Raw genomic sequence first — 56,700 nt, 5'->3', positions numbered from 1 at the left:
TCGATACGGCGTTCTTTCTACACCGGGACTCGATCCGGTTCCGGTTCGCGGTCCTCGACCCGCTCGGTCGCGCTCGCCTGCGCGAGCGGACTTACCCGATGCAGCGCCGCGTATCCCACGCTCGCCGAGACCAGCGCGACGAATACCCCTAGGTTGCTGCTGCCCAGGCCACCCGCGCGGGCGGCAGGCGTGAACAGGTAGCCGAGCAGCGGGCCGACATGCGGATCGGGCGAGGTGACCAAGCCGAGCCCGGCGATGGTCGCGACGATCAGACAGCCGACTCCGACGCGGTTCACCTTGCCGTAGCCGCCGACCGGGCTGTACAGGGCCGTCCGGTCGTAGCCGACGCGGCGACGCTGCCACAGGTCGACCACGAAGATTCCGGTCCATGCGGCCATCACCACACCGGTGGTGGTCAGGAACGCCTGGAACGGAGCGAAGAACCCGGGGGCCGCGAATGCCACATAGCCGCCGGCAGCGGCGATCAGGGCCGCGTCGATCAGAACGGTGTAGTGCCGGGATATCCGGACGCCCAACGTCTGCAGCGCGAGCCCGGAGGAGTAGAGGCCGATGATGGAGCCCGACACGAAGCCCACCAGCGCCAGGATCAGGTAGGGCACCAGAAACCAGGTGGGCAAGTGGGCCGACAGCGCGCTGATCGGATCGGTGGCCGCCGTCGCCGCGATGTCCGGATCCCCCGCCGCGAGCACCGTGCCGAGTCCCATCAGAACGAGGGCGGGAGCGGTGCCACCGAACGTGATCCAGCCGACCAGCGCGCGTTTGCCTGCGGTGCGGGGCAGGTAGCGGGTGTAGTCGGCCGCGCAGTTGACCCAGCTCAAGCCCAGCGTGTTGGCGACCAGCATCACCCCGCCCACGAACGCGCCCACGCTGACCTGTCCGTGCGTCGCGAACGAGATCCTGGGCAGCGTCAGCACTACATAGACCACCGACAGCGCGGTGAATGCGAGGGCGAACCACTTCTGGATCCGCAGGATCACGTGACAGCCGTAGATTCCGATCACCGTGGTCACCACGATGACAGTGACGAGAGTGACGACCATGAGCGGTGCGGTGTCCATATCCGGGTCGAGCCGGTGTGCCACCGTGCGGGCCGCGAGGGTCGCCAGCACCGCCGAGAAGGTCTCCCATCCGACCAACGCCAGGTAGCTCAGCAGTGCCGGAATCTTGTTGCCGTGGAACCCGAACGCGGCGCGGCCGGCCACCATGGTCGCCGCTCCCCCTTGCTGCCCGGCCAGCGACACCAAGCCGAGCAGCAGGAAGGAGAGCACCGCGCCCACCGCCGCGGCCAGCGCCGCCACATGCCAGTCCAGGCCGAGCGCGGTGACGTACGGACCGAACGACACCAGGACCACATTGCAGCTGGTGCCCGCCCACGGCCAGAACAAGGCGCGTGGCTTGCCTCGACGTTCCTCGTCCGCGACCCATTCGGCGCCCTTGCGCTCGACGGACCAGTCCGACGGTTCTGCTGAACTCCCGACCATGTCGAATCCCATCGTCGAGGTGGGAGGAACCGCCGACCCAGTCTCACCACCGTGCACCTATATAACGTGCCGTTATGTGTTGGCCCATTATAAGTGCGAGAACGCCGATGGGGAACCAAAGTTGATAGCACAACCAAAACCGCAGCGCGGTGGCTTCACGGCGTTGGAAGCTCCCGTGGACTGGTGACAGATGAGCGGCCGTGCGGTCGTCAGCTCACTAATGCCTGCGGCGACAGTGTCTTCAGCATCCCGTTCGCCCAGCGCAGTTGCCGCAGCGTTTGCGGGTGGCAGCGCTGACAGAGGTCGACCAATTCGAGGTCCTGTGCCGCTTGGGCTCCTTGGGCCAGCAGTTCCCAGTCGAGGGACACGCCCGCCGCGACGCGGTGCAGACGGCGCAGATCGGCGAGCAGAAGCAGGGCCGGTTCCGGCCGACGGCCCAACCGGGCGCTCAGACGTTCTTGCAGACCCGCGCCGAGGGCGTCGGTGCGGGGCTCGGGGCGCAGCTTCAGCCCGTATCGGCGGCTCGCGTCGGCAAGGTCGGCGATGTGGTCGAGGGACCAGCTCCGAATGTCCAACGCCACGTGCCGGATTTCGTGTTCGGTGACGTGGCGTGCGGAGATCGCGGACAACTCCCGGGCGAGTTTGCGCTCGGATCGGTGCAATTCGCGCAGCGCGATGCGGAGTTTCATCGGTTCGGGACCTCGAGCAGTTCTTCGTCGTCGAGTGCCGCGGTCCCGCCCACGGTGGCGGCGATCCCGGACGTGATCGGCGCGGACGCGGTGGTGGTGGGGGCAGGCGCCGGATGCCCGTCGGCGCCCGCGAGCCGTTCGAGCTCGGCGGCGGCGGTCTTGAAGATCGGCTGTTTGGAGGCGGGATCCCAGTCGGTGATGGTCATTTCGTTGGCTGCCCGCTCGTGCTCGTGCGCACCTGCGGGATCATCCCAGTAGCCGTAGTGGAACGGCACGAACAGCACGCCGGTGCGAATGCCGGTGATTCGCGCCCGTGCCCGGATCGCGCCGCGTGGCGAGGAGATCCGCACCATATCGCCTTCGGCCACGCCGAGTTTCGTCGCGTCCTCGGTAGACAGTTCCACCCACACCTGCGGGGCGGCCGCCTGCAACTGCGGCGCACGCGCCGTCTTGGTGCGAGTGTGGAAGTGGTAGAGGGTGCGGCCGGTGATCAGGGCGAAGGGATAGTCGTCGCCGGGCTGCTCGTGCGGCGGCACATAGCGGGCGGCCTTGATGATCGCCTTGCCATCGGGATTGAGTGCGCGATACTCGGTCGGTTCCACCGGCGTTCCCGTGACCAGGTCCTTGCCGTAGCTTTCGCAGTACTGCGGGGAAGCGAAGAACTCGCCGTTTTCATACTGTCGCTCGGCCCCGTCGGGATGCTCGTCGTTGCAGGGCCATTGGATGCCGCTGCCGCCACGCAGGCGTTCGTAGGTGATCCCGGTGTAGTCACAAGGCCGCCCGGCACTGCACTTCTTCCAAGCCTCGAACGCCGATTCCGGGTCGCGCCACGGCGGCAATGGGTCGCCGTCTTTGTCCCGGAAGTCCATGCGCCGGGCGTAGTCGAGGAAGATGTCCAGGTCCGCTCGCGCCTGACCGGGTGGGTCGATCGCTTTGTCGGAGATGTGCACGGTCCGATCGGCATTGGTGAAGGTCCCGGTCTTCTCGCCCCAGGTCGCCGCGGGAAGGACGACGTCGGCGAGTTCGGCGGTTTCGGTGCGGAACAGATCCTGCACCACCAGAAACAGTCTCTCCTGAGCGAGAATGGACCGGATGCGACCCAATTGCGGCAGTGACACCGCCGGATTGGTGGCGCTGATCCACAGCATTCGAATCGTGCCCTGCTCCGCGTAGCGGAAGATCTGCATCGCGTGCGTCGGGGGCGCGTAGTGCGGAATCCGGTGCGTCTCGATATTCCACAACTTCGCCAATTCGGCGACGTGCTCGTCGTTGGCCCAATTGCGGAAACCGGCCAAGTCGCCGTCCGCCCCGCACTCCCGGGTGTTCTCGGCGGTGGGTTGGCCGTTCATCTGCAATATCCCGCACCCCGGCTTGCCGAGCATCCCGCGCAGGATGTGAATGTTGTTGACCTGCACCGCAGCCGCCGTCGCCTGGTGGGATTGGTAGAAGCCCTGCAACACGGTCGACAGCAGTCGTCGCGCGGTGCCCAGCAACTCGGCCGCCCTGCGCACGTCCGCGGCGGCGACGCCGCAGATCTCGGCCACCCGCTCCGGGGTGTAGTCGGCCACCGCCGAGGCCAATTCGTCGAATCCGACGGCGTGGGCGTCGATGTAGTCGCGGTCGATCCAGTCGTGCTCGATGATCTCGCGCAGCAATCCGTTCATCAGCGCGACATTCGTTCCCGGCAGCGGAGCCAGATGCACGGTCGCGGCCTTGGCTACGGGTGTCGGGCGCGGATCGACGCACAGCAACGCCGGGGGTTGCGCTCCGGCCAGGCGGTCGAGCATGCGCGTCCACAGGACGGTCTGGGTTTCGGCGACGTTGTGTCCGAACAACGCGATGACGTCGGCGTGGTCGACATCGGTGTAGCTGCCGGGCTGGCCGTCACTGGCGAACGACTCTTTGAGTGCCTGGGCCGCGGTGGCGGTGCACAACCGCGTGTTGCCGTCGAGATGGTTGGTGCCGATCGCCCCGTGCGCGATCACACCGAGGGTGTAGTACTCCTCCAGGAACAGCTGCCCGCTGGTGTAGAAACCCAGCGCACTGGGCCCCTGCTCGGCGAGCAGCTCCTTGCTGCGCCGGACGACGCGGTTCATCGCCGTGTCCCAGTCGGTCTCGACCAAGCGCCCGCCGACACGGATCAGCGGCCTGGTCAGCCGGTCGGGTGACGCGTTCGCCTGCCATCCGAACAGGTCTTTCGGGCCGAGCCGACCGTGATTGACCCGGTCTCCCGCGCGTCCACGGACCCCGACGATGCCGCCGTCCTTGACGGCGATGTCCAGCGCATCACCGTTGCTGTGCAGGATCGACGCCGACTGTACCCACTCGTCGACGTCCTGCTCCCGGACTCCGTCCGCCAGATGCATGTCCACGCGGGCGGGCCACGGCTTTCCCGGTTCGTACGGCGTCCGGTGGCCCCAGGGTTCGGCTATACGGTCGTGCCTGATCACGACCCGCGCATACCCCACGCATGGTGCGGCAAACAGAGTCGGCGGGGTCGTGCCACACTGGCGTAGATGGAGCGAGCGAACGCTTTCCACGACGAGAGATCCGCACCCACCGCCGGTGGGGAGAGCACTCGCACGGTGCTCGTCGCCTTCGGCGCGAACGTCGCGGTGGCGGTGGCCAAAACGGTCGCCGCGACGCTGTCCGGCTCGGCGTCCATGGTCGCCGAAGCCGCACATTCCTGGGCGGACACCGGCAACCAGATCTTCCTGCTCGTAGCCAACCGTCGAAGCGCTCGCACCGCGGACGCGAAACGACCCCTCGGGTACGGACGCGAGGCATATGTCTGGTCGTTGCTGGCGGCGGTGGGACTGTTCGTCGCGGGCGCCGCGGTGTCGGTGTGGCACGGGATCACCGAACTGCTGCACGAAGGTCGAGGTGGACAGGATTACGCGATCGCCTACCTCGTACTCGGAATCGCCTTCGTCTTGGAGGGAACCTCGTGGCTACAGGCCACGCGGCAACTCGGCGGCGAGGCGGAGAGCTTCGATCAAGACATCCTCGAGTACGTACTGAAGACCTCCGATCCGACGTTGCGCGCGGTTTTCGCGGAGGACAGCGCCGCACTGATCGGCATCGTCATCGCCTTCGCGGGAATGGGGCTGCACCAGCTCACCGGCGTGGCGGCCTGGGACGCACTCGGATCGGTGCTCGTCGGCGTGCTGCTCGGGGTGATCGCCGTAGTGCTCATCGACCGTAACCGGCGCTTCCTGACCGGTGAGCCCGCCTCGCCCGAACTCCGCGCCGCCGCGGCGGCCCGCATCGAGGAGATGCCCGAAGTGGCCTCGGTGCGCTTCGTGCGCCTGGAATACGTCGGCCCTCGGCAGGTCTTCCTCGTCGCGAGCGTCGACCTGGTCGGCGACCCGGCCGAGTCGAGCATCGCCCTCACGCTGCGCGCGCTCGAGCGCGAACTCGAACGCAACCCGCATATCGCCGACGCGGTCCTCACGATCGCCGCTCCCGAGAACGACTGAAGCCGAACCTGCCGCGCCCGCTCCTCTGGGAGCGGCGGATCATACGGCGACGGTGTCGGTTTCGCGTCGCACCGCCATGACCGGACCCGAGCCACGGACGAGTAGCCGGGCGGCGAGCGCGAGCACGGCACTGATCACGATGGTGACCGCCATCGGGATTCCGGTCGCGGTGCCGCCGAGCCCGACCAGCGGGGACACCAGGGCGCCGAGCAGGAACTGGAGCGCGCCCAACAAGGCCGAGGCGCTGCCCGCGGCATGCGGGGCCCGGCCGACGGCCAGCGCGCTCGCCGTGCCGAGAATCGTCGTGAACGAGCTGACCAGGACGAACAGCACCGGCAGGATCAGCGCCGCCGAGGCGCCCGCGGCGAACAGAACCAGCAGCGCGACGCACAGGACCAGGATCACGCCCTGCCCGGCCGACAGGATCGACTGCGGGCGGAAACGCTTGGTCAGCCGCGAGCTGAGCACGCCGACGGCCATCATGCCCAGCGCGTTGACGGCGAAGACCACCGTGTACTCGGCGGTCGACAGCCCGAGCACGTTCTCGATCACGAACGGGGACGCCGAGATATAGCCCATCAACCCGGCGAAGCCGAGCGCGAACACGAGGGTGTACCCGAGGTAGCCGCGATCGGCCACCAGGGTCCGCACCACGCGGCCGGTGGTGGCGAGCCCGCCGACGTGGCGGTGGTCGGCGGGCAGCGATTCCGGCACCACGAGCAGGGCGCCGCAGAACATCGCCAGGAAGATCGCGCTCAGGACCCAGAACTCGCTGCGCCAGCCGACCGGAACCAGCGCACCGCCCAGCAGGGGCGCGACCACCGGCGCGATGCCTCCGATGCTGGCGAACAGCGTGAAGATCCGCGCGGCCGCCGCGCCGCTCACGCGGTCGGCCGCCACTGCGCGGCCGATCACGATCCCGGCCGCGCCCGAAAACCCTTGTGCGAAGCGCAGCACGACCAGCAGCCAGATGTTCGGCGCCAGCGCGCACAGCACCGTCATGACGGTCGCGGTCGCCGTGGCCAGCAACAGCGGCCGCCGCCGCCCGAACCGGTCGGACAGCGGCCCGATGACGAGCTGCCCCAGCGCCAACCCGATCAGGAAGGTCGTCAGTGTCAGTTGCACGCTCGACGCGCCGGTGTGCAGGTCGGCGGCCAACCCGGTGAACGACGGCAGATACATGTCGGTCGCGAACGGCGCCACCGCCGACAGCAGCCCCAGCACCACCAGCAGCGGTCCCGAGACCCCCGATGCGGTCGATTTCAGCACGACGACACCTCCAGATACTTATTTATGCATAAGTAATTTATCATGGAGGGTATGGGCCGTGAATCCGATCTGCGCGAGCTCGACGCCGCACTGCGAGAGCTCTCGCGCGCCGTACATCGCGCGGCCGAGCGCTTGACCCGGATGGAGCCGCTCACCCAGGCACAGGCCGAAGTACTCCGGGTGATCGTGCACGAGCCGGGTACCGTTCCCGGGCACCTGGCCGTGGTGACCGGCATGCGACCCAGCAACGTCAGCACCGTGCTGCGCCACCTGACCGAACTGGGACTGATCGAACGCGAGACCGACCCCGCCGACCGCCGCAGCAGCCGGATCCTGCCCACCCGCAAGGCGATCGAGAATGCCGCTCGCATCGACGCGGCGCGCACCCGCCTGGTTCTCGACGCGCTGGCCACCGTCGACGAGACCGAGGTCGGCAGATTGCTGGCCGCGGTCCCCGCCCTGCGCAGCCTGGCGCACGCCCTGCACGACCGTGGCTGACCACCTGCCGAACGATCAGCGCTGCGCCGGACCCGCCGTCCGAAGTGAGCGGCGATGCCGATCGGTCGTCGTCGTGGACCATGGCCGAGTAGCGAATTCGCCTGGCAACGATGAGATCTCGACATGGCCCTGATCGAGCGCGGTGGCGGTCACCACGCGCGAGGCCGGATGGGGACCGCCACTCCGGTGACTCCTGCCGGAGGCTCGGATCGCACCCGCCGATCAGTTCGTGATGGCGTCGAACATGCCGGGCTGATAGGAACCTCCCGGCATGCGCGTGATCACGCCGAGCCGGTTGGAAGCGTTGATCATGGCGACCAGGTAGACCAGCGCGGCGATCTGGTCGTCGTCGTAGTGCTCGCGCACCTCGGCCCAGGTCTCGTCGGAGACGCCTCGGTAGGCGTCGGCGAGCCGGGTACCCTCCTCGGCCAGCGCCAGCGCGGCCCGTTCGGCCTCGGTGAACACGCTGGACTCACGCCAGGCGGCGACCAGGTTGATGCGGACCGCGGCTTCACCGGCGGCCGCCAGGTCCTTGGTGTGCACGTCGGTGCACCAACCGCAGCCGTTGATCTGGCTTGCGCGCAGCTCCATCAGCTCCATCGTGGCCTTCGGCACCGTCGACTGCAGGATCGCCAGGCTGGTGTTCGCGAACCGCTTGCCGATCTTGGCGCCGATCTCGCTGTCGTTGAGATTGATACGGGGTCCCATGACGTGGTCCTCACTCGTGATGTCGTGTGCTGTGCACTGAACGAACACCAGACGTCGGCTGCCCGAGCCTCGTAACAGCGCACCGAAGTGACCTGCGCCACTGCGTATCGGTGTTACAAGACGGCAGGGACAGGCGTCTGATGGGTGACACAGCCGAGAGGGAACAGGAGCCACTTCATGGCCGACACATCGCAGAAGACGCCGGGCGATCACCACCCCGCCCCGGCTACCGCGGCGTTCGTCACCCACCGGAATCTGCTGTTCACCGTCGCCTACGAGATGCTCGGCTCGGCCGCCGACGCCGAGGACGTGCTGCAGGAGACCTGGCTGCGGTGGGCGGGCGTCGACCTCGGCACCGTCCAGGATCAGCGCGCGTACCTGGTGCGGATCGTCACCCGCCAGTCGCTCGACCGGTTGCGGACACTGGGGCGGCGCAAGGAGTCCTACGTCGGCCCGTGGTTGCCCGAGCCGCTGCTCACCGCGCCCGACGTGGCCGAGGACGTCGAGCTCGCCGACAGCGTGTCGATGGCCATGCTGCTCGTGCTGGAGACGTTGACGCCGATCGAGCGAGCGGTCTTCGTACTGCGCGAGGTATTCGATCTGAGCTACGACGAGATCGGCGAAGCCGTCGACAAGAGCCCCGGCGCGGTCCGCCAGCTCGCGTACCGGGCCCGTGCGCACGTCGCGGCACGCCGACCGCGCGGAGTCGTTTCGCCCGCCGAGACCCGTAGCGCCCTCGAGGCGTTCCAGCGAGCGACCGAAACGGGCGATCTGCAGCATCTGCTCGACATCCTCGCGCCGGACGTCGTCCTGCTCGGTGACGGCGGCGGCGTCGTGCAGGCCACCCTCGCGCCCGTCCTCGGAGCCGACAGCGTGGCCAGGATACTGGCGGCCGGGCTGGGCAGGCTCGCCGCGGTGTCGAGGCAGCCCGCGCAGGTCAACGGATATCCGGCGCTGATCTTGCGGCGTGACGGCGAGATCGACACCGTCTTGGCGCTTCGCATCGACGACGGCCTCGTCACCGGCCTCTACGCCGTGCGCAATCCCGAGAAGCTGTCCCGCATGGAGCGCGAGACGGCGCTGTGCCGCTGACGAAGGAGAGGGTCCGGCATCGGCGCCCCGGCGTTGTAGACGGCGTCGAGGACGGGATCGTTCCACACGCCACCGGAGAGCACGGCCCCGTCGCCGGGCACGATCCGGAGCGAGGAGCCGCTGCGCTCGGCTCCCTCGAACAACCCGAGCGCTGGTAAGACTCTCGGACCCACGGAGAGCCCACTGCCACGAATGCCGCGGACAGCACCGCCCAGCGCGCCGGCAGCAACGGCAGCGCGGGCACACCGTCCTCCACCACTGCCACGCCCGGCTCGGCCCTGGCCGCCGTGTCGGCGGGCCGCGATTGCCGATCGGCATGCCCGATACGGGCGGCCAGCCACAGCGACAGCCGGTCTCGCGGAAAGACTTCGAGGTCCGCTCGATAGATCTCGGGTGGGGAGAGGTGGTTGTCGGGGAACGGTTCGGCGTCGTAGTCGCACGGGAACGAACGGAGTTGCCGAAAACAATTTTTCGATGTCCATCGATCGATTCATGCTGCGCGCGATCAGAATTCGCTTGGCCTTTGATGAAGGCTCGACTCACTGCGGTGTAATCAATGTCGGAGGGCCAGCGCGAGGCCGCCGACTCGCTGACCGATATCGACCACGCGTCGGGCGGACAGCTGGGCGGGTGAGCGGCACATGGTGCGCGACCGGATCGAGGAGATCCTCTCGCGGATGGATTCGCACATGGAAACCGAGGAGTGATCGCGGCGGGGGCGCGTCCGCGGCGGGCGGCAGTCACCGATCGGTGAGCCGGAGGGGGCCGCGTATCTGGCGGGCCACCGCGCGGAACCAGCCTATGTCGTGTCGGCCGCCCTCGGCGTCGAAGGCGGGCCGGAGTTCGTACCAGCGCAGGCCGGGGCGCAGGTGATGCACGCCGTGCAGGTTGAAGCTCAGCGCCAGTACTTCCAGTGGCGCGGGCAGTTTCAGGTTCAGCGCCTCGAGCGGCTCGTCGAGATCGGTGCCGTAGTGATAGGCGTTGTCCGACAGCGAGACGATCACGCCGCGCCCGGCCAGCGCCGCGAGCAACATCCACCAGTGCGGACCGTAGGCGGCGAACGCCGCACCGTGCAGCCCTACGACGACGGCCGCGTCGACGCGGAACTGCCGGAACACCTCGGGTCGCGCGAGGCATTCGAGTAGCGGCCCCGCCACCGTGTCCGGCCCGTCCACCGCCCGGGCGAGCCCGTGCACCGCCGCGACGGGCAACGCCGCCAGCATGATCGCCGCCACCTCGAGCAGATACAGCCCGCCGAACAGCCGCAGGTAGTACCCGGGCGCGACCTTCGCCCAGGTGGAACTCGCCGGGTCGTAGACCTCGGCCCGCTCCCGAGTCCGGTTGTAGCGGTGGTGCAGCAGGTGACCGGCTTTGAGCAGCGCGAACGGCGACCCGTACAGCACGGCGAGGACGCGCCCGTACCGGTCGTTGCGAGACCGCGAGTGGTGCAGATTGCCGTGCACGGCCTCGTGGATCACCGACCAGAATGTCGTCGTCAGCAGTAGCAACGGCAGCAGGGCCCAGCCCCATGCTGGGTCGCCGGGAATCAGCAGCGGGAGCCCGAAGAGCTGGGCGATATTCAGCACGACCGCCGTGGCGGTCAACCACGATCCGATCCGCCGTCCGTCGTCGCGCCGCTGCGCGTGGACAGCGCCACCGGTGCACCGTTCGGTCATCTCGCCCCCGGTCACCTCTCCGGTCTTCTCCGGAAACCGAGCGTGCACGACCTGCCCCACCAACACCCCTACAGGGGCTGTCGCCGCTCTTACATCAGTGCGACGAAACGGTGTTGCGGGAGAACGGTGTACGACGGCCACCTGTCCCGAGCGATCGACACCGGGACCGACGACCGATGCCCGTGGCGAGATCGGGCGTCGTGGTACCGAGACCGGAACGAACCGATAACGGTTCCATGAATCGCGGGCTCGCCCGGTGGCACGCCGGGAAAGGCGAGAACCATGAAACTGACAGTCATCGGCGGTACCGGGCGGATCGGCTCTCGAGTGGTGCGGAAGCTGGCCGCGGCCGGGCACGAGGCCGTGCCCGCGTCGATGTCCACCGGTGTCGACGTGATCACCGGAGAGGGCCTGGACCGGGCGCTGGCGGGGGCCCAGGTCGTCATCGACCTTGCGAACTCGCCGACCTTCGACGAGGCGTCGGTGGATTTCTTCCGCATCTCCATGCGCAACCTGCTGGACGCCGGGGAGAAAGCCGGTGTCGGGCATCAGGTCGTGCTGTCCATCGTGGGCGTCGACCAGGTGCCCGGCCTGGACTACTACCGGGCCAAGAGCTTGCAGGAAGACCTGCTGCGGCTGGGCCCAACGCCGTACTCCATCGTGCGCGCCACCCAGTTCTTCGAGTTCATGGACGCGGTGCTGTCCTGGACCTCCGACGACGACACCGTCCGCCTGCCCGCCACCCCGATCCAGCCGATGGCCGCCGCGGACGTGGTCGACGCGGTCGTCGAGGTCGCCACCGGCGCTCCGCTGGGCGGGGTCCGCAATGTCGCCGGTCCGGAGGTCTTCCGCCTCGACGACCTCGGCAGGCTCACCCTGGCCGCTCGGCGCGACAGCCGCACCGTCGTCACCGACGACACCGCGGGCATGTTCGCGGACGTTCCCGGCGACGTTCTCACGGCGGGCCCGGACGCCCGTCTGGCCGCAACGCACTACCGGGATTGGCTCGAGAAGCACGAGAGCACCCCGTGATCGACATCGCGGCTCATTCGGTTGCCACGGTCGCCATGGACAACTCCCAGAAGTCGGCGTAGCGGCCACCGAGACGCAGCAGCTCGTCGTGGCTGCCCTCCTCCACGATCCGGCCGTCGTCCAGGAAGACGATGTGATCGGCCCGCCGGACGGTCCGCAGCCGGTGCGCGACCATCACCACCGTCCGGCCCGCCATCAGGCGTTCGATGCCCTCGTGGACGGCGGCCTCGTTCACCGGGTCCAGCGCGGAGGTCACCTCGTCCAGCAGGACGATCGGCGCGTTCTTCAGCAGGGCTCGCGCGATCGAGACGCGTTGGCGCTCACCGCCCGACAACAGTGCGCCGCCCTCGCCGACGTTCGTCGCCCATCCGCCGGGCAGCCGATCGATGACTTCGTCCAACCCCGCCGCGGTCGCCGCCGCGCGCACCTCGGATTCGGTGGCATCGGGACGGCCCAGACGCACGTTCTCCTCGATCGTGCCGTCGAACAGATAGACGTTCTGGAAGACGACGGCGATCCGTTCCATCAATACTTCGGTGCTGATCGCGCGCACGTCCACGCCGCCGACGCGCAGGGCGCCGTCGTCCACGTCGTAGAACCGTGCGAGCAGTTGCAGCAGTGTGCTCTTGCCCGCACCCGACGGTCCGACGATGGCGACCCGCTGTCCCTCGGGTACCGACAGCGACACGTCGTCGATCACGGTACGACCGCCGTGCCGGAAGGCGACGGACTCGAACGCCAGGTCGTTGCCCACCGGCCGGATCGGTTCGCGAGGTTCCGGCAGCGGCTCGGTGCGCAACACGGTGTCGAGCCCGCCCAGCACGGTACGCGCGCTGCGGAGTTTGCCGCCGATCTCCGAGAGCGACAGCAGCGGATCCGCGCAGCGGGCCACCAACACCAGCATCGCCACCATCTCCGCCGCGCCGACGCTCCCGCCGAGCGCGAGGTAGGCGCCAAGGGCCAGCAGCACGGTGAACATCGCCTGGACCGTGAGCGTCAGCCCCACGATCCCTGGCAGCGCCGACAGCACGGCACGGCGGGACGCCCGCTCCAATCCCGACAGCGCGTCGTCGAGCAGCCGGAATCGCTCGGCCGTTCGGCCACCGGCTCGCAGCACCGGCTGTGCCTGGAGATACTCGACGACTCGCCCGGTTGCCTCCTTGGTGCGTTCGACGCGTTCGGCGTCGGCGGCGGCCATCGAACGTCCCGTCCAGATCTGGATCGCCGCCACGATCGGCACCGCGGCCAGCGCGGCCAGCCCCATGTGCCAGTCGAAGGCGAGCAGCACGGCGACGATCGTCAGCGGAGTCACAGCGGCGGCGATCGTCGGCGCCAGCAGATGCGCGATCACGCTCATCGCCTGCAGCACACCCTCGCCGGCGAGCACCGACACCTCTCCGACGCGACCGGCGGTGAACCAGCCGAGCGGTAGCCGGGCCAGGCGATCGCCGAAACGGTGGTAGACACCGCGCAGCAGCGTGGTGCCCACGAGGAAGCCGGACAGATCGCTGCGATAGCGCAGCGCCGCGTAGCACGCGATCGCCGCCCCGAACGCGAGCAGCCACGGCCAGGCGTCCGTGGGCGTGCTCCCGAACAGCGCTCGCAGCACCGGAACCAGAAGTGCGTAGGACAAACCTTCCGCTACCGAGGTCGCCGTCATCAGGGCCACGGTGCGTCGTACGGGCTGGGCGTACTCGTCGCCCAGCACGCGCAGCAGCATTCGGATCATCGGCGCTCCTCTCCTCGCGATGTCTCGTCGGCGAGCGGGCGTGCAGGCACGCTCCGCTGCCTGCTCCATGGCCCGAGCTCACGCCGGAGCATGCCACCGAGGGTTTCGACCTCTTCGGTGAGCGTGGACCGGTGCGATCGCCAGAATTCGGCGAATTTCCCGTTGCGGGACAGCAATTCGCCGGGCTTGCCACGCTCGGTGATCGACCCGTTCTCCAGCAGCACGACGGTGTCCGCGTCGGCGATGGTCTCCAGCCGGTGAGCGATGACCAGGATCGTCCGATCGCCTTCCAGTGTCGCCAGGGCTCGGCGCACCGCCTGCTCGGTGTGCGGGTCGGCGAAGGCGGTGGCCTCGTCGAGCACCAGTACGGGAGTATCGGCGAGCAGTGCCCGGGCGATCGAGATCCGTTGCGCTTCACCGCCCGACAGCTCGGCCTCCGCACCGAGCACCGTGTCGTAGCCGCGCGGCAGCTCGAGAATCCGATCGTGAATGTTCGCCAACCGGGCGGCGCGCACCACGTCGTCGCGGTCGGCCTGCGGTAGCGCCAGTGCGATGTTGTCCGCGACCGACGCGCGCAGCAACCGCACGTCCTGGAAGACGAAGGAGACCATCCGATAGAGCGCCCGGCTGCCGAGCTCGCGCAGGTCGACCCCGCCGAGCAGCACCGAACCGTGTGTGGGGTCGAAGAATCGAGGAAGGAGCTGAACCAGCGTGGATTTTCCGCTGCCCGACGGCCCGACGATCGCGGTGACCGTCCCCGGCTCCAGGACCAGGTCGATGCCGCGCAGCACCTCGTGCTCGGCGTCGTAGCCGAATCGCACCTCCCGCAGTTCCACCCGGTGCCCCTGCGGCGCGAGCGGGCGCGAAGGTTCCGGCAGCGACGGCACCGCGAGGACCTCCCGGATCCGGTCGACCGCGCGCCGGGCCGCCCGCAAGTCGTCGAAGCCGTGGCCGAGCGCCGCCACCGGTGCGGTCAGACCAAGTCCGAGCAGCAGGAAGGGCAGCAGGTCAGCCGGGGCCATGGCGCCGCCGGTGATCAGGACCGCACCACCGGTCAGCACGACCAGCAGCACGAACGGCGGCGACAACACCACCTGCATCGCCGCGCCGAGTCCGGCTAGACCCCGCACCATGCGAAGGAAGGAGTCGGTGAAATCGTCCGCGGCCGTGCGGAATCTGCGGTGCGCGCGCTCGCTCGCGCCGAACGCCTTGACCACCGAGATGCCCTGTACGAACTCGACGGTGGCACTCGCGATCCGCGCCATCCCCGCGTCGAACTCCTGCTGCGCACGCAGCCGGGCCGGGGTCATCATCAAGGGGACCAGCGCCACGGCCAGCGCGACCGGTATCAGCGTGATCAACGTGAGCCGCCAGTCGACGGTGAACAGGTAGGTCAACGACACCAGCGGCACGACGAACGCGGCGACGAGCTCGCCGGGGGTGTGGGCGATGAGTGGATGCACGGTGCCGACGTCCTTGCCCACGATCTTCGACAACTCGCCGGAGCCGCGCCGGGAGAACCAGCCGATCGGCACCCGCCCCAGTCGCGCGGCCAGTTTTCGGCGCAGCGACAGTTGCACCCGGCTGTCGAGCAGGTGCCCGATGCCGGACGACGCGGCCGTGAACACCAGCCGGACGAACAACCCGGCCGCCCCCGCGATCACGATCATCCGGACATGGCCGTGATCGATCGGGCCCGGCGACAACAGCGTTCGACCCAATTCGACGACCGCGAGCAGCGGCGCCAGACCGGCGACGGCACCGATGATCTGCAGGACGACGACGACGGCGAAACCGCCCAGGTACGGGCGCAGCAACCCCGTCCCATTTCCTCCCGCCGGGGAATCGGCATCCGACGGGGGCGGTGTGGACTGCTTCCTCGCCTCGGCGAGGTCGATGGTGGTCATCGTTCTCCCCTCTTCGCAATCCCTTTGCGGCTACGCGCTTTGCGCGCCGGTCGCGGGGTGCAGCGCGCGACGCAGCGCGGCGGCGAATTCGGCGCTCTGGCGCTGGGACACATCCGCGGACAGGATCGCCTGCGACCCGTGGAACGTGCCGGGCCATTGGTGCAGCTCGACCGGCACGCCCGCTTGCAACAGACGCAGCGCGTACTCGATGTCCTCGTCGCGGTTCGGGCAGTACTCGGCGGTGGCGATGTAGGCGGGAGGCATACCGGACAGATCCGTCGCCCGCGCCGGAGCGGCGTACGGCGTCGCGGGCGCGGAACCCAGATAGTGCTGCCACATCTGGGCCACTTTCGCCCGGGTCACGAACGGCGTATCGGTGAAAGTGCGCGCCGACCAGGCCAGCTGGCGGTCATCGAGGACGGGTTGGTTGAGCAGTTGGAAGCGGATCGGCGGCCCTTGCTCGTCGCGGGCCCGCAACGCGACCGCGGTCGCGATTCCCGCCCCGGCGCTGTGGCCGCCGATCGCGATCCGCGCCGGGTCGATGCCGAGCTCGACCGCGTGCTCGGCCGTCCAGATCAGCACCGCGTAGACGTCGTCGTGCGCGGCGGGGAACGGATGTTCGGGGGCCGAGCGGTAGCCGACCGAGATCACTGTCACACCGGAGTTGTCCGCCAGCAGGCCGGCCCACGGATGTTCGGTGTCCAGATCGCCCATGACGAATCCGCCGCCGCGCAGCCAGATGAGGGCAGCGCCCTGCGCCCGGTCCGGCCGATAGATTCGTATCGGCACGTCGAAATCGCCCGGCACCGTGCGATTTTCGATCGACATGCCCGCGATGTCCGGTACCGGAATGGCGGCGACCAACTCGGCGAGGCGCTCCCGGGCGGCGCGCGGGTCGCTCAGGTCGGCCGGGGGGAAGAACGCGACTGAGGCTTCGAGTTCGGGGTCCAAGATCATGCCGTCGATGGTCGCGCCCTCGGCACCTGCTGGGCTTCCGCCGACGGGAGTCGCCGTCTACGTGAACGCGCGTACGCCGACGGCGATCGGCTGCGCAGGTCGTCGTAGCCGAACGCGCGGCCGTACTCGCCAGTGCTATGGCATTGTGAGTCAACGTGATTCGAGTCCCAGGCCGCGAACGCCTCGGCAGCGAGGTCAACCCGCTGATCGCTACGAGGTGAAGCCGGTCAGCCCGGTCTGGTAGGCGATCACGACGAGCTGCGCTCGGTCGCGCGCACCCAGTTTCACCATCGCGCGGCTCACATGGGTGCGTGCGGTCGCGGGACTGAGGAACAGCGCGGCGCCGATCTCGTCGTTGCTCATGCCCTGTCCCACCAGCGCCAGGACTTCGCGCTCACGGTCGGTCAGCACGGCGAGCCGGTCCTCGGCGGACTTGGCTGCCCGGCGCTGCGCGGTGAACTGACCGATGAGCCGCCGGGTGATCCGAGGTGCGAGCAGTGCGTCACCAGCGGCGATCACTCGGATGGCGTGCAGCAGTTCGGCCGGGCCCGCGTCCTTGAGCAGGAACCCGCTCGCGCCCGCCTGCAAGGCGTCGAAGACGTTCTCGTCGGTGTCGTAGGTGGTGAGGATGAGCACCTTGACCCGCTCCATCCCGGCGGCCGCGGCGATCTGGGCGGTGGCGCGTATCCCGTCCAGTCGTGGCATGCGGATGTCCATCAGGACCACGTCGGGGCGGGTGGCGCGAGCGAGTTCGACGGCTTCCGCGCCGTTGGTGGCTTCACCGACCACCGTGATGTCGTCTTCCAGGTCGAGCAGAACCTTGAAGCCGGAACGGACCAGGCGTTCGTCGTCGGCGAGCACGACTTTGATGGGTGGTGTGGCGTTCACGAGCGCGATCCGACCGGGGTCAAGGGTAGGCGGGCGGTGACCTCGAACCCGCCGCCGGGACGCGGCGTCGCGTCGAGTTCACCGCCGAGCAGCCGGCAGCGTTCGCGCATCCCGACGATGCCGCGTCCGGTCGTGGTGCTGCTATCCGTGCGGACCGGTGCGGCGGCGCGACGACCCTCGTCGGTGACCCGTATCCGCAAGGCGTCGATGCCGGGTTCGAGCGCCACGGTCACCCTGGTCGGACCGACGTGCCGGATCACGTTGGTGATCGATTCCTGCACGATGCGATAGGCGGCGCTGCCCACCGCGCTCGGGAGCGGAGTGACCGGGGGAGTCTGCGCGAAAGCGATGTCGAGCCCGGCATCGCGGGCCTTGCCGACGAGTTCGTCGATCTGGCCGAGCCCCGGGTAGGGTTCGCGCTCGTCGCCGTCACGCAGTACACCGAGGATCGCGCGCATCTCGCGCAGTGCCCGCGAACTGGTCTGCTCGATGGTGCGCAGGGCTTCCCGGGCCTGTTCCGGTCGCTTGTCGAGCACGTGTGCGGTGACCCCGGATTGCACATTGATGATGGCGATCGCGTGGGCGACCGTGTCGTGGACTTCGCGGGCGATCCGCAGGCGTTCGGCGTCGACCCGCGCTCTGGCTTCCTCGTCGCGGGACCGTTCGGCCAGTTCCGCTCGTTCTTGCGCATCGGCGGCGATGACCCGGCGGGATCGCACGGACTCACCGAGGATCGTGCTGATCACCGACGCGCCGATCCGGAAGAACACCCAGCCGATGGCTACCAGCGGCTTGATATCCGCCGCGGCGATCAGCCAGCCGACGGCGAGGACCGCGATGCCCGCACCGGCGATCATCAGCGTCCGCCGCCCGTCGCCGTAGGCGGCCAGGGTGTACAGGGCGACGAAGAGTCCGAGATAGGAAAGCCGGTCGGGGAAGCCGAGACCGAAATAGATCAGACTGGCCAGCGCCGTCACGCCGAACACCGCGACCGGCTGCCTGCGGCGGGCGGCGACCGCCAGGCCGCTGACGATCAGCAGGACATATCCGAAACCCGACACCGGCGTGTAGGCCGGCTCGAGCGGCACCGGTATCGCGGCACTCTGCACCTGGATCACGGTGACGAACAGCGCCAGCAGGACATCCGGGAACCAGGCGGGCCGACGCGAGAACCAGGCGGACAGCCGTCGTGCCACCGCCTGCTGAACCATGCCGTGAGCGTACGGCATCCGCGAGCGCTCGCGCTCCGGACCGGATGCGCGATCGACTACGACGACCGACGCAGCCGATCACGATCGCCTACGCGGATTCGCGTAGGCCGGAAGCCGAGTATGAACGGCGCTATTCACCTATCGGCTGCCGACGGCTCCGGTTCTGCGCCCACACGGTCCAGAGCGTCAGGACTGCTCTTGCTCGGGATGGGTCACGATGGTTTGCAACGAGTTCCGCAGTTGCTGCGCGGCCTGCGGACTGAGCTGCGCCAGGAACTCACGCTCGGCGGCATCGCTCGCCTCGGTGGCCCGGCGAAGAGTGTCCTGTCCGGCATCGGTCAGTGCGACCACGTTGCGACGCCGGTCGTTCGCGTCCGGCTGACGTGCCACCAGGCCCTTGCCTTCCAGAGTGTCCAGCATCGCGACCATCGTGGTGCGGTCGATGCCCAGCCGCTGCGCCGCCTGCTGTTGGGACGTGGGTTCACGGCCCGCGAGGACGAACAGCACGCCGAGCTCGCGCCCGTCGATGCCGTACGGCGCCAACGCTTTCGTGTTCAGCTCGGCCATCCGCAACTGCGCGTGCTTGAGCAGGTAGCCCAACCGGCTGGTCAATTCGGGGCCCGGCCCATCCGTCCTAGACACCCGCAGATTCTATCGCTAGCCTGATCGTCAGTAGTACTGATAATCAGCTAGACGACAGAAAGGCTCATGTGATGATCTTGGTCACCGGAGGTCTCGGGTTCATCGGCTCCCACACGGTGCGGGCCCTGCTCGACCTGGGCGAGGGCTGCGTGCTGGTCCAGCGTCGAACCGGCGAGGTACCGGCCGAGTTCGCCGGTGCGCAGGTGGCGGTGGAGCGGGCCGACATCACCGATCTGACGGCGTTGCTCGACGTGGGCACGCGCCACAAGATCACCGGCATCGTGCATCTCGCGGGTTCGATGCCCTGGCCACCCGGCTCCGACGAGCCCATCGATGGCGCGCGGAAGGCGATCGGCAGTCTGTTCAATGTGATCGAAGCCGCCGAGGCCTGGGGCGTGCCGCGGGTCGGCGTCGCGAGCACGATCGGCGTCTACGCCGGCCTGACCGGTGCGGGTCCACTGCGGGAAGACATGCCCGTTCCGCTGACCGCACCCCATCCGATACCGAGCTTCAAGAAGATCGGTGAGCTGCTCGCCGACCATTTGACCGGGGCGACCGGCATCGAGATCGTCAATTACCGAATCTCCGCCATCTGGGGCCCGCGCGGCCGACCCGCGGACCCGTTCTTCCCGGCCCCTCAGCTCGTCCATGCCGCCACCCGCGGCACCGCGCCGGACCTGTCGTCGCTGCGCTTCCCCGCTTACGCGGAAGACGCGATCGACCTGTGCTACGTGAAGGACTGCGGCCGGGCCATCGCACTCCTGCAACTGGCAGACCGGCTCAATCACCGCACCTACAACGTCGCTTCCGGCCGCGCGACGACCAACGCCGAAGTCATCGCCGCGATCGAGAAGGTCGTCCCGGACGCCGGGATCGACCTCCCCACCGGTGGGTCCGGACAACGCAACTACCTCGATATCACCCGTATCCAGCAGGACACCGGCTACCGGCCCGACTACGACACCGAACGCGCGACCGCCGACTACATCGCCTGGCTGCGCGCGGGCAATGAGCGCTGAGCGGGTTTCGTGGCCCCGCAAGCGCCGCTGGGCCGGAAGGGTTCGACGAGTTGGGCGAGATAGCCGCTGGGGTAGTCGGGCTTGGCGGCCATCCCGAGGTCGTCGCTGGTGAAGCGGCGGTCCGGGTCGTAGGAGTAGGTGCGCAACAGGTGATCCCAGAACAAGGTGAACAGTCCGAAGTTGACGTCGCCGATGCCCGCCCATTTCAAGTGGTGGAACCGGTGTGCCTGGTTGAGCGCGAGCACGGTACGCAGGGGGCCTACGCGGTAGTCGACGTTCGAATGTTGCAGTAGGAGTTGCACCGCGACGGTGAACGCGAGGGCCGAAGCTACCGAGGTGGGCAGGCCCAGCAGTACGAGCGGGGTGACACCGGCGACGGTCTCCAGGGTCTGGTGCAGAGGATGTTTCATCAGGCCGTTGAAACCGTAGGCGCGTTCGACGCTGTGGTGCACGGCGTGCAGCCGCCACAGCGCGGGAATCTTGTGGCTGGCCAAGTGGGTCAGCGTGATGCCGAGATCTGCGAGGAGAACCGCGACCAGCACCTGAATCGGGAAGGGCCACCGGTGCGGCCAGACATCGGCGGAAGGGATCAGCGCGGCCATCAGCGGCAGTGCGGCCACGCCGCCGAGGGTGAGCAGTTCGTTGACCACGGCGTGCACGGTGTCGCGCCGACCGTCGTCGTGGGCGCGGTTCCAGTCGTCGTGGTAGGGCAGGATCCGTTCGGCGGCGAACGATGCGGCGATCGCGAGTACCAGCAGCGGCAACAGCCATAATTTGCCGGCGCCGGTGGCGATGACGGCGAGCGCGGCGCCGTTGACCGCCAAGAGCATGAACGGCACGTAGCCGTAGCGAACCAAGGTGTGCATGCCGTTCAGCGTGGGGGCCGCGGTCCCGGCGGCGCTTGAACGGATTCGCTACGGCCGCACCATGGTGACCGCACCGGCGAGTTCGGAGGGGGTGAGCCCGAACATCTCGCGACAGACTCGGGTGAGATGCGCGCTGTCGGCGAAACCCGCGGCGTGCGCGGCCTCGGTGAGCGTGCCGCCGCGACGGGCGTGGTCCATCGCTTGTCGCAGGCGCGCCCACCGCACATACGGCGGGAACGCCAGCCCGAGCTCGGCACGGAACAGATGACCGAGTCGACTCGCCGACAGTCCGACCGCGGCGGCGAGCTCGGCCAGACGCAGCGGGCCGTCGAGTAGGTCCGGCAGCAGCTCCAGCGCGCCACGCAGCGCCGGGTGCCGGGCAGCGCCGGTGGGAGCGGGATCGCCGATCAAGGCCGTCAGTGCGGCGTGCGCCAGTTGCTGGGGATCCCGCTCGCCGTCGTCGAGGTCGAGCAGTGGCAGCGCGGCCCGCGACCACGCGGTGACCGAGTCGACGGCGCTCCCGGTGCGCCGCACACAATCGGTCAGCGCGCGCCCGAGGGGCGACTGCGCGTCGGCGAAGACGAGCAATCCCGTTGCCGTGCCGGTAGTTTCGTGCGGTACACCGGGAGGGATCAGCGCCGCTCGCCCGGCCCAGTGGCGGCCGGCGTCGTCGCGCAGACCGACGGAGCCGTTGGCACTGAAGATCAATTGCGCGGCGGCATGATGGTGGCGGTGCGCGTTCCCGAGCCGCCCCGTGTACAACAATCTGCCCGGGTACAGCGTCGCGGTGCCTTGCCACATGTCCGACACCTCCCGATCCCGCTACGACTCGGCCGCCGCGGCCTCGATGGCCTGCTTCATCTCCGCGAGGCCGTATTCGGTACGAATCCGCACTTCCGGCGCGGCCGACTCCGGCAAGACGTCGGTGATCCAGATCAGTCGGCCACGCTCCCCCTCGGCGCGAACCTCGAACGAAGCGTGGTGATAGTCCAGCGCGGGCCTGGCCCCTTCGACGACGGAGTACGCCAAGCGGCGGGCCTCGTCATCGATGGAGACGATCAGTTCACGGATCACATGCCCGTCCGGGAAAGTCAGCGAACGCCGCGCTCCCTCCAGGCGGGTGTCGACGACCCGGCCGGGCAGCAGGCGTCGATGCACGGCGCCGACATCACGCACGACATCCCAGATGTGGCGCGGCGAAGCGTCGATCACGATCTCATGGCGAATCGCTGTCATGGTCCGACGCTCCCTCGTCGTGGGTCAGATCATCGTCAATCTACTCGAGCCGGGCGCCGATCACCGCCACAGACCGCCGCAGGGCAGCTCGGGCAACTCGACGTGGACATCGTCATCGATCGTGACGATCAGGTCCGGATGACTGTGCGCCAAGTCGGCGGCCAGACTCCGGGCCTGTTCCGCGCACGCCCGGTAGTCCAGGACAAGGGCGCCGGATTCGATGTGGATGTGCCGGATATGCTGCGGGTTCGTCATGTCCACCGCACTGTCCGGTGTGTTGTCGGTACGGCATGCTCCGCGCCACCTCCAGACATCGGTCGCAGCGCGGTCGAGCCATGTGGAGGGCCGAGCGTCCTATGGCTCACGTTCCAGAACTCCTCGTAACTTAGTCCGAGATCAACCCTTCGATCGCGCACCCACCAGCGCACTTATGACGAGGTGACGGTTCATCTCGGCGATCTAACGCAAAGAACAATCAGTAACTTACCAGCTATCGCCGATGCACTCCAGAAGGCTTCGAGAGCGCATCGGCGTCCAGAAGGCTCAGCGCGGCGGCTGGCTCATGTCCCGGTTCATGGTGGGGATCTCGATACTGATCGGCATCCGCAGTTCCGCCAGATAGAGCAGCGCCGCCCTGCGGAGGAATTCGTCGAACAGCCAGTAGGCATCCGGCGCGAGCGGCACCACGGGCAGCAGACCTTCACGCACGGCGATGAACGGCCCCCAGCTCACCCGCAGCAGCGGGTCCCAGACCGGCTCCCTGGCGATGGCCAGCCCGTCGGCGATCTTGTCGCCGAGCAGGAAGCGGGTGAAGGCGCCGAGCACCGGTTTGGTGAGGACGGCGAAGTCGAGGTTCGCCCCGAGGCGCAGCAGCCGGTCGGCCAGCTTGGCGCCCTCCGGGGTCGGCGCCAGGATCGGATCCAGCACCTGCGCGGCCTGCGAGTCGGCCTCCGCCCAGGAGTTCGGAATGTATTCGTCACGGATGCCGAGCATGTGCGCGCCCACCTGCCACGAATGCAGGAACGCCTCCGACTCCGCGACGGGCATCGGCACCTGCCACGCGGTCAGATGCTTCATCACGGTGGTGGGCAGGCTGTGCCAGGTGACCATCAGATCGTTCTGGCTGATCGGGATGTCCTCCTCGGCGGAGTACACCCAGTGCGGGGACTGCGGCAGCAGGTGACGCACAGCGGCATGAACCAGCCGGGTCTTCACGCAGGTCACGACCATCTCACCAGCGGGCGCGTAGGCATTCGCGGTCCCGATGTCGTAACCGAGCTTGGCGGTCTTCAAGATGCGGTCCTTCAGGTCGTGACCGCCCTTGGAGTAGTAGACCGCGCGCGCCTCCTTGGGAATGACCGTGCTCATCATGCCGCTGGCCAGCCCGTAGAGCACGCCGAGATACAGCCCGCGCTTCTTGTTGAACTCGACGGCGGTGGCCAGCTTTCCGCGATCAGCCCAGGGCGGCAGCTGACGTGCGTATTCCATGAAATCGCGCAGATCCGGCGGCAATCCGTCCGGCAAAGGCTGCCCGTTCGCGGTCCAGGTGCGCAACAACTCGTTGACCCTCGGCACCTCCCCCCGGTCGATCAGAGAGGCGACCAACTGATCCGCCTCGGGATCCCAGACGGTGAGCGGATCGGCCCCTTCACCGGAGCCGGCCACCGAACCCTGCGGGGACCACGTCCACGGCTCCGCGCGCGCGGGGGTCGCCATGGCCAGCGCGCCGAGCGCGCCCAACACCCCACCGGCTTTCAACGCGTTGCGCCTGCTGAGTCCATCCATGTCTGCGCCACTCCTCATTGAGCCGAGCGCCGCCGTGATGATGCGACGAAAGATCGGCAGCACTCGTACATCGCCGTCGCATCGATAAGAACAGTCATTAACTTAGCAAGCACTGGCGCTTGCTGTCCCGGCTTTCCGTAACTTGCCGGCACCAATCACACCATGACCGACACTCGCGCAGCTCCTGCGCTGAATCGCAGATGATCTGCATATTCGCCGAATTTGAACACTTGACCAGCGACTCACCGATAGAACGGCATCCGGCGTGCCATCAGGTTCTCTCCACTTATCACCACCTGAACCAGTCGCAAATAACTAGTCACATAGACAGTTGGTCACCCAGTCTTCTCGCTGCCGTGTCACCGCTGGATCATGACCGCCGCACAACGAAACGGGCCGGGCGGTTGTACCGCCCGGCCCGTGTTCGGTCGACGTCAGCGACCGGCGTGGCTGTGCTGTCCGCCGCGCACCTTGGCTTCGTTGGGCTGCGCTTCGGCGCCCTTGCGTCCGGCCGCACTCGGATCGGCCGAGTTACGCTCGCCGAAGCTGCCGGTGCTGGCCTGGCCGCCGCGACGCGCCTGCTCCTCGGTGTCGGAACGGTTGCCGAACTGGCCCGGGTTCTTCTGGTCTGCCATCACTTGCTCCTTTCGGTAGCGGATGAAACCGACTGTGGCTCTTGGCGCCACGTCTTCGTGCTACCCCTGCCCCAGTGCTCGAATCAGCCTCGGAGCTTCTTCACACGATCGAAAAGAACTGCCCGGAAACGGCTTCTCCGAGCCGCCCCGGGAAGCTGGTCGCGGCATCCGACCCGGCCAGACCGGCCGGGCGCCACCTGCGTATCCGGGGAGACCAACCGGGTAATCGGGACGCCGCCCCGATGGAGTCGCGGCGAGCGCCGCCGGAAACGAGTAGTCGCCTACGCACGATCGCGCGGCCGATCGCGACGAGCATTCGGTAGCGCCACAACCGTTCGTGGACGGCAGGTGCGCGGGCGAGACAAGCCGGAATCGGTGTCCGCGGCGCCGGCTGTCAGCAGTGCAGAAAGGCCGAACAGATGAAGAAGTACGAAGTCCAACCCGGCGACACCCTCTCCGCGATCGCCCATCGGGAGTACGGAGACGGCAGCCTGTTCCCGGCGATCGCGCGCCAGAACCATCTCGCCGATCCGAATTCGATCGATGTCGGACAACAGCTCCTGATCCCCTACATCACGCGGCGCCACCTCCTCACCACGCCCGACTCCACCGCGGCGCGGAAGCAGATCACCCAGCGCTACTACGGAACCGAGGACACCGGAGTCCAGCTGATCTGGGAAGTCGTCAACGGCGTGGCGCAACGTGCCATCCAGCCCGGCGCGTGGCTGCACATTCCGGAGCTCGCCGATGTCGGTCACCACACGGTGACCGAAAGCGAAACCCTCTCGATACTCGCCGAGCGCTGGTACGGCGACCCGAATCTCGGCGTGATGATCGAACTGGCCAACCACTTGCCCTCGGGCAGCCAGCCGGCTCCCGGCCACGTGCTCGTCGTGCCCGGCCTGAACCGCCGCCGCGGCGTCGCGGGCGACACGCTGCGCTCGATGTGCGAGGACCACTACGGTCCTGCGGATCTGGACACCAGAGTGGGAGTCGTCGCGGCGGCGAATCACATCGCCGAGCCTCAAGCGCTCTTCTCCCGCCAGGTGATCCACTTCCCGTCGTGACCGGGGTCGGCGGCTACGTCGTCGCGTGAGCGCGGCGGCGCCGGGTCCGTCGCCGGAACAGCCAGGTCGACAGGCCCGTGATCGCCAGCGCGAGCGGTGTCAGGCCGAATGCCAGCCAGATCAGTCGCCACCAGCCGTTCACCAGCCAGCCGAAGTGGGCGGGCTCGAAGACTTTGGCGTAGAAGGTGTTCGCCAGCGGCCGGTCGTGACTCGCGTCGACCACCTTGATGTCGGAATCGTCACGGGCGTTCACGTAGACCATGACGTCGCCGCTGTAGAAGAGGCGGTGCTCGCGCGGGGAGTAGGCCCCGGCGACGACGCCGCGGTAGTACGGGGCGGCGTCCGTGGGCAGCAACAGGTAGGCGAGTCGGCCCGGCGCGGCCCGATCCGCGATCGCCGTGGCCTCGCCGATGGACAGCGGGGGCCGTCGGGCATCGCTCGACCGCGGCACGAAAGACCGCTCGGTTCGTTCTAGGGTCGTGGTGCCGCCGGTCGCCACGAGCCAAGCCCGTTGCACGGCAGGCCATTCGATGGTGGTGCCGGTGATGCCCCACAGCAACAGGAACGGCACCGCGAGAATACCGATGACGTCGTGCAGGTCGCGGTCCCGGGCGAAGCGGCCTTTCCGCAGCCGGACCCGGAATCCGTGGCGCAGCCGTGCGAGTGACGGCCACCAGATGACCGCGCCGGACACCGCGAGCGATACCAGCAGGACGCCGAGCGCGCCGAGAATCACCGCACCCCATTTGATGCCGAGGAGCGGAGCCTGATTCTCCAGGATCGGGATCGCGCCGGAGTAGCGCGCACAACCGAACGCGCAGTTGTGCAGGTTGGTCAGCCAGCCGAGAACGCCGTCGGCCAGGTTCACCTGCTCGTTGATTCGTCCGGTAGCGGGATCGACGGAGTAGGCGGCGGTGTACTTCGTGTTCCCGATCGCGATCACGCCGCCGTCTCCACCGACCCAGCCGACGTCGAAACCGGGATCGGCGGCACGCACCATCGCGACGGCCTGTTCTGCGTCGACCACCGCCGGCGCGTCCGTGTGGCGATAGAACGAAGCGTGTTGCGCTCGGAACAATTCCGCGTGGTAGAGCAGGATCGCGCCTGAGGTCGACTGGATCACCAGGACCGAGCCGAGAATCAGCGCCGACCAGCGATGGATCGAGATCAGCCTGCGCCGTATCGGTTTCCGGGATCGCTTCGGTGATCCGACGATCCGCTTGCCAGGCTCGCGCACCACCACGGTCGTGTCCATAAGGTTAGGCTAACTTCAAAATCCGACCTTCCCAATGCGGGAACGGCAGCCAGGAGGGCTTGTCTACACCACCGCACCGGCGGATGATCTGATCAGAGTCACCCCGGACTCGGATCGACGTTCCCGGGCCGGGTTCGGATCGCCCTATCGCTCAGCCAAGGAAATCACCATGATCACCAAAGCCACGCAAGCGATCGCCGCAGCCGCTCTCGCACTGACCATCGGGGCCCTTTTCGCCCCGGCAGCCTCCGCCGCACCGGCTTCACCCGTCCCGACGAACGACGCCCTCGGCTCGGTCACGGTATGCCTCAATATCCCACTGGGCCCGGCCAGCATCAGCTTCTGCATCTGAGGTCACCGCACACGCGGTACCGGCGAACGGACGCCATCCGCGCGGGCCCCGAGGGCTCGACCACGGCGGCCACGAGCGGCGTCCCGAGCAATCGAGTCGTCGGCGGGCACGCTACCCCGCCGGCACGAGGTCGACGCCGTATCCCGGGTGCATGCGCGATGCCATCCCGGTCCGGAACACCTCGACGGGACCGGCCACCTCGGTGGCGACCCCCGCGGCCCGTAGCGCGCACGCTTTGAAGGCCCGCCCGGCCGAGCTGACGCGGTGCTGGACCGAGCCGACCCGATGCTCGAGTTCCGCGGGAAGGCCCTCGCCCCACATCGTCACCTCGGTGAGCCCGCGGTCGAGACAGTCGAGCACGCCGTCACGAACCCGGCTGTCGGACCGATACGTCTCAGCGGCGACGGCGACCGCCTGCGGCCACGTCTCGCGGACCGGCGCGGCCGAGAACTGTTCGAGATCGAGCACCGTCGCCCCCAGGATGCGCAGCGGACGGATATCCGCCTGACCGGTCACCAGCACCGTGACCTCCCAGCCCGCGACGGTTCGATCGAACAGCCATCCGCCGGTCCAGCGCACGACGTCCGCGATATTCGGGGCGACCACCGCCAAGCGGTACCGATGTGGGCAGTCGCGAGCCTGGGCTCGCCATTGCGTGAAGGAGCGCGATCGTACAGCCATGGTTCCCATCCCGGTATCACCAACGAAAATATCGACAGGTCCGGCCGCGGACACCGACTCCGATGGGGTACCAACCATCGCGCCGGCCATAGCGGATCAGCGAGTCGCGCGGCCGATGGGCGGCCGCGTGCCGAACCAGCGAAGGATCCGGTGAGCGGAGACGGCGGGTGGAGGTGGATCGCCGCGCCCCTCGCCGGAAGGTTCTGCCGCACACACAGTAAGGCGGACGGCGACCTGATGACGCCGCTTCGAACGAGCCGAATTGTGACCTGCATCACTACGCAGCAATTACCTGGTCAAACCCGCCGATTCACCTACCGCACCGCGCAGTCGCCATCCCGCCACCAGCCCGCTCCCGGTCCGCGACATTCGGACACAAACGGCCGCACGCCATCCACCCCCCGCGAGACCAACGCGGACGACACCGCGCACGACCACCGAAGAACCCATCACACCAGCGATTTTCAGAACATCAATTCAGATTCGGAACTCAGCGCACGACTGGCCACACCATGAGACACGATACGTCGACGGCTTGACGACACCGCGCGCATGGTTCAGACTGATCACCTACCGGACAAACCTATCCGGATCTGCGACAGGTCCGGGATACCATCGTGGGCAATCTCTTAGCAATCGCTATATCGAGAGCCTGCCACGCGATGATTCCACCAGCGACCGAGGGGGCGGCATGGGCAAGTCGGCGTCTCGGCGACGATCCCAGGAGACGCATGCGAACGTCGACGAGACGCGCCGACCCGGACAACCCGCTCATCGCGACCGCCTTCGATCTGCGCGCGGGCGCCATCGTCCTCGCCGAATTCTGCGCTCCCCCGGCCGATCCGTTCAGCATCCGGCATCGCCTGGCGGACCTCATGCCCCTGGACGCACCGGCCCGCCCATTGCCCCGGCGCCTGCACCGGCTCGCCGTCCTGCTGCGCTGCTGCATCGACCATATGGCGATCACCGCCGAGATCGCCCAGATCCATGATCTGATCGGGCTCGCCGACGAGCTCGTCGAACTGGTGGACATCATCGGTGACTCCGCCGTACATACCGCCGAAGGCATTGTCGCCGTGTGTGATTCGGCACAGCGACAGGCACACGCCACTGCGGTGAGATCGCGCACCCGCGGCGCCGACGCCACGGTACACCGGTTGCTCGCTCGCTGGTCGGCGGAAGCCGGAATAGATTTCGCGCAACGAGAATTCGCCAACGGGCTCCTGCACGTGATCCGTTCGCTCGACCGCGTCGCCGACGCACTGGCGTCGATCGATCGCGCGGCGTGACACGCGACGGACGCGCCCCCCCTTCAGCCGCGCAGAGCGCGGTCCAGCAACGCCCATGCCTGCCGGGCGGTCTCCTTCTTGGACTGCGCATCGGTCTTCGACAGCACGGCCGCCAGCATCGCCAGCGCCAGGACCACGTCCGCGGTGGTGATGTCGGCGCTGATCGTGCCGCGCTGACGCGGATCCTCCAGCTTCTCCGCGATGAGGGTGATCAGCCGTCGCGCCACCTCGAACAGGCGCATGTCGTCGGTGTTCGCGGGATGGATCATCGCGATGAACGCCGCCGAGGTGGTGATCTGATCGACCATGATCGCCAGCAGATCGTCCACGGTGACCGCGGGATCGTCCGCCAGCGCCTCGATGCCCTCGATGTTCTCCTCGAAGACCGCGAGCGCGATGCTCTCCCTGGTCGGGAAGTGTCGGTAGAGCACGCCCTGCCCCACGCCGGCGGCCCGCGCGATAGAGCTGAACGGCGCGTCGAAGCCACTGTCCGCGAAAACCTCCCGCGCCGCTTGGATCAAGGCCGCCCGATTGCCGGCCGCCGCCTTCGGCCCCCTGTTCACACGGCGTGGCGAGGTCATTCGGGCAAGGTTACCGGACCATCGCCGACCGCCCCGCAGCACGCCGGAGGGCCCGGCACGGATGCCGTAATCCGACCGGATACAGCCGCGCCGTATTGACGCGGCGCGGCGATCTCACGCACACTGACCGAGTAACCGGACAACACAGTCCGGCATGGCGAGAGGGTCGGCTCGGCCCGGCTCGGCGAGTAGGGACGCCGTTGCGCCAGGCCGGATTCGACACTCGTTCGACGCCACCATGCCGCATCGGGTGGTCCGGATACACGATGACGCTGCCGTCACCGCGGCGGCCGCACCGCACGCGCTCGGGATCGACCAACAGCCGTCCGAGACCGCATCCGGACTTGTAACCGAGCACACGGAAAGGCGCCCTCACCGCCGAGGGCCGGTACGTCCATGACTTCGTCCATCACCAGCTGGGGCCGGCGCTTCTTCGTGACCGTCGGCGCCGCAGCGATTCTCCTGCCATTCGGCATCGTCGCCGCCCAAACCGATTCCGATCCCTCCGGGCAGGTTCGCGAGGTCGGCGCCATAGCCGCGACCGCGGCCGCACGCGCCGTCTGCAATCCAGGTTCGGCCCCCGAAACAGGTTTGCAAGGCGATGTTCCCGCCGCCGACCGTGACAGCGGCCGCAGCGGCCAGGGCTACAGCTGCAACGTCACCCGGCTCGGCGCCTATGGCGGCCGCGGCGGCGGCATCAACTCGGTGACCTTCGACCACTGCGCCTACATCGGCACGTTCTTCCCGGGCGACCTGCTCGGGCCCGAAGAGGGCGTCCAGGTAGTGGACGTCGCCGATCCCACGAACCCCGTCCGCACCGCCACGCTCACCGAACCGGCCATGCTGGCAGGCACCTGGGAGAGCCTGAAGGTCAACGAGACGAGAAAACTGCTCGTCGGCACCGGGGTGCCCGCTTTGACCGGTGCGGGCCTGCTGTCGGTCTACGACCTCACCGACTGCGCGCATCCACGCCTGCTCAACCCCGGCCCGGGAACCGACCTGGCGATGCCGTTGCCGATCACGGCCCATGAGGGCGGGTTCTCCCCCGACGGCAACACCTACTGGAGTTCCGGCGTCGCACCCGGCCTGGTCAGTGCCGTCGACCTCACCGACCCCGCCGCTCCCCACGTGGTGTGGCAGGGTCTGCCCGGTCTGTCCATGCACGGATTCGGGTTCAGCCCCGACGGCAACCTCATGTACCTGGCGAACAACATGGGCGGGCTGATGATTCTGGACGTCGGCGCGGTGCAGCGCCGCGATCCCGGCCCGCAGGTGCGCGAACTGTCGCACCTCACCTGGACCGACGGCTGGGCCAGCCAGCACAACATCCCCGTGACCTATGGCGGCAGGCCGTACGTGTTCGCCACCAACGAGGCCGGATCCGGCGGCGTCAAGATCATCGATGTCGCCGAGCCCACCCGGCCGCGCATCGTCGAGACCATCAAACTCGAGATCAACCTGCCGGAGAATCAGGACACCGCAATGGCTTCCGCCGCGGGCGGCTCGCTGTTCGCCTACGACACGCATTACTGCGCCGCGGACCGGGCGGCCGATCCCACGGCGCTGGCGTGCAGCTGGACCTCCTCGGGCATCCGTGTGTTCGATGTAAGGGATCCGTCGGCCGTCCGGGAGATCGCCTACTACAACCCGCCCGCGCGCACCGGCCGCAACACCGAGCTCTGGAATTCACCGCACGCGCTCGCGTCGATCATCGGCCCTCCGGTGCTGGCCGGTCCCGCGGTGGTGCAGGCGGTGCTGCAAGGCCAGTTCGACCTCACGCAGGCGACGAGCGAACGAAGCGGCATGCTCGCCTTCGGTGATCTCTCCACGGACTGGTGCTTCTCGCCGCCGGAATGGCGGGGCAACCAACTCTGGACCACCTGCGCCGACAACGGCTTCTTGGCGCTGGAAGTGGACCGGAACGTGTACACGCCGCCTGCCGACCAGCGTTCGACCACGGGATCATGATCCGCCGCCGGTGGCTCGGGGCGGCCACGCTCGCCGCCTTCGCGGTGCTGCTGCTGGTGGCGGGCGCTGCGCTGCGGCCGTTGGCGGTCGGCGCGGACAGCACCGCCGCACCGCTGCTGGACAGCACCGAAACCGGTTTCGTCCAGGACATGATCGCGCACCACAATCAGGCGCTGCTCCTGGTCCAGCGACTAGACGGCGGGGCCGACCCGGCGGTGCGCGCGCTGGCACAACAGATCGCCGACACCCAGCGCACCGAGATCGGCATGATGCTCGGCTGGCTGCGTATGGCCCGGCTCGCGGTGACCAATCCGCACCCGATGGCGTGGATGCACGCGGAGGCCGACCACGAGCACCACGCGACCGCCGGGCACGCGACGATGCCCGGCATGGCGAGCCAGGACGAACTCGACGCGCTCGGCGCCGCGCGCGGCGCCGAGGCGGCGACCGGTTTCCTGCGCCTGATGCAGCGCCACCACTACGGCGGCATCCAGATGGCGCAGGCGGCGGATCGCCGGCTGAACGGCGGCATGGTCGAACAGATCGCCCGCGACATGATCAGCACCCAGGGACAGGAAGTCGGCCTCATCGGCTTGCTGCTGTCCCGAGAGCAGGCACCACGCTGAGATGCGCCCGGCGACTACCGCGACGGCCTGTGTCGCCGGGTCACCGGTCCGGCCGTGTCTCAGCCGTGAACCACCACATCGTGCGTGCTCCCACCACCGTTGAGGCACACACTCGATACGGCTCCGCCGCGACTGGACCGGGCCGCATCGCGGAGGTCCGGCGTGGGTGTTCCGAGGCCAGGATATTCGGCGAGCGGACGACGACGCCTACTGCTGCGACGAAACCGCTTGCTGCTCGGCCAGTTCGGCGAGCCGGTCGAGGGAGGCCGACAGCTTGTCCGCGGTGGTCGCGCGCGCCCGGACCTGACGCTTCTCGTCGGTGAGCGACGTCCAGTCGTAGGTGTGGGTGACCAGGGTGCGGCCCTCGCCCACCGGCTCCAGTTCCCAGCGCCAGAGGTGGCCGGGCGGCTGCTTGCCCGGTTCCGACGGATGCCACGCGATGCGGCTGCCCTCGGTGAACTCCACCACGTGGTTGTCGCGCACAGCCCCGTTGGTCAGGGTGGTGCTGAACACCGCTCCGGCTTCTCGCACCCGCTGCCCCGCCGCGGCCTCGGCCAGGTTGTCGTTGCCGTCCCAGCGCGGCTGCTCGGCGGGATCGGCGATGAGCTCGAAGATCTCCGCGGGATTCGCGTTGATCTCACGGCTGGCGCTGACGATACGGGGAACCTCGTTCTGCTCGGTCACGTGCCGATCGAAGCATCCGGGTCGAGAGCCGGGCAAGCCTTCCGCTCGAGGTCGGTGTTAATTCCCCGGCGCCGATCCGGCGACCGATCCGCCTCCCGGCCACGGCGGACCGGTGCGGTAAGACTGATTCGATCCGACATCCGATCGACGAAGGGACGCGCTCATGGGCGAGCGAGTTGCAGTAGTGTCCGGCGCCGCACGAGGAATCGGCGCGGCGATCGCCAAGCGCTTGGCGGCGGACGGGCTTCGGGTCGGCGTGCTCGACCTCGACGCGGCCGCCTGCGCCGACACGGTCGGCGCGATCACCGAGGCGGGCGGCCGAGCCGTCGCGCTCGGCGCCGACGTGTCGAACGAGGAGTCGGTCGCCGCCGCCGTCGCGCAGCTGGAGAACGAGCTGGGGGCGCCGACCGTCGTCGTGAACAACGCGGGCATCCTGCGCGACAACCTGCTGTTCAAGATGAGCGTCGACGACTGGGACGCGGTGCTGAACGTGCACCTGCGCGGCGCCTTCCTGCTCACCCGCGCGGTGCAGAAGCACATGGTCGAGCAGAAGTGGGGACGGGTCGTCAACATGTCCAGCACTTCGGCGCTCGGCAATCGCGGCCAGGTGAACTATTCGGCGGCGAAGGCCGGTTTGCAGGGCTTCACCAAGACCTTGGCGTTCGAGCTGGGCAAGTTCGGCGTCACGGCCAACGCCATCGCTCCCGGGTTCATCGTCACCGACATGACCGCCGCCACCGCCGCGCGCGTCGGCGTCTCCTTCGAGGACTTCCAGAAGGCCGCCGCCACGCAGATTCCCGTGCAGCGCGTCGGCACGCCCGAGGACATCGCGCACACCGCCTCGTTCCTGGTGAGCGAGGGCGCCGGTTTCGTTTCCGGCCAGGTGATCTACGTGGCGGGCGGCCCGACCAACTGACAACCCGCCCCCGCCCGCCGTGCCGGGGCGGGCGGGGGCGGTAACGTCGCAGCACATGAATCGGCGTGGGGCTCGTCGCGGCATGACGAGCTATGTTCTCTTGCTGCCGAGCCTGATCGGTGTCGGCGCGTTCCTGGTGCTGCCGATTCTGGTGGTGGCCTGGCTCAGTCTGCACAGCTGGAACCTGTTGGGACCGATGGAGTTCGTCGGACTGCGCAACTGGCGGTCGGTGCTGGGAGACGCCGCGTTCGGCCACGCCCTGCTGGTGACGCTGGTGTTGACCGCGATCGTGGTGCCCGCTCAGACGGTGCTGGGTTTCGCGGTCGCGGCATTGCTGGCCCGGCGGCGCGGCGCAACGAGTCTCCGGGTCATGTACGCGCTGCCGTGGATGTGCGCGCCGGTGGCGGTGGGTGTGGTGTGGCAGTGGATGTTCGCTCCCACCGGTGGCGCCGTCAACGCCGCGCTCGGCCTGCGCGTGGAATGGCTCTCGGATCCGGCGCTGGCGCTGCCGTCGGTGGCCGCGGTGAGCGTGTGGGCGAACTTCGGTTACGTGGCGCTGTTCTTCGTGGCCGGAATCCGCGCAATCCCGGACGAGATCCTCGACGCCGGTGCGCTGGACGGGGCCACCGGCTGGCGCCGGATCCGCTGGCTGATCCTGCCGCTACTGCGGCCCACCATGTTCTTCGTATTGGTCACCGGCGTACTGACCGCCTTCCAGACCTTCGACACCGTGTACGCGTTGACCAAGGGCGGACCGGGCGACCGCACCGATGTGCTCGCGATGCGGATCTTCACCGAGGCATTCGACGCCGCACGGCCCGGCCGCGCCGCCGTCATGGCGCTCGTGGTGTTCGCGGTCATGTTCGCGATCACCGTGGCGCAGCACCGCTACTTCCGGGATCGGACCACCTATGAGTTCTGATCGCCTACGTTCGGCGGCCGCCTACGCGATCCTCTCGGCCGGAGCGTTGCTGACCGTGGCGCCCCTGCTGCTCAGCGCGCTCACCGCCGTGAAGACACCCGGCCAGTTCGCGACCGGGTCGCCGCTGGCCCTGCAGCATCCGGTCACCGCCGACAATTTCCGGACCGTACTGGACTACGGCTTCGGGCGTGCGGTGCTGGTGACCGCGTTGATGACGGTGTTCATCACCGGCGGCCAATTGATCACTTCGGTGCTGGCGGCATACGCGTTCGCCCGCACCGATTTCCCGGGACGCGACGCGCTCTTCTGGGTGTATCTGGGCACCATGATGGTGCCGCCGATGGTGACTCTCATCCCGCTGTACCTGATGTTCGCGCGCCTGGACCTGCTGAACACCTTCTGGGCGCTGGTGCTGCCGTTCGTGTTCGGATCGCCGTACGCGGTCTTCTTGCTGCGTCAGTACTTTCGGGCGATTCCGCAGGAGCTGATCGGCGCCGCGCGGCTCGACGGCGCGAACACCCTCGACATCATCGTGCACGTCATGGTGCCGATGAGCAGGCCGGTGCTGGCGACCTTGACGCTCATCACGATCGTCTCGCAGTGGAACAATTTCATGTGGCCGCTGGTCGCGAGCAGCGGCCGCTCGTGGCAGGTGCTGACGGTAGCGACGGCGAATCTGCAGACCCGCTACAACGCGCAGTGGACCCTGGTGATGGCGGCCACGACGCTGGCCATCGCGCCGCTGGTGGTGCTGTTCGTGATCTGCCAGCGGCAGGTGCTGCGCTCGATCGCGTGGACGGGGGTGAAATGAGGACATCGACCCGCGTGGTGCTCGCCCTCGCACTCGCCGCGGCGCTGCTGGTCGCGGCGGCCCTGTGGCTCGGCCGTGACGGCGACGGGTCCGGCCGCACCGTGGTGGGGTTGCGGATCTGGGACGAGAGTCTGGTACCCGCCTACCAGGCGTCGCTCGCGGAGTTCGAGCGGGCGAATCCGGACCTCGCAGTACGGATCACGGTGGTGCCGTGGTCGTCGTATCGGCAGAAACTCCGCTTGGACGTGGCCGGTGGCACCGCCGACGATCTGTTCTGGACCAATCTGTACGAGGACTACGCCGATGCCGGGCGGTTGCTCGACATCGGGGCGACGCTCGGTCCCGAGGCCGCGAGTGCCTGGGACCCCTCGGCGGTCGCGCAGTACACGCGCGACGGGAAGCTTTGGGCTGTACCGCAATTCGTCGATGCCGGAACCGCGGTGTACTACAACCGCGACCTGCTCGCGGCCGCGCATATCGATCCCGCCGAGCTGACCGCGATGCGGTGGAGTCCCGGCGGCGACGACACCCTGCGCCCACTGCTGCGCAGACTGGCGGCGGTCACGCCGTGGGCGTACAACGCGGGTCACGACTTCCAGTCCATCGAACTGCCCTATCTGGGCTCGAACGGAGCGCGCTTCCAAGACGACCACGACAATTTCGTCTTCGACAGCCCGCAGGGCGTGGCGGCGTTCGACTATCTGGTGCGGTTGATCGCCGACGGACTCGCGCCATCGCCCGCGGACACCAACACCAATCCCGACTTCGCGAAGAACGCTTTCTTACAGGGCAAATTGGCGCTGCTGCAGTCCGGGACATTCAATCTCGCGCAGATCTCCGAACAGGCCCGCTTCGAGTGGGGCGTCGCGCTGCTGCCCGCGGGCCCGGCGGGACGGGTGAGCACGAACAACGCGATCGGCGTCGCGGGTAACGCGGCCACCCGGCATCCCGACGCGGTGCGCCGGGTGCTGGCCTGGCTCGGCAGCGGCGCGGGCAACCGCCACCTGGCCGAGGGCGGCGGCGCCATCCCGGCAGTCGTGTCCGAACAGCAGCGCTATCGCGACTACTGGGCAGGGAAGGGCGTGGAGGTCTCCCCCTTCTTCGACGTACTCCGCGGCCCGCGCATCTCCTCTGGTGGCGGACCGGGTTTCTCGGCCGCGCTCCGCGCCGTCGACCCGATTTTCGCCGAAATGTATCTCGGCCGGATTCCGGTGCCGGAAGCGTTGTCGCGCGCCCAGGCCGCGGCCGAGGCCGCCGTCGCGCAGAACTGAGCGAACGCCGGAGAAGATCCGGCCGCCCTAGGATGTGGTGCCGCGATTCGCGGTGCGCGTCAATCCTTTCCGGTCGTAGAACGCCGTCACCGCCGCACCGGAGCACAAGCCGATGACCAGGCCGAGCAGCGCCATCCAGACACCGCGTTCCAGGCCCGCCGCGGCTCTGGCCTCGAAGTACAGGATCGCACGGACGCCGAGGAAGACCTGATGCATCGGCTCGAATGTGGACAGCCAGGCGAAGTACGTAGGCGTCGCCTCGATGGGCACGGTTCCGCCTGCCGAGGGCAACCCCAGCACGATGAACAGGATCAGGTTGACGAGCATGCCCGCGGCGCCGAAGGCGGCGAGTATCGACAGCGCGGTGACGCCCACGGCGAGGATGGCGAACGTGGAATAGAGGAACAGCAGCAAGGCTTTGTCGATGGGCATGTCCAAAGCCGTCCCGACGCCGAGGAACACACCGGACACGATCGGCGCGGCGACGGCGAGCACGCCCCATTTCAGCAGCAATGTGCGCAGCCGGGAGATCGGAGTGGGCGGATAGTGCACATACCACGGCCCGTACTCGGTCGGCGTGAATCCGAGCGAAGCGTCCACCATGGTGTGGATGATCATGGCGCCGGTGAATCCGGCCAGCAGGATCAGCAGCGTGTAGAAGAAGGCCGACAACCCGCCGCCGGTGCCTTCGGGCAGTGGCCGATACGGCGCGATCACCACGTCGATCGGCTCGGCCAGCAGCAACTGGCTGGCTCCGGCCAACTGCGGCGCGGGTCCGCCGGAGGACCGCAGTTGTTCGTCCACCGCGGCGGTGAGCTGCTGTCCGACCGTGGTGTTGACCGCGCCCAGTGCCTGTTCGGCGATACGAAGCGTGATCTGCGTGGCGTAGGTGCCGGTGCGCGGATTGGTCTGCACGGTGATCACCGGCCGGTCGACCTTTCCGGATACCACACCGGAGGCGCCGAGGATCGCGAGCCGCTTGGTGAAATCACTCGGAATGACGATCGCACCGTAGATCTTGCCGTCGCGCATCAGCAATTGCGCTTCGGTGATGCCGATGACGCGCAGGTCGACCTTGTCGGCCGGGATGTTCGCGGTGAGCGCCGCGGTGATCTGGTTACCCACGTTGGCCGGTTTCACGGCGAGTGTGTCGCCCGCATCCTGGTTCACGACGGCGAGCGGCAAGTCGTGCAGATTCTTTTCGGGGTTGACGACGTACCCGAGATACATCACCGATAGCAACGCCATGAGCAGCGTGACGACGACAAGGGGTCGGATCCAGGTACGGATCCGCATGGGTTTCGCTGCCATGGAACCGGCTCCTCTCGCGGCGGACAAAAGACTGCTCGGCGGCGCGGACGTATTCGGCGAACTGCTGGTTATCTTCACCCGTGCGCGCGGACATTCCGAAATCGTGGTCCGGAGTTTCGCCGGGAAACCCTGCGCGCCGTCGATCGCGAGTGGCAGGCGCTCACGCGTCGATCGCCGCGGCCAAGCGGGGCAATTGCCGCAGCGGATTGATCCGCTCGACCTCCATCCGCTGGTCCGCGTCGAAGATGTCGCTGAGTCCGGGGGCCGGATCGTGCGTGCCGGTCTGCGGCAGGGTGAGCGCGCTGAAGGGCCAGTCGGAACCGAAGACGACGTGCTCGCGCTTCCCGACGGCGAGCACACTCGCCATCGCCGCGGCCGATCCGCTGAGCGCGGTGTCGTAGTAGAAGTTCGCGATCTGGCGTTGCGTGTCGAGTACCGACGGCCTGGGCAGATCGTCGGGCCACAGTTCGCCGAGCACCGTTTGCGACGCGACGCTGACGCGGTGGGACAGGAACGGAAGTGTCCCACCCGCGTGCGCGAGCTGGAAGCGGATGTTCGGGTAGCGCTGCGTCGTGCCGGTGGCCATCATCAAGGTCGCCGCGCGCGTGGTGTCGAAGGTGAATTCTTCGAGGAAGTCCGGCAGCGGCAGCTTCGGCTTGGCCTCGGCGGGGATGGCGGCCGGATGCACGAAGACATAGGCGCGGCGTTGGTTCAGCGCGATCAGCAATGGCTCGAAACGCGGATCACCGAGGTAGACGCCGTCGTAGGCGGACAGCAACACCACACCGTCGAGGTGCAGTTCATCCAGCGCGTAGACGGCTTCCGCGACGGAGGCGGCGACGTCGGGCATCGGCAGCACCGCGAAGGCGCCGAATCGCTTCGGATGCGTTTGCAGCAGCCTTGCGGCATACGTGTTGCAGTAGCGGGCCAGGTCGTTCGCCTCCTTGCCACGCAGGAACGACACGCCGGGGTCGGACACCGACAGCGCCTGCGCCTGGATCCCGTAGTAGTCCATGAACGCCAGCGCCTGTTCCGGGGACCAATCCGGCGTCGGGTATCCGCCGATGGTGACGTGACCGTGGTCGAGCAGCGCCGCACGGTAGTCCGGTGGCAGGAAGTGGGCGTGCAGGTCGATCCGGTAGGTACCCGACGGCGCAGGTTGCCCGGTACGAGCCGGGGTCGCTCGAGCGATAGCCGACGTAGCGGCGATGCCCAGCGTTCCGGCGACAACGCCGCCAAAGGCGCGACGCCTGCTCGTCTTCCTGCGGAATCGGGAATCGGTCATAGCAGTCCTCACTCGTCCGGACGGGGAAAACGGACCGGTCCGCCGATGCTTTCCGCACCGCCGGACGGCATGCGATGAAATCATCAACTACGACGAAATATTCGTCAAGAGTAAATGATGAAATGGTCAGGATCGTGGAGAGATTCAACTGTCGAGGCGTACCTACGCAGAGACGAACCGCTTGGAAGGCGGCCGAGTCATCGCCGACAGCGGAGACGATCGGCTTCGGAGCCGCTGAAGTGGATCGAAAGGCGGAGGTGTCCGCGATCCGGTCGGAGCTTCAGTTGTCGTACGACGCGACGCCGACCGGGCCGACGCCGAGGCACAGGTCCAGCCCCGGTGTCTCGGCGGAGATTCGCAGTGCCGAGCCGCTGCCGACGAGGCGGACGAACACGGTGTTCAGTCCCTTCCGGACCGGCGCCGACTCCGCTTCACCGTGTTCCAGGGCGACGCTGATCCGACCATCCCGACTGGCCACGTAATTGATTTGCGCGGTCCACTTGTTCGCGAGCAGGGGGCCGTCGAGACGCGGGAACACCGGCCTTGTTCCGTCGACGCGGTAGCCACAGCCGGGCTCCGGTCCGGGGAGGATGGCCCGGTTCCACCAGACCGCCGCGTCGACGATCGCACCGTCGTCGGTGATCATCCGCAAGTGCGGTGTCGCGACCGCGAACGTGCCGGGGGCGGCCACGGACGCCAGCACGCTGCTGGTCAGATTCTGCGGATAGGCCATCGGATTCAACACGTTCCACGGCACCTCCTGCTCGAGCAGGGGCGCGCCGTCCCATGCGCGCAGTGCCGATTTCACGTTGGTGACATACGTTTCGGACGGACCGACCCGCCACGATCGCACGAATGTCCAGGTGGACCAGAGACTGCTCGCGACGAACACCGCTGTCACCGCGACTGTCAGCTGCCGGACGGGAAGCTCGATGCGCCGCGGATTCCGGGACGGCCGGGGGCGAGCCCGCACCATGAGCGCGCCCGCGGCCGCCGCGATCACCGCCGAGTCGGCGAAGTAGCGCAGCGACTGCATCAACTCCCCCGCGGTGTTCGGTCCGCCACGAGCCAACGCGACGGCCAGCTGAGCGATCACGACGTAGACGGCGGCCGTCAGCCACACCGCCCCGATCCGCTGCCGGGTGCGCATCGACAGCGCCACCACCGCGCCCAGCGTCAGCCAGGCCGCTACCACCGCCCAGCCGGGGGGATCCGCCCACGGCGTCGACGGCAGCCACCGCTCCCACACCCACGGACCGCCGGACAGCGCGGGCACGATCCCCAGGGAGGCCGCGCCGGGCAGCAGGTCGCGCAACTCGTCCCAGTCGTCGGGCAGTCCCGGCCCTGCGACCACCGCGAGATAGGCGATGGTCCAGAAGCCCAGGACCGCGGACGATCCGATCCACAGCGCCGCGCCCCGCCGCGCCACCACACGAATCGGGGACTCGCCGCCGTCGACATGGCGGACCAGCGCCGTCACGGCGAACGCCACGAACGGCACGACCGCCGACTTCTCGAAGAACAGCAACGCCACCACCAGCACCGCGACGCCGGACAGCGCGTATCGGCGGCGACCGCTCCGCACCAGCGACACCGCGTCCCCGATCACCCAGGCGAGGGCGAATTGCAGCGGCAGTGCGTTGAGTGCGGCGGCCCACCAAGCGAAAGCCGGGATCGTCAGGGGGCAGAACAGATAGAAGACCAGCGGAATCAGGAGCGGCCACCGGGGGCCCACGATGAGCAGCAGCATGCGCACCACGGCTACCGACGCACCCACTTGCATGAGCAGCAGCACCGTCACCGGTCCCGCCCAGACCAGCGGCGCGACCGCGTTCACCGCCCAGGCCGTGACGAAGGCCAACGGCATGAAGTGCCCGTCGTGGTCGTACAGCAGCAGATCGGTGGACCACAGCCCGTAGCGGGCCACCCGGCCGACCAGGATGAAATCGTCCCAATAGAAGAAGCCGCTGTCGGCCACCCACCAGCGGACGGCCAGCTGCACCACGACCAGGCATCCGGCCACGACGACCACCGGTTGTGCCTTCGCGATCCTCCGGACGCGGCCCAGCGCCGACACCGGAGGAACGCGCGCCGACTCGGGCACGGCGAGCGCAGCAGTGTCCATGCCAACCCACCGTAGCGGCGTTCGCGCCGGGGATCGCGCCTCGACGGCTACGGAGCGTTCATGGTGCCCTCCCGCCAGCAGGGCCGATCGCCCGACGCACGGTCTCCTCGACGTCCAGTTCCGCGTCGTCCCGCAGGGCCTCGATCAGCGCGGCGCTGCCCGCGATGCCGGTCCAGGGCAGGTCGATCTCGGTCGCAACGAACCACGCCCCGTCCGCGGGCCAGATGAGATTCGGGCTGTTGATCGTCCGCGACCAGCCCGGGAGCAGGTCCGCGGCTCCCCCTGCCTTACCTGGCCGAGCCGGGCCCCGCAACAGCAGATAGTCCCGCGCGGGTATGCGCAGACGCGGCCCATCGATCACCTCCGGTGGGAAGGCCGGTGCGACGGTGGGCGCTGACACGAGATCCGCGGAGCGCCGCCGCGGTCAGCAGAGTGCGGCGTCGGATGGGCGTGGTCCGGCGCGGCCATCTTCCTCCGTCCCCATCGAGGAGAATCCGGCGTCAGTGCCCGACCACACCGCTCACTTCATTCGGTGTGCTCGGCAGCGTGACGCTCGCGGTCTTCGCTCCGGTGGCGAGGTCGACGCGGTGGACCTGCTTCGCGGCGGGGTCCGAGACGTAGGCGACGTCGCCGCGGACGAACAGCGCGGGTCGCGGCTTCTGCCATTCCAGCGGTTCCTGCCAGGAACCTGTCACGGGGATCGTGCGCACGACAGCGCCCGCGACGGGATCGATCACGTGGATGCGGCCGTCGGTGCCGAGGACCAGGGCTTCGCCGTGCGGGCCACGGGCCAGCGAGCGGAAGGTGTAGCTGGTGCCCAGATCGACCAGCCGCAGCGTGCCGGTGACCGTGTCGATCAACGAGACACGCTGCGGGCGTTCGAGTTCGGCATCCTTGTCCTGCTTGTAGTCGCCGAGGACGACGGGCGAGGTCTCGCTGCCCGCCTGGTTGCCGATCCGGCCGTACTCGGTCGGGCCTGCCACCTTGGTGATCGCCCCGTTGCGGTAGACGAGCACGCCGTTCTCACAGCCGAGGACCACGGCCTCGCCCGCGGCGGTCGCCTCACCGTGCACGCCGGGGCAGTCTTCGCTGCGCGCCTTCTCGGTGCGGTTCTTGTCGAGCACCACGATCCCGGTTCGCTTCTCCTCCGTGCCGAGCGTGACGACGAGTTCGCCGTTGGCGAGTTCGATCGCGACGCCGTGGTGCGGGGCGGCCGCGCGGTAAGTGGCGGTCTGCGGCGCGCCGTCTGCGAGATCGGCCGAGTCGAACGCGACGACTTCACCGGTGCCGTCGCTGAACAGCACCGTCCGTCCGGCATGCCGGACCACGTGGCCGGGATGCGTGCCGGGGAACTCGATGCCGGTGAATCCGGCTGTTGCGGCATCGAAGACGCGGAAGCCGTCTTTCGTCGAGACGATCAAATGACGGTCGTCGCCCGCGGGGTTGAGCCGGTTGAAGCCGTCGAGCTCGACCGTGCCCGCGATTTCGAGAGTGGTTCCGTCCAGCACGTGGATTCCGCCGTCGTAGGTGATCGCGACGGGATCGGTGATCCGCGGGGTGTCGCGTTCGGCGGAAGTGTCGGCCCCGCAGCCGGCGAGCACCGAGGCCAGCAGACCGATCAGGGCGGACGATGTGGTGGTTCGAGACCGAACGGGCATGAGCTACTCCGTCTTTCGTTCTGGTGTTCGGGTACTAAGCGGTGGCGAGCCCGCGGACGATCGATTCGGTGTTGGCCCGCATCATTTCCAGGTAGGTGCCGGCGCCGCCGCCGGGCTCGGTGAGCGACTCCGAATACAGCGAGATCACCCGCACGTGCACACCGGCCTGCTCGGCGAGCACACGGGCCAGGCGGTCCGGCTGCGAGGAGTCGGCGAAGATCGCGCCCACCCCGGCGGCCCGGATTGCTCCGGCTAGGGCGGAGAGATCCGACGGGCTCGGTGCGGCGAGCGTGGTCCCGCCCGGTATCACGGCGCCGACCACTTCGAAGCCGAATCGCTGTGCCAGGTAACCGAAGACGTGGTGGTTGGTGACCAGCTTCCGCCGCTCGGCGGGGATGGTCGCGAACCGCTCGGTCATCCAGCGGTCGAGCCGGTCGAGTTCGGCGAGGTAGCGGTCGGCTTCGATCCGCACGGTCGCGGCGTCGTCGCCGTCGACCTGCTCGATGATCCGGTCCCGGATGACTTCCACCGCCTTGCGCACCCGGCGCGGGTCGGTCCAGAAGTGGGGATCCGGCCTGCCGTCCGCGTCGTCCGTGGAGTAGTCGATCGGATCGATCGCCGCGCCGACGGATACCCCTGCCACTCCGGATCTCTCGGCCGCCTCGACGTTGCGCAGCACACTCTCCTCGAGGCCGAGACCGTTGTAGACGATCAGGCTCGCGCGTTCGAGCCGGGCCGCCTGCTGGGCGGAGAGGGCGAAGAAGTGCGGGTCCGCGTTCGCCGGCATGAGCACGGTGACCTCGACCGCGTCCCCCGCGATGGTGCGGGTGAGATCGCCGAGGATGTTGGTGGTGACGACGACTCCGTCGCGATCGGCGTCGGCATTCGAGCATGCGGTGAGCGCGAGCAGGGCGACGGCGAACAGCGCGCACCAGTGAGCGGCACGTCTCATCGGCCGGTCTCCACCATCGCCGTGGGCACGATGTCGAGGCCGAAGGTTCTTGCGGCACGAAGGTTGTCGGCGTAGTCGATCTCGTGGATCGCTCGCGCCGCGGGATCGTTGAGGTAGGCGCGGTGCTCGTCGACGAGGATCAGCGGCGCGGGTGCGCCGTCGAGTACCGGCGCGGTGAACGGTCGGGCCGCGGCGGTCTCCCGTCCGGACAAGGCGTCGTAACTGTGCAGCAGGCCGTCCGCGGTGAGGACCAGCAGTGGCGCGCCCTCGCCCGCGGTATTCGCCGCGACCACCGGACCGGTGTCCGCCGCGGTCCAGGACTTGCGCCGGACGTCGAGCACCCACACCCCGCGCGAGCCCGCCTTCGCCACCAGCGTCGCGCTGCCCGCGCGGTGGAAGAACGCGGTCGCGCGGTCGCCGTCGGAGATGCCGTGCGGATAGGGAATCTTCTCGCCGCTGAACACCGCGTTCCTGGCCGTCACCACCAAAGCGCCGTCGGCGCAACCGAAGACGACACCACGCCTGGTCACCGCCGAGCCATGCGGACGCGGACACTCTTGGGCGAGGACCGAGGCGGGCGCTCCGTCTCGGGCACGAACCTCGATCCGGTCCCGGGCGGGCACGGCCACCAGCAGGTGCTCAGCGTATGGCACGGCGGCTCCGTCGGCGATCACGCCGCGCTCGTGTCGCGACCCCGCGCCCAGCGCGGACCGATCCAGCAGCGCTGTGCCACCCGCGTCGGAAACCAGTGCGGTCACCGCACTGTCGGCATACGCGGCCGACACCGGGCCACCGGCGAGGGCGCCCAGATCGCGGACGGGTGCCCGGTAGTAGTGCACGTGATCGCCGTGATCGACCGTCCATGCGCCCGCGTCCACGATCCGCACCCCGTCGCGGGCGGACAAGAAGGCGTAGCGCCCGTCGGCGGTCACGCGGCCGACGCCTTCCGCTCGGCCGAGATCGATGACGTCCGCGGTGACGAGATCGACCACCCGCACCGCGCCGGTCCCGCTGTCGACCACGACCAGACGCGGCTGCGCCTCGTCGGCCTCCTGCGCGCCCGCCACATAACCGTGCGGCGGCGTCTCCGGAGGGCCAGTAGAATCGCCTGTCCCGCAACCGATCAAGGGCGTCATCATGGCGAGTACCAGGAGCACGGCCAGTGGTCTCGGCGTCCCGCGCGAGGACCGGATCCGATCACGCACCCAGGACGACAGCGCCGAGACGAAGAACAGCGCGACGGCCGTCGCCGCGATGGTCGCCCCGGCGGCGGTGTGCGCGTGCCACGAGATCAGCAGCCCGGCGAAGGTGGCCACCGCCCCGAGCGCGGCGGCGGCGAGCATGATCGCCGGGATGCGATGCACCCAGTAGACGGCCGCCGCGGGCGGCGCGATGAGCAGACCGAAGACCAGCAATGTGCCGACGATGTGGAACGACGCGACTATCGCCAGGGTCAGCAGAGCGATCAGCGCCACGTTCGCCAGGCGAGGCCGTAATCCGAGGGTGTGCGCCTTGCGCGGGTCGAAGGTCAGCGCGACGAATGCCCGGTAGCCCAGCACCGAGATCACCGCCGCGAGAACCGTGGCCGCGACCAGGTACCACAGGTCACGTTCTCCGACGGCGAGTACGTCACCGAAGAGGAAGCCGGTCAGGTCGACCGCGAACGAGGGCGAACGCGACACGATGATCACGCCCGCCGACAGCATCCCGACGAACAGCAGCCCGATGCCGGTGTCCGCGGCGAATCGCGTCCCACGGCCGAGCACCGAGACGCCGACGGCCATCGCCGCGGCGCTGAATGCCGCGCCCAGCAACAGGTTTCCGCCGACCAATGCCGCGATCGCGACGCCTGGCAGCATGCCGTGCGCCATCGCGTCGCTGAGAAAAGCCATGCCGCGCAACACCACCCACGTCCCCGCCAGAGCGCACAGACACGACACGAGCAGTCCGCCCCACAACGCCCGCTGCACAAATGAAACCTCGAACGGGGCCAACCACTCCATGACGCAGCACTCTACAATGATAACGGTTTTCATTTCAATGAGTGGACGGGAGTTACATGCCGCCAGCTGTCGATATCGCCGAGGTGACGGCCGGGTACCGGGGACATCCGGTCCTGCGCGAGTTCACCGCCACCATCCCGGGCGGCCAGGTGACCGCACTCATCGGACCCAACGGGTCGGGCAAATCCACCCTGCTCGGCGTCCTGGCCGGCGTCATCACGCCCACCGCCGGAACCGTGCGCCGCCACCATCTCCGGCGACCGGCAATCGTCGTGCAGCACAGCGGCGTTCCCCCCAATCTGCCGATCACCGTCCGCGAAACGGTCGCCATGGGACGCTGGGCGCAGCGCGGCGCATGGCGGCGTCTCACCCGGGAAGATCGCGCCATCGTCGGCGCGTGCCTCGACGGGATGGCGATCACCGACCTGGCCGAGCGCAGGCTCGACAGCCTCTCCGGAGGCCAGCGCCAACGGGCGATGCTCGCACAGGCACTCGCCCAGGAGTCGGACCTGCTGCTGCTCGACGAACCGACCACCGGTCTGGACTCGGCCGCGCAGCAGGAGATCTCCGACGCCGTCCGCCACGTCGGAGCCCACGGCGTGACGGTCGTGCACGTCACACACCGGCGCGAGGACGCCCTGCGCGCCGACTATTGCCTGCTGCTGCGGGACGGCCGGGTGACCGACCACGGCGACCCGCGCACCGTCCTGCGCGGACCCACCACCGAACCGGAAGCGGCCGCCGCCGACTAGCGTGGCACTCCGGGCATACCGGCGAAGAGGATCTGGAAGACCTTGGGCGCGTTCGGTATGACCGCCATGGAAGGAGTGAACGGCGCGCCTTCGTTGGTATCCGTGACCACATAGTCGGCGTGGCTGTCGGGAACCCGGTCGAGGATCCCGGCACAGCGCGGCCCGCCGGTCGCGTTCACCTTCGGCAGGTCGCCGGGATATTTGTAGGGCTGCGCGCCGTACATGAAGCTGGCGTTGAAGATGGCTCCGGGTTTGTATCCGCCGATGATGGCCTCGGCCGCGGGAAGGGCTTTCGCGATGCCGACGACTACGCAATACAGCACGGGCGAGTAGGTATCGAGCAGTGAGCTGGTCGGCCGCAGGGTCGCGAGCACAGCGGTGAGTCCTTGCTCGTTCTCGGTCAGCGCCGTCCGGGTGGTGTCGGCCAACCCGACGAGGTTGAGCAGCACGGCGTCCAGGTCTTCCGCACCCCGGGCGAGCGTCCCGCTGATCGTGGTGGCGTCGGCGGCCGTGCGCAACAGGTCGGGGGCGGTATCGGCGTAGAGCCCGGTGACCTGGCCCGCAGCGGACAGGTCTCGCCGCAGCGCGGGCAGGCTCGGGTTGATCTGCCGCAGGTAGTCGTCCGAACGAGCGAGCAGATCGCCCAGCCGGTCGCCACGCCCCTGCAACGCCGTGTCCAAGGCGGCGAGGGTGGCGTTCAGTTCGCCCGGTTCGACTTTCGCCAGCACATCACTCAGACGCTGGAACAGCGTGTTGTATTCGACGGTGACGGATTCGGCGCGGATCGTCGAGCCGGGGCGCAGCGGTGTCGGCGAAGGAGCGCTCGGCACCACGAAATTCACGTACTTGGCCCCGAATACGGTGGTCGAGCGGATGTCCACCGTCGCGTTGGCGGGCACCAGCCGCAGCAGTTCGGGATCCAGCTCGAGGCGCAGACGCGCCCGGTCGCCGCGGAACTCGACGGCGCTCACCTTGCCGAGTTCCACCCCACGCATCCGCACCTTGGCATCGCTGTCGAGCACCAGACCGGAGCGGGGCGTCTCGACGGTGACGGCCACCGTCGAGCGGAAACGTCCGGCGTACATCGACGCGGCGACCGCGACCACCGCGACGATGAGCAGGAGCAACGCCGCTCCGGCGACTTTCAACCGCAGTAACCGCCACGTCACCAGCACGGTTTGGCTGCCGAAACTCATTCGAAACCACCGATCACTTCTCGTCACGGGCTGTGCGCGACGGCGGCACACCCGCGGCCCTGGCATCCGACTACGGTCGCGGTCCGCGGCTTGCCGGACGCTCGCTAACCGTAGTACTGTCCAGACACGTGTCCATCATAAAACTTGGACACTTATCTGGGGAAGGATTTCCAATGACTCTGGTGAAACCACGTCGGGTATCCGGAGGCGACCACGAGCACGGTCATCTGGAGGAGTTCCGCGTCGACCCGATCGGGCTGATGCGCCGGGTCCGCGCGGAGTGCGGCGACGTCGGCTCGTTCGACCTGGCCGGGCGCCAGGTCATCCTGCTGTCGGGCGCGGAGGCCAACGAGTTCTTCTTCCGCTCCGGCGACGACGACCTCGACCAGGCCGCCGCCTACCCCTTCATGAAGCCGATCTTCGGCGAGGGCGTCGTCTTCGACGCCAGCCCGGAACGCCGCAAGGAGATGCTGCACAACCAGGCGCTGCGCGCCGAACACATGCGCGGGCACGCCGCCACCATCGCCCGTGAGGTGCAGCGGATGCTGGCGCGCTGGGGTGACGAGGGCGAGATCGACCTGCTCGACTTCTTCGCCGAGTTGACCATCTACACCTCCTCGGCCTGCCTGATCGGCCTGAAGTTCCGCAACGACCTCGACGACCGCTTCGCGCACCTCTACCACGACCTGGAACGCGGCACCGACGCACTGGCCTACGTCGACCCCTACGCCCCGATCGAGAGTTTCCGCCGTCGCGATCAGGCGCGGGCCGAGCTGGTCGAACTGGTCCAGGGGATCATGGACCGCAGGGCCGCCGACCCGCCGACCGGCAAGGACGACCGGGACATGCTCGACGTGCTCATCTCGATCCCGGGCGACAACGGCGAACCGCGCTTCAGCGCCAGCGAGATCACCGGCATCTTCATCTCCATGATGTTCGCGGGCCATCACACCACCTCCGGCACGGCGGCCTGGACGATCATCGAACTGCTGCGCCACCCCGAGGTGCTCGACCGGGTCGTCACCGAACTCGACGAGCTCTACGCCGACGGCTCGGACATCAGTTTCGGCGCGCTGCGCCAGATCCCGATGCTGGAATCCGTGCTCAAGGAGACGCTGCGCCTGCATCCACCGCTGATCATCCTGATGCGGGTGGCGCGCGGCGAATTCGACGTCTGCGGTCATCGGATCGAGCCCGGCGATCACGTCGCCGCCACTCCCGCGATCTCGAACCGGATCCCGGAGGACTTCCCGGACCCGGACGCTTTCGATCCCGGACGTTATATCGATCCCAACCAAGCCGACCTCGTCAATCGCTGGACCTGGATTCCGTTCGGCGCGGGCCGCCACCGCTGCGTCGGCGCGGCGTTCGCGTTGATGCAGCTGAAGGCGATCTTCTCGCTGCTGTTGCGGGACTGGGAGTTCGAGATGGTCCAGCCGTCGGACAGCTACCGCAACGACCACTCCAAGATGGTCGTGCAGCTCGCGCAGCCCTGCACCGTCCGTTACCGCAGGCGCCGCGAGGACCACGACAGCTGACGACGTGGCCGGGCACGCGAGAGCTCCCCGTCGCGTGACGGGGAGCCCGCGTCCGGCAGCTACTCGTAGCGCACCCGCCAGCTCTTGATGCCGTTGATCCACCCGGACCGCAGCCGCACCGGATCGGACACCTGCCGCAGGCCGGGCATCGCATCGGCGATGGCGTTGAACATCAGATCGATCTCCAGCCGGGCCAGGTTCGCGCCGACGCAGTAGTGCGTGCCGGTGCCGCCGAAACCCACGTGTGGATTCGGATTGCGCAGGACATCGAACGTGAACGGATTCTCGAAGCCCTCCTCGTCGAAATTCGCCGAGCTGTAGAACAATCCGAGCCGCTGACCCTGCCGGATCCGCTGCCCGCCGAGTTCCAGGTCCTCCGTCGCGGTGCGCTGGAAGGCGGTCACCGGAGTGGCCCATCGCACGATCTCGTCGGGCGCGGTACGTGGACGCTGCTGCCGGTAGGTCTCCCACTGTTCCGGGTGATCGACGAAGGCCTTCATCCCGTGCGTGATGGCATTTCGGGTGGTCTCGTTGCCCGCCACGGCGAGCAGGATGACGAAGAAACCGAACTCGTCGGAGCCGAGCGCCTCGCCGTCGACGTCGGCGTGCACCAGCTCGCTCACGATGTCGCCCACCGGGCAGGCACGGCGCTGCTCGGCCATATTCCAGGCGTAACCGAGGATTTCGGCCGAGGCCATCGCGGGATCGCCGTACTCGGGGTCGTCGTAGTTGAGCATCTGGTTCGACCAGTCGAAGATCTTCTTCCGATCCTCCTGCGGCACGCCGATCAGCTCGGCGATGGCCTGCAACGGCAGTTCACAGGCGACCTGCTCGACGAAGTCGCCGCCGCCGGACTTCCTGGCCTCGTGCACGATCCGCTCGGCGCGCTCGGTGAGCGCGGCGCGCAGGTTCTCCACCGCCCGCGGCGTGAAGCCCTTGGATATGATCCGCCGGATCTTGGAGTGCTTGGGCGGGTCCATGTTCACCAGCAGAGCGCCGGTGAGCGCCATCTGTTCCGGCGTGATGTCGCCGGGCAGGCGGATGATGGCCCCTTTCCGCTCCGAGGAGAACAGCTCCGGATGCTTGGAGATCTCCTTGATGTCGGCGAGCTTGCTGACCACCCAGTAGCCGCCGTCGTGGAAACCACCGGACGTCTCGTCGGATTGCGCGTTCCACCACACCGGGGCGGTCCGGCGTAGCTGAGCGAATTCCTCTACCGGACTTCGGTTCTCCCACAGCGCCGGGTCGGTGAAATCGAATCCGACCGGAAATGCCGGAGCTGCCATTGCTACCTCCTAGATGAAACGTGCGAGCCGGTCAGCGCGGCGAAGTGCGCCGCGCGGCGTCGGGATCGGCCTCGGCGGCCGACGCGCGGGCCGCGTCACCATCGCGCAGCCATGCGGCGGCGCGACCAGCGACCAGCGGCAATTCGAGATACGTGCGCACACCCGGCTCGGCGGCGACGACGTAGGGGATCGAGTTCACGCAGTGCATGGCCGTGGCGACGATGCCGGGGTTGCGCACCAGACCCGCGGCGGCGCTGTGCGCGTGCATACCGGTGAAGGTCACCGTCGCGCCGGGATCGCCGACGATCTCGACCTCGTATCGCTCTCCCATGGGTCCGAAGGTCCAAGGCGGGTCGAGGTTCTCGGTGCCCATGAACCAGTTCACCGCGGCCGTGATCACCGGAGTACCGCGAACGGTCCCTTCCCAGCGGAAGCGCTGCGCGGCGACGCGCCCGGGCGCGATCGGGCCGATGGGCGAATCGATCGGCGCGGTGGCCACCGCCATGTCGTGCGTCACCCGCAACCGCTCGTCGAGCGCGATGCCCAGCGCTTCGGCGATCATCCACACCGACTGGCTGTAGCCGCCCGCGAGCACGTTCGCCATGACGCTGGTCGCGGCCTGCTCCGGCATGGCGCCGAACAGCATCCAGTCCCGGACCACTTCGGGCGCGCCATAGGTGCGGATGTCGGAGAACTCTTCGGCGCGCACCGCGGTGATCGCCCCCGAGAGCGCCGACACCACCAGCGGGATCTTCTCGGTGATGCCGCCGGGATGTATTCCGGTCCCGTGCAGCGTGACTCCGGCGGCTCGGCACAGCTCGTCGTACCGTTCCCGCTCCGCGCGGCGCGGATGGAACCAGCCCAGCGGTGTGACGACGTTCTTGCCGGACCGCAGGATCGCGCGCACCGTCGCGGCGTCGGCCATGAACGGGCTGTAGAGCACGCAGTCGGCCTGCGTGGCGAGCAAGCGGTCGGCATCGGTGGTCGCGCGCACCCCGACCGGCGGGCGGCCGACCAGCTCGCCCAGGTCCATGCCGTCCTTGTCCGCGCTGTGCACCCAGGCTCCGGCCAGTTCCAGCTCGGGATGGTCGAGAATGCCCTCGATGGCGGCCCGCCCGACCCCGCCGGTCGCCCATTGGATCACCCGGATCATGTCAGTCCGCCTTGTGGTCGGGCCCTCGCCCGGCCACGTACTGTTCGGCCCACCGGTAATCGGGTTTGCCGCTCGGAGCGCGCACGATGGTGTCGGCGACCCAGACCTGTTTGGGCACTTTGTATCCGGCCAGGAATTTGCGCACGTGCGCGTGCAGCTCGGTGAATTCGACCGGCCCGGACAGCGACACCACCGCGGCGACCTGATGCCCCCAGCGCTCGTGCGGCACGCCGATCACCACCGCGTCGAAGATCGCGGCGTGGGTCTTCACCACGCTTTCGACCTCTTCGACGAACACCTTCTCGCCGCCGGTGTTGATCACCATGTTGCCGCGGCCGATCAGCGTGATCGACCCGTCGGTCTCGGCGCGGGCCCGGTCGTCGGTGACGACCATGCGCACGCCGTCGACGGACTTGAACAGCTTCTCGGTCTTGTCGGGGTCCTTGTAGTAACCGATCGGCACGTTGCCGGTCTTGGCCAGCCAGCCTTCCGAACCGGGCGCGACGGGGCGGCCGTCGTCGTCCACGACCACCGCACCGCGGCCGGTCCGCACGCGGGGGCCGCGCGCCGGATCGTCGTCCTTCTGGGCGAACCCGATACCGCCGAATCCGGTCTCCGATGATCCGATGGAGTCCGAGACCACCGCCCACGAGAACATCTCCAGCAGCGTGTTCTTCACCGGTTGCGACAGCAGCGCGGCGCCGGAGGCGATGGCAAGCAGCGACGAGGCGTCCACCGGTTCGCTCCGATACGCCTCGATCAGCGGCCTGGCCATGGCGTCGCCGGTGATCACCATGACCTGCGGGCGTTGCTCGGCGACGGTCCGCCAGACGCGCCCGGCGTCGAAGCGGGACTCGAAGATGACGGTGTTGCCCGACCACAGCGCGGTGAAGGTGGGCATCATGGCGGCGGCGTGGATCAGCGGCGGCAGCACCAGCCAGGCACTCGGATCGATCCGGGCGCCGGTGCGGGACTGCTGGAACTCGTCGGCGACCGGTTCACCGGTGTAGAAGTCGATGCCTCCGCCGAGGACGCGCCACATGTCCTCCTGCCGCCACATGACGCCTTTCGGCATGCCGGTCGTCCCGCCGGTGTACATCATGAACAGGTCGTCGGCGCTGCGTTCGACCACCGGACGGTCCGTCGCTCCGGCGGCGACGGCCGACTCGTACGACGTCGCTACATCGTCGATGTCCGGCGAGAATTCGTCGGCGACGCGAATCATGTGCCGCAAACCGGGCGTTCGCTCCCCAGCCTCCCGGACGGCGGCGCCGTAACAGGAGTGGTACACGAGCACTTCGAGATCCGCGTTCTCGTAGACGTAGGCCAGTTCGGCGACGCCGTACCGGTAATTGATGTTGATCGGGACGGCGGCGAGCTTGAAGCACGCGATCAGCGTCTCCATCGTCTCGATGCTGTTGTGCATCTGGAAACCCACGTGCGTTCCCGCGCCCACGCCGATGCTCGCCAGATGGTGCGCGAGCCGATTGGCGCGGATGTCGAGTTCGCGGTAGGTCACGCGACGGCCGGACTGGATGAGAGCCACCCGCTCGGGCATGGCGTCCACGGAGTGCTCGAAGAGGTCGGCGAAGTTGTTGGCCATGTCGTTCCATCTCTGCGTGGTGCGGTCAGACGACGGTGAGCGGAAGGGGTATCCCCCGGTCGGTGAAGGTGAAGGCCGCGCCGGTGCTGAACCGGGTCAGCGCCACCTCCGTCGCCTCCCGGAACGGTGTGTCGCCGAGCGTGATCGCGGCATGCCAGCCGTCCTCGCCCGCGGTGAGGACCTCGGCGGAGAAACGCGGGTTCACACCGCGGACCAGGGCGTTCAGCGGCTGCAGGTGCTCGGGGTCGAGCATCGAAGGCCACGTGCCGTCGGTGTGCGCGCCACTGGCGGCCGGGAACGTCACCGTGACCGTGTCGCCGGCGGGCACGATCTCGATTCCGGTGTACGGCAGAGGATTCAGAGCGGGGTGCAACCGCAGCACCGTCGCCAGCGCGGCGGCGTCGTCACCGAGACCGAGACAATCGCGCAGGCGTTCACTGGTGAGCCCGGCGATGCCCGCGAACTGTTTACGTCCGATCTCCAGCGCCGCGTCGGCGTCCACCCGAGCGCGCACCGCGATCAGGAAACCAAGGGTGAGCAGGTGATGTTGCAGACATACCTCGTCGGCGAGCCGAACCAGCGCGGAGCGGGAGAAATCCGCGAAACGCACATCGCTGAGCAAGGGGCCGGAGTAGTCCGGCCGCCCTTCGTCGGCGGGGTCGATCGCGGCCAGATCCAGTCCGGCCGCCACCGACCCGGCGACCAGGTCGGCGTTGGCAGGCACCGGCGGCGGTACGTGCGCGGGGTCGATCACGACCGTCCACGCGCACACCGGCTTGCGATCGGCCGGACGGCGGGGCGGGCGGTGGATCGGCCGGACCTGGGCGTGCGGATTGGTGGCCAGCGCGGTCGCGTCGAAGGTCGGGTCCTCGATGTCGTGGCACATCGACACGACGAAGTCCTCGCCCATCGGTTCCACGTCGGCGAGCGCACCGCAGTGGTCGAGCCAGAACTCACCGTGGTGGTGGTCGTCGACTCGGAAACGGAAGTCCATGAACTGCGGTGGAGCGCCGATGTCCAGTTGCAGTCCCTTGAAGATGGTCTCCACGCCGTCACCCGCGAAGCCGAGCGCCCGCTGCATGCGCCGGGTGTAGACCGGGCTGGCCACCTGCCACTCCTCGATGGCGACCTCGGTCATGCCCTCGCGGCCGAACGCGGCGATCGAGTGCGCCATGCCGGAGCGGTCGATGAGGTGCCCGCACAGCAGCAGTTCGGGCAGCAGAGCGGCCAGGGTGTCGCGGTCCAGGTCGGCGAAACGGCTCTGAGGTCCGGCCATGTCGGTCACCACAGCGAGGCGGGCGATTCGCCGACGCGATACCAGCCGGGCAGCGGCGCGCCGGAAACCGAGCGCTCGATGCGCTTCTGCATCCCCGGGGTGAGCGCCTTGTCGGTGATCATCTCGACGAACAGCGCCGAGACATTGCCGAAGTCGAAGAAGTCGCGCTGCCAGGACCATTGGAAGTCGCCGCCGTAGCGGAACCAGCTACCGCCGATGCCCTCGGGCGAGTAGTTGCGCCCATCCGGACGTGTCGCCTCGCTGATCTGCTTCCAGAACCCGATGACGGTGCCGGTGCGGTCGTCGACCACGAATTCCTGGTAGGGGTAGGTCCAGCCCTCCAGGCCGGCCATCTCCTGGCCGAGGGCCAGCTCGCGGATCTCGTCGCGTCCGACGGCCATGAATTCCTGGGTGGGTCCGTAGTTCCAGCCGTAGGTGGCGTCCTCGGTGTACATCTGCGCGAGGGGCTTCCAGTCCCCCTTCTCCTCGCAGCGCTGGTTCTCCACGATCCAGCGCTGAATCATCTCGTCGAGCTCGGCGCGGTCGAAAGCTGGCATCAGTCGGTACCTTTCGGAGAGGAGTCGGTCGCGCCTTCGTCGGCGATCGACAGGGCTCGAGTGGGGCAATAAGGGATCGCGTCCGCCACGGCGGGCCGGAGTTCGGCGTCCGGTACGTCGTGCAGGATCTCGACCTGCCCGCGTCTGGGCACCGTGAACACCTCGGGAGCCTCGGCTTGGCAGACCGCGTGCCCTTGGCACAGATCGAGATCGGCGCGGATTCTCATGACCGGCTCCACACGGGCCTGCGCGGCGATCCCGGCATACGGATCCGGTCGGATGGACGGCTCATCGGGTCTCCACGGTGATGGGTAGGTGCGCGAAGCCACGCACATTGGACGAATGAACCCGGGCGATCCCGGATTCGAGGACGTCGTAGGACCGCACACGCGACGCGAACTCCGTCAGCGCCACCGTCGCTTCCACACGCGCCAAGTGCGCCCCCAAACAGAAATGCACACCCGCACCGAAACTCACCAGCCCGGACCGATCGGCACGCTCGATCCGGAAACTGTCACCGTCCTCGAACACCGCCGCATCCCGGTTGGCCGAACCGATCAGCAACAACACCTTCGCCCCCGCCGGAACCACCCCGCCGTGATACGCGAGGTCCTCGGTCGCGGTGCGGGCGATCATCTGACTCGAGGTGTCATAACGCAGGGTCTCTTCCACCCAGTCCGACACCAAACCCGAATCCGCGACGACCTTCGCGTACTGCCCCGGATAACGCGCACCCCAATACAGCGCATTACCCAGCAACTT

At 68.3% G+C, this 56,700-nt stretch carries 53 protein-coding genes; 16 read left to right on the top strand and 37 right to left on the bottom strand.

Annotated features, from left to right (window positions below):
- Nucleotides 1-17: 17 nt before the first annotated feature.
- The 3 genes from AB0L97_RS31035 to AB0L97_RS31025 form a co-directional block, all read right to left on the bottom strand.
- Nucleotides 18-1,502: a cytosine permease gene (locus AB0L97_RS31035; protein ID WP_364436461.1), complete on the bottom strand. Its 1,485-nt coding sequence runs from the start codon at nt 1,500-1,502 to the stop codon at nt 18-20.
- A 209-nt stretch (nt 1,503-1,711) separates the two neighbouring features.
- Nucleotides 1,712-2,191 carry a hypothetical protein gene (locus tag AB0L97_RS31030; RefSeq protein WP_364436458.1) on the bottom strand — a complete coding sequence of 160 codons (480 nt, stop codon included), beginning with the start codon at nt 2,189-2,191 and terminating at the stop codon, nt 1,712-1,714.
- The gene (locus AB0L97_RS31025; RefSeq protein ID WP_364436534.1) at nt 2,188-4,638 is read right to left on the bottom strand and encodes a nitrate reductase; all 2,451 of its coding nucleotides are present in this window, start codon (nt 4,636-4,638) and stop codon (nt 2,188-2,190) included. Before AB0L97_RS31025 ends, AB0L97_RS31030 begins: the two co-directional genes overlap by 4 nt.
- Nucleotides 4,639-4,707: 69 nt before the next feature.
- Between AB0L97_RS31025 and AB0L97_RS31020 the strand changes: the two genes are divergently transcribed.
- The gene (locus AB0L97_RS31020) at nt 4,708-5,670 is read left to right on the top strand and encodes a cation transporter (protein ID WP_364436455.1); all 963 of its coding nucleotides are present in this window, start codon (nt 4,708-4,710) and stop codon (nt 5,668-5,670) included.
- A gap of 39 nt (nt 5,671-5,709) precedes the next feature.
- On the opposite strand, the gene AB0L97_RS31015 is transcribed toward AB0L97_RS31020, so the two are convergent.
- Nucleotides 5,710-6,939 (bottom strand): multidrug effflux MFS transporter, encoded by a 1,230-nt coding sequence (locus tag AB0L97_RS31015; RefSeq protein ID WP_364436452.1) that lies wholly within the window; start codon nt 6,937-6,939, stop codon nt 5,710-5,712.
- Between the two features lie 51 nt (nt 6,940-6,990).
- Here AB0L97_RS31015 and AB0L97_RS31010 point away from each other — a divergent pair, with 51 nt between their 5' ends.
- On the top strand, nt 6,991-7,437 hold the full coding sequence (locus AB0L97_RS31010) for a MarR family transcriptional regulator (protein ID WP_364436449.1): 447 nt from the start codon (nt 6,991-6,993) through the stop codon (nt 7,435-7,437).
- 222 nt (nt 7,438-7,659) lie between these two features.
- Here AB0L97_RS31010 and AB0L97_RS31005 read toward each other — a convergent pair whose 3' ends face one another.
- The gene (locus AB0L97_RS31005; protein WP_364436447.1) at nt 7,660-8,145 is read right to left on the bottom strand and encodes a carboxymuconolactone decarboxylase family protein; all 486 of its coding nucleotides are present in this window, start codon (nt 8,143-8,145) and stop codon (nt 7,660-7,662) included.
- Nucleotides 8,146-8,322: 177 nt separating this feature from the next.
- Between AB0L97_RS31005 and AB0L97_RS31000 the strand changes: the two genes are divergently transcribed.
- Nucleotides 8,323-9,237: an RNA polymerase sigma-70 factor gene (locus tag AB0L97_RS31000; protein WP_364436444.1), complete on the top strand. Its 915-nt coding sequence runs from the start codon at nt 8,323-8,325 to the stop codon at nt 9,235-9,237.
- Between the two features lie 740 nt (nt 9,238-9,977).
- Here AB0L97_RS31000 and AB0L97_RS30995 read toward each other — a convergent pair.
- The gene (locus AB0L97_RS30995) at nt 9,978-10,973 is read right to left on the bottom strand and encodes a fatty acid desaturase (protein ID WP_364436441.1); all 996 of its coding nucleotides are present in this window, start codon (nt 10,971-10,973) and stop codon (nt 9,978-9,980) included.
- 222 nt (nt 10,974-11,195) lie between these two features.
- On the opposite strand from AB0L97_RS30995, the gene AB0L97_RS30990 reads away from it, so the two are divergent.
- On the top strand, nt 11,196-11,945 hold the full coding sequence (locus AB0L97_RS30990) for an NAD(P)H-binding protein (RefSeq protein WP_355080088.1): 750 nt from the start codon (nt 11,196-11,198) through the stop codon (nt 11,943-11,945).
- A gap of 13 nt (nt 11,946-11,958) precedes the next feature.
- Here AB0L97_RS30990 and AB0L97_RS30985 read toward each other — a convergent pair whose 3' ends face one another.
- The 6 genes from AB0L97_RS30985 to AB0L97_RS30960 all read right to left on the bottom strand — a co-directional run bounded on the left by AB0L97_RS30985 (nt 11,959) and on the right by AB0L97_RS30960 (nt 19,279).
- Nucleotides 11,959-13,674 (bottom strand): ABC transporter ATP-binding protein, encoded by a 1,716-nt coding sequence (locus tag AB0L97_RS30985; RefSeq protein ID WP_364436436.1) that lies wholly within the window; start codon nt 13,672-13,674, stop codon nt 11,959-11,961.
- Complete coding sequence (locus AB0L97_RS30980) at nt 13,671-15,581, bottom strand: ABC transporter ATP-binding protein (protein ID WP_364436433.1); 1,911 nt, start codon at nt 15,579-15,581, stop codon at nt 13,671-13,673. The genes AB0L97_RS30985 and AB0L97_RS30980 overlap by 4 nt, the downstream gene beginning before the upstream one ends.
- Nucleotides 15,582-15,611: 30 nt before the next feature.
- Nucleotides 15,612-16,538 (bottom strand): alpha/beta hydrolase, encoded by a 927-nt coding sequence (locus AB0L97_RS30975; RefSeq protein ID WP_364436430.1) that lies wholly within the window; start codon nt 16,536-16,538, stop codon nt 15,612-15,614.
- 210 nt (nt 16,539-16,748) lie between these two features.
- The gene (locus AB0L97_RS30970; protein WP_355080095.1) at nt 16,749-17,426 is read right to left on the bottom strand and encodes a response regulator transcription factor; all 678 of its coding nucleotides are present in this window, start codon (nt 17,424-17,426) and stop codon (nt 16,749-16,751) included.
- Complete coding sequence (locus AB0L97_RS30965; protein ID WP_364436426.1) at nt 17,423-18,637, bottom strand: sensor histidine kinase; 1,215 nt, start codon at nt 18,635-18,637, stop codon at nt 17,423-17,425. Before AB0L97_RS30965 ends, AB0L97_RS30970 begins: the two co-directional genes overlap by 4 nt.
- A 186-nt stretch (nt 18,638-18,823) precedes the next feature.
- Complete coding sequence (locus AB0L97_RS30960; protein WP_364436423.1) at nt 18,824-19,279, bottom strand: MarR family transcriptional regulator; 456 nt, start codon at nt 19,277-19,279, stop codon at nt 18,824-18,826.
- 71 nt (nt 19,280-19,350) lie between these two features.
- Between AB0L97_RS30960 and AB0L97_RS30955 the strand changes: the two genes are divergently transcribed.
- Nucleotides 19,351-20,298, top strand: coding sequence for an NAD(P)-dependent oxidoreductase (locus AB0L97_RS30955; RefSeq protein WP_356965547.1), 948 nt, complete (start codon nt 19,351-19,353; stop codon nt 20,296-20,298).
- On the opposite strand, the gene AB0L97_RS30950 is transcribed toward AB0L97_RS30955, so the two are convergent.
- From AB0L97_RS30950 to AB0L97_RS30925, 6 genes are all read right to left on the bottom strand, one after another.
- Nucleotides 20,262-21,164, bottom strand: coding sequence for a sterol desaturase family protein (locus AB0L97_RS30950; RefSeq protein WP_364436419.1), 903 nt, complete (start codon nt 21,162-21,164; stop codon nt 20,262-20,264). The genes AB0L97_RS30955 and AB0L97_RS30950 overlap by 37 nt on opposite strands.
- A gap of 48 nt (nt 21,165-21,212) precedes the next feature.
- Nucleotides 21,213-21,965 (bottom strand): helix-turn-helix transcriptional regulator, encoded by a 753-nt coding sequence (locus AB0L97_RS30945; RefSeq protein ID WP_364436416.1) that lies wholly within the window; start codon nt 21,963-21,965, stop codon nt 21,213-21,215.
- 21 nt (nt 21,966-21,986) lie between these two features.
- On the bottom strand, nt 21,987-22,400 hold the full coding sequence (locus tag AB0L97_RS30940; RefSeq protein WP_356965550.1) for an SRPBCC family protein: 414 nt from the start codon (nt 22,398-22,400) through the stop codon (nt 21,987-21,989).
- A 60-nt stretch (nt 22,401-22,460) separates the two neighbouring features.
- A complete protein-coding gene (locus AB0L97_RS30935) occupies nt 22,461-22,655 on the bottom strand; it encodes a hypothetical protein (RefSeq protein ID WP_355080109.1) in 195 nt (64 codons plus the stop codon).
- 288 nt (nt 22,656-22,943) lie between these two features.
- Entirely contained in the window at nt 22,944-24,185 is a 1,242-nt protein-coding gene (locus AB0L97_RS30930) for an oxygenase MpaB family protein (protein ID WP_364436411.1), read from the bottom strand.
- Nucleotides 24,186-24,619: 434 nt separating this feature from the next.
- Entirely contained in the window at nt 24,620-24,820 is a 201-nt protein-coding gene (locus AB0L97_RS30925; RefSeq protein ID WP_355080113.1) for a hypothetical protein, read from the bottom strand.
- Nucleotides 24,821-25,239: 419 nt separating this feature from the next.
- Here AB0L97_RS30925 and AB0L97_RS30920 point away from each other — a divergent pair, with 419 nt between their 5' ends.
- Nucleotides 25,240-25,887, top strand: a complete 648-nt coding sequence (locus AB0L97_RS30920) for a LysM peptidoglycan-binding domain-containing protein (protein ID WP_364436407.1) — start codon at nt 25,240-25,242, stop codon at nt 25,885-25,887.
- 13 nt (nt 25,888-25,900) lie between these two features.
- On the opposite strand, the gene AB0L97_RS30915 is transcribed toward AB0L97_RS30920, so the two are convergent.
- Entirely contained in the window at nt 25,901-27,142 is a 1,242-nt protein-coding gene (locus tag AB0L97_RS30915) for a PepSY-associated TM helix domain-containing protein (RefSeq protein ID WP_364436404.1), read from the bottom strand.
- Between the two features lie 169 nt (nt 27,143-27,311).
- Between AB0L97_RS30915 and AB0L97_RS30910 the strand changes: the two genes are divergently transcribed.
- A complete protein-coding gene (locus AB0L97_RS30910; RefSeq protein ID WP_355080119.1) occupies nt 27,312-27,494 on the top strand; it encodes a hypothetical protein in 183 nt (60 codons plus the stop codon).
- Between the two features lie 111 nt (nt 27,495-27,605).
- Here AB0L97_RS30910 and AB0L97_RS30905 read toward each other — a convergent pair whose 3' ends face one another.
- The gene (locus tag AB0L97_RS30905; RefSeq protein WP_364436401.1) at nt 27,606-28,175 is read right to left on the bottom strand and encodes a hypothetical protein; all 570 of its coding nucleotides are present in this window, start codon (nt 28,173-28,175) and stop codon (nt 27,606-27,608) included.
- 731 nt (nt 28,176-28,906) lie between these two features.
- On the opposite strand from AB0L97_RS30905, the gene AB0L97_RS30900 reads away from it, so the two are divergent.
- Nucleotides 28,907-29,464: a hypothetical protein gene (locus AB0L97_RS30900; RefSeq protein WP_364436398.1), complete on the top strand. Its 558-nt coding sequence runs from the start codon at nt 28,907-28,909 to the stop codon at nt 29,462-29,464.
- Nucleotides 29,465-29,487: 23 nt separating this feature from the next.
- On the opposite strand, the gene AB0L97_RS30895 is transcribed toward AB0L97_RS30900, so the two are convergent.
- Nucleotides 29,488-30,045, bottom strand: coding sequence for a helix-turn-helix domain-containing protein (locus tag AB0L97_RS30895; protein WP_355080122.1), 558 nt, complete (start codon nt 30,043-30,045; stop codon nt 29,488-29,490).
- Between the two features lie 396 nt (nt 30,046-30,441).
- Between AB0L97_RS30895 and AB0L97_RS30890 the strand changes: the two genes are divergently transcribed.
- Nucleotides 30,442-32,013, top strand: coding sequence for a hypothetical protein (locus tag AB0L97_RS30890; RefSeq protein ID WP_355080124.1), 1,572 nt, complete (start codon nt 30,442-30,444; stop codon nt 32,011-32,013).
- Entirely contained in the window at nt 32,010-32,639 is a 630-nt protein-coding gene (locus AB0L97_RS30885; protein WP_355080126.1) for a DUF305 domain-containing protein, read from the top strand. Before AB0L97_RS30890 ends, AB0L97_RS30885 begins: the two co-directional genes overlap by 4 nt.
- 207 nt (nt 32,640-32,846) lie before the next feature.
- On the opposite strand, the gene AB0L97_RS30880 is transcribed toward AB0L97_RS30885, so the two are convergent.
- Entirely contained in the window at nt 32,847-33,323 is a 477-nt protein-coding gene (locus AB0L97_RS30880; RefSeq protein ID WP_364436392.1) for an SRPBCC family protein, read from the bottom strand.
- 163 nt (nt 33,324-33,486) lie between these two features.
- Between AB0L97_RS30880 and fabG the strand changes: the two genes are divergently transcribed.
- From fabG to AB0L97_RS30860, 4 genes are read left to right on the top strand one after another with little or no spacing between them, the layout of a single operon-like run.
- A complete protein-coding gene (fabG, locus tag AB0L97_RS30875) occupies nt 33,487-34,239 on the top strand; it encodes a 3-oxoacyl-ACP reductase FabG (protein WP_355080129.1) in 753 nt (250 codons plus the stop codon).
- A gap of 55 nt (nt 34,240-34,294) precedes the next feature.
- Nucleotides 34,295-35,161: a sugar ABC transporter permease gene (locus AB0L97_RS30870; RefSeq protein WP_364436388.1), complete on the top strand. Its 867-nt coding sequence runs from the start codon at nt 34,295-34,297 to the stop codon at nt 35,159-35,161.
- Complete coding sequence (locus AB0L97_RS30865; protein ID WP_364436385.1) at nt 35,151-35,972, top strand: carbohydrate ABC transporter permease; 822 nt, start codon at nt 35,151-35,153, stop codon at nt 35,970-35,972. Before AB0L97_RS30870 ends, AB0L97_RS30865 begins: the two co-directional genes overlap by 11 nt.
- The gene (locus AB0L97_RS30860; RefSeq protein WP_364436382.1) at nt 35,969-37,243 is read left to right on the top strand and encodes a sugar ABC transporter substrate-binding protein; all 1,275 of its coding nucleotides are present in this window, start codon (nt 35,969-35,971) and stop codon (nt 37,241-37,243) included. Before AB0L97_RS30865 ends, AB0L97_RS30860 begins: the two co-directional genes overlap by 4 nt.
- Before the next feature lie 27 nt (nt 37,244-37,270).
- On the opposite strand, the gene AB0L97_RS30855 is transcribed toward AB0L97_RS30860, so the two are convergent.
- The 7 genes from AB0L97_RS30855 to aztB all read right to left on the bottom strand — a co-directional run bounded on the left by AB0L97_RS30855 (nt 37,271) and on the right by aztB (nt 46,577).
- Entirely contained in the window at nt 37,271-38,554 is a 1,284-nt protein-coding gene (locus AB0L97_RS30855; protein WP_364436379.1) for a DUF3533 domain-containing protein, read from the bottom strand.
- 160 nt (nt 38,555-38,714) lie between these two features.
- A complete protein-coding gene (locus tag AB0L97_RS30850) occupies nt 38,715-39,839 on the bottom strand; it encodes an amidohydrolase family protein (RefSeq protein ID WP_364436376.1) in 1,125 nt (374 codons plus the stop codon).
- A gap of 280 nt (nt 39,840-40,119) precedes the next feature.
- On the bottom strand, nt 40,120-41,964 hold the full coding sequence (locus tag AB0L97_RS30845) for a hypothetical protein (RefSeq protein WP_364436374.1): 1,845 nt from the start codon (nt 41,962-41,964) through the stop codon (nt 40,120-40,122).
- Nucleotides 41,965-42,022: 58 nt separating this feature from the next.
- On the bottom strand, nt 42,023-42,364 hold the full coding sequence (locus AB0L97_RS30840) for a hypothetical protein (protein ID WP_364436371.1): 342 nt from the start codon (nt 42,362-42,364) through the stop codon (nt 42,023-42,025).
- A 100-nt stretch (nt 42,365-42,464) separates the two neighbouring features.
- Nucleotides 42,465-43,622 carry a zinc metallochaperone AztD gene (gene aztD / locus AB0L97_RS30835; RefSeq protein WP_364436368.1) on the bottom strand — a complete coding sequence of 386 codons (1,158 nt, stop codon included), beginning with the start codon at nt 43,620-43,622 and terminating at the stop codon, nt 42,465-42,467.
- 34 nt (nt 43,623-43,656) lie between these two features.
- Nucleotides 43,657-44,574 (bottom strand): zinc ABC transporter substrate-binding protein AztC, encoded by a 918-nt coding sequence (aztC, locus tag AB0L97_RS30830; protein WP_364436365.1) that lies wholly within the window; start codon nt 44,572-44,574, stop codon nt 43,657-43,659.
- On the bottom strand, nt 44,571-46,577 hold the full coding sequence (aztB, locus tag AB0L97_RS30825; RefSeq protein WP_364436362.1) for a zinc ABC transporter permease AztB: 2,007 nt from the start codon (nt 46,575-46,577) through the stop codon (nt 44,571-44,573). Before aztB ends, aztC begins: the two co-directional genes overlap by 4 nt.
- 56 nt (nt 46,578-46,633) lie before the next feature.
- On the opposite strand from aztB, the gene aztA reads away from it, so the two are divergent.
- Nucleotides 46,634-47,329, top strand: a complete 696-nt coding sequence (gene aztA, locus AB0L97_RS30820) for a zinc ABC transporter ATP-binding protein AztA (RefSeq protein ID WP_364436359.1) — start codon at nt 46,634-46,636, stop codon at nt 47,327-47,329.
- Here the strand turns inward: aztA and AB0L97_RS30815 are convergent.
- Entirely contained in the window at nt 47,326-48,525 is a 1,200-nt protein-coding gene (locus AB0L97_RS30815; RefSeq protein ID WP_364436356.1) for an MCE family protein, read from the bottom strand. The two genes, aztA and AB0L97_RS30815, sit on opposite strands and share 4 nt — an antisense overlap.
- A gap of 173 nt (nt 48,526-48,698) precedes the next feature.
- Between AB0L97_RS30815 and AB0L97_RS30810 the strand changes: the two genes are divergently transcribed.
- The gene (locus tag AB0L97_RS30810) at nt 48,699-50,063 is read left to right on the top strand and encodes a cytochrome P450 (protein WP_364436353.1); all 1,365 of its coding nucleotides are present in this window, start codon (nt 48,699-48,701) and stop codon (nt 50,061-50,063) included.
- A 59-nt stretch (nt 50,064-50,122) separates the two neighbouring features.
- On the opposite strand, the gene AB0L97_RS30805 is transcribed toward AB0L97_RS30810, so the two are convergent.
- From AB0L97_RS30805 to AB0L97_RS30775, 7 genes are all read right to left on the bottom strand, one after another.
- Entirely contained in the window at nt 50,123-51,349 is a 1,227-nt protein-coding gene (locus tag AB0L97_RS30805) for a cytochrome P450 (RefSeq protein ID WP_364436350.1), read from the bottom strand.
- A gap of 31 nt (nt 51,350-51,380) precedes the next feature.
- Nucleotides 51,381-52,502 (bottom strand): dihydrodipicolinate reductase, encoded by a 1,122-nt coding sequence (locus tag AB0L97_RS30800; protein WP_364436347.1) that lies wholly within the window; start codon nt 52,500-52,502, stop codon nt 51,381-51,383.
- 1 nt (nt 52,503) lies between these two features.
- On the bottom strand, nt 52,504-54,105 hold the full coding sequence (locus AB0L97_RS30795; RefSeq protein WP_364436344.1) for an acyl-CoA synthetase: 1,602 nt from the start codon (nt 54,103-54,105) through the stop codon (nt 52,504-52,506).
- A 25-nt stretch (nt 54,106-54,130) separates the two neighbouring features.
- Nucleotides 54,131-55,381 (bottom strand): hypothetical protein, encoded by a 1,251-nt coding sequence (locus AB0L97_RS30790; protein WP_356965575.1) that lies wholly within the window; start codon nt 55,379-55,381, stop codon nt 54,131-54,133.
- A 5-nt stretch (nt 55,382-55,386) separates the two neighbouring features.
- Complete coding sequence (locus AB0L97_RS30785; RefSeq protein WP_355080159.1) at nt 55,387-55,938, bottom strand: nuclear transport factor 2 family protein; 552 nt, start codon at nt 55,936-55,938, stop codon at nt 55,387-55,389.
- On the bottom strand, nt 55,938-56,165 hold the full coding sequence (locus AB0L97_RS30780; RefSeq protein ID WP_364436339.1) for a ferredoxin: 228 nt from the start codon (nt 56,163-56,165) through the stop codon (nt 55,938-55,940). The genes AB0L97_RS30785 and AB0L97_RS30780 overlap by 1 nt, the downstream gene beginning before the upstream one ends.
- Nucleotides 56,166-56,226: 61 nt before the next feature.
- Nucleotides 56,227-56,700 (bottom strand): cytochrome P450 (locus tag AB0L97_RS30775; RefSeq protein WP_364436336.1); only part of this gene is annotated, 474 nt, incomplete at its 5' end.

The organism is Nocardia sp. NPDC051911 (genome assembly GCF_040681035.1).
GTDB lineage: Bacteria > Actinomycetota > Actinomycetes > Mycobacteriales > Mycobacteriaceae > Nocardia > Nocardia sichangensis.
Note: the sequence above shows the minus strand (reverse complement) of the source record. Positions and strands in the feature narration are given on the sequence as shown.

Coding starts and splice junctions, on each gene's coding strand:
- AB0L97_RS31035 (WP_364436461.1), bottom strand. CDS start 1,502: ATGGTCGGGAGTTCAGCAGAACCGTCGGACTGGTCCGTCGAGCGCAAG.
- AB0L97_RS31030 (WP_364436458.1), bottom strand. CDS start 2,191: ATGAAACTCCGCATCGCGCTGCGCGAATTGCACCGATCCGAGCGCAAA.
- AB0L97_RS31020 (WP_364436455.1), top strand. CDS start 4,708: ATGGAGCGAGCGAACGCTTTCCACGACGAGAGATCCGCACCCACCGCC.
- AB0L97_RS31010 (WP_364436449.1), top strand. CDS start 6,991: ATGGGCCGTGAATCCGATCTGCGCGAGCTCGACGCCGCACTGCGAGAG.
- AB0L97_RS31005 (WP_364436447.1), bottom strand. CDS start 8,145: ATGGGACCCCGTATCAATCTCAACGACAGCGAGATCGGCGCCAAGATC.
- AB0L97_RS31000 (WP_364436444.1), top strand. CDS start 8,323: ATGGCCGACACATCGCAGAAGACGCCGGGCGATCACCACCCCGCCCCG.
- AB0L97_RS30990 (WP_355080088.1), top strand. CDS start 11,196: ATGAAACTGACAGTCATCGGCGGTACCGGGCGGATCGGCTCTCGAGTG.
- AB0L97_RS30985 (WP_364436436.1), bottom strand. CDS start 13,674: ATGATCCGAATGCTGCTGCGCGTGCTGGGCGACGAGTACGCCCAGCCC.
- AB0L97_RS30980 (WP_364436433.1), bottom strand. CDS start 15,581: ATGACCACCATCGACCTCGCCGAGGCGAGGAAGCAGTCCACACCGCCC.
- AB0L97_RS30975 (WP_364436430.1), bottom strand. CDS start 16,538: ATGATCTTGGACCCCGAACTCGAAGCCTCAGTCGCGTTCTTCCCCCCG.
- AB0L97_RS30965 (WP_364436426.1), bottom strand. CDS start 18,637: ATGGTTCAGCAGGCGGTGGCACGACGGCTGTCCGCCTGGTTCTCGCGT.
- AB0L97_RS30955 (WP_356965547.1), top strand. CDS start 19,351: ATGATCTTGGTCACCGGAGGTCTCGGGTTCATCGGCTCCCACACGGTG.
- AB0L97_RS30950 (WP_364436419.1), bottom strand. CDS start 21,164: ATGCACACCTTGGTTCGCTACGGCTACGTGCCGTTCATGCTCTTGGCG.
- AB0L97_RS30945 (WP_364436416.1), bottom strand. CDS start 21,965: ATGTGGCAAGGCACCGCGACGCTGTACCCGGGCAGATTGTTGTACACG.
- AB0L97_RS30940 (WP_356965550.1), bottom strand. CDS start 22,400: ATGACAGCGATTCGCCATGAGATCGTGATCGACGCTTCGCCGCGCCAC.
- AB0L97_RS30935 (WP_355080109.1), bottom strand. CDS start 22,655: ATGACGAACCCGCAGCATATCCGGCACATCCACATCGAATCCGGCGCC.
- AB0L97_RS30930 (WP_364436411.1), bottom strand. CDS start 24,185: ATGGATGGACTCAGCAGGCGCAACGCGTTGAAAGCCGGTGGGGTGTTG.
- AB0L97_RS30925 (WP_355080113.1), bottom strand. CDS start 24,820: ATGGCAGACCAGAAGAACCCGGGCCAGTTCGGCAACCGTTCCGACACC.
- AB0L97_RS30920 (WP_364436407.1), top strand. CDS start 25,240: ATGAAGAAGTACGAAGTCCAACCCGGCGACACCCTCTCCGCGATCGCC.
- AB0L97_RS30915 (WP_364436404.1), bottom strand. CDS start 27,142: ATGGACACGACCGTGGTGGTGCGCGAGCCTGGCAAGCGGATCGTCGGA.
- AB0L97_RS30910 (WP_355080119.1), top strand. CDS start 27,312: ATGATCACCAAAGCCACGCAAGCGATCGCCGCAGCCGCTCTCGCACTG.
- AB0L97_RS30905 (WP_364436401.1), bottom strand. CDS start 28,175: ATGGCTGTACGATCGCGCTCCTTCACGCAATGGCGAGCCCAGGCTCGC.
- AB0L97_RS30900 (WP_364436398.1), top strand. CDS start 28,907: ATGCGAACGTCGACGAGACGCGCCGACCCGGACAACCCGCTCATCGCG.
- AB0L97_RS30895 (WP_355080122.1), bottom strand. CDS start 30,045: ATGACCTCGCCACGCCGTGTGAACAGGGGGCCGAAGGCGGCGGCCGGC.
- AB0L97_RS30890 (WP_355080124.1), top strand. CDS start 30,442: ATGACTTCGTCCATCACCAGCTGGGGCCGGCGCTTCTTCGTGACCGTC.
- AB0L97_RS30885 (WP_355080126.1), top strand. CDS start 32,010: ATGATCCGCCGCCGGTGGCTCGGGGCGGCCACGCTCGCCGCCTTCGCG.
- fabG (WP_355080129.1), top strand. CDS start 33,487: ATGGGCGAGCGAGTTGCAGTAGTGTCCGGCGCCGCACGAGGAATCGGC.
- AB0L97_RS30870 (WP_364436388.1), top strand. CDS start 34,295: ATGAATCGGCGTGGGGCTCGTCGCGGCATGACGAGCTATGTTCTCTTG.
- AB0L97_RS30865 (WP_364436385.1), top strand. CDS start 35,151: ATGAGTTCTGATCGCCTACGTTCGGCGGCCGCCTACGCGATCCTCTCG.
- AB0L97_RS30860 (WP_364436382.1), top strand. CDS start 35,969: ATGAGGACATCGACCCGCGTGGTGCTCGCCCTCGCACTCGCCGCGGCG.
- AB0L97_RS30855 (WP_364436379.1), bottom strand. CDS start 38,554: ATGGCAGCGAAACCCATGCGGATCCGTACCTGGATCCGACCCCTTGTC.
- AB0L97_RS30850 (WP_364436376.1), bottom strand. CDS start 39,839: ATGACCGATTCCCGATTCCGCAGGAAGACGAGCAGGCGTCGCGCCTTT.
- AB0L97_RS30845 (WP_364436374.1), bottom strand. CDS start 41,964: ATGGACACTGCTGCGCTCGCCGTGCCCGAGTCGGCGCGCGTTCCTCCG.
- aztD (WP_364436368.1), bottom strand. CDS start 43,622: ATGCCCGTTCGGTCTCGAACCACCACATCGTCCGCCCTGATCGGTCTG.
- aztC (WP_364436365.1), bottom strand. CDS start 44,574: ATGAGACGTGCCGCTCACTGGTGCGCGCTGTTCGCCGTCGCCCTGCTC.
- aztB (WP_364436362.1), bottom strand. CDS start 46,577: ATGGAGTGGTTGGCCCCGTTCGAGGTTTCATTTGTGCAGCGGGCGTTG.
- aztA (WP_364436359.1), top strand. CDS start 46,634: ATGCCGCCAGCTGTCGATATCGCCGAGGTGACGGCCGGGTACCGGGGA.
- AB0L97_RS30815 (WP_364436356.1), bottom strand. CDS start 48,525: ATGAGTTTCGGCAGCCAAACCGTGCTGGTGACGTGGCGGTTACTGCGG.
- AB0L97_RS30810 (WP_364436353.1), top strand. CDS start 48,699: ATGACTCTGGTGAAACCACGTCGGGTATCCGGAGGCGACCACGAGCAC.
- AB0L97_RS30805 (WP_364436350.1), bottom strand. CDS start 51,349: ATGGCAGCTCCGGCATTTCCGGTCGGATTCGATTTCACCGACCCGGCG.
- AB0L97_RS30800 (WP_364436347.1), bottom strand. CDS start 52,502: ATGATCCGGGTGATCCAATGGGCGACCGGCGGGGTCGGGCGGGCCGCC.
- AB0L97_RS30795 (WP_364436344.1), bottom strand. CDS start 54,105: ATGGCCAACAACTTCGCCGACCTCTTCGAGCACTCCGTGGACGCCATG.
- AB0L97_RS30790 (WP_356965575.1), bottom strand. CDS start 55,381: ATGGCCGGACCTCAGAGCCGTTTCGCCGACCTGGACCGCGACACCCTG.
- AB0L97_RS30785 (WP_355080159.1), bottom strand. CDS start 55,938: ATGCCAGCTTTCGACCGCGCCGAGCTCGACGAGATGATTCAGCGCTGG.
- AB0L97_RS30780 (WP_364436339.1), bottom strand. CDS start 56,165: ATGAGAATCCGCGCCGATCTCGATCTGTGCCAAGGGCACGCGGTCTGC.